Raw genomic sequence first — 56106 nt, 5'->3', positions numbered from 1 at the left:
GCGCCTGGTCGAGGAGGGCCGGCTCGACCTCGACGAGCCAGTGACTAGCTACCTGCCCGATCTGCGCCTCAGCGATCCCGAGACCCAGCAGCGGCTCACCATGCGCCACCTGCTCACCCACACCAGCGGCATCCTCGGCGACCACTTCCAGGACTACGGCCTCGGCGACGACGCGCTCGCGCGCTATGTCGCCGACCTCCACCAGATCCCACAGGTTCACCCCCTCGGCCGGTGCTGGAGCTACTGCAACAGCGGCTTCTCGCTCGCCGGGCGGGTCATCGAAGTCCTGACCGGCCAGCCGTTCGAGAGCGCCATGCGGGAGCTGCTCTTCGAGCCGCTCGGCCTCGAGCGCGCGTTCTTCTTCGCTCACGACATCATCGGCTACCCGCTCGCCGTCGGTCACCGCGCGGGAGACGACGGCCAGCCGGAGGTCGTCCGCGACTTCCCGCTACCGCGGAGCGTGCACCCGGCCGGCGGCATCACCGCGACGGTCGACGATCTGCTCGCCTTCGCCGCCTTCCACCTGGGCCTCGCGCGGCCCGAGCGCTCGCCGGTCTCTGCAGCGAGCATCGCGCTGATGCAGGAGCCGCAGACGCCAGCGGCGAACTGGGCCGACCACTACGGGCTCGGCTGGGCGCTCTGGTCGCTGGGCGGCACGCGGGTCGTCGGCCACGGCGGCTCGACGAACGGCTCCCAGGCACACTTGACGCTGCTGCCGGAGCGCCGAGCGGCGATCGCCAGCCTGACGAACCACGATGACGGCAGCGCGGCCTACCTGGAAGTCGAGAGCTGGCTCCTGGCCGAGGAGTTCGGGCTACGCCCGACTCCGCCGCCCCTGGTGACCCTGAGCGAAGCCGAGCTGGCCCGCTTCGCTGGCGAGTACAGCTACCCGCTGGCCCGGCTGACGGTACGCCCGGCCGCCGGCGGGCTCTGGCTCGACGTGGTGCAGACCGGCGGGCTCAGTCGCCGGCCGCGCGAGCAGCGGCTGTCCCCGCTCTTCCTCCGACCAGTAGGCCGGAACGTGTTCGTGAGCGGGCTACCGGTCGCAGTGCCGAACCGGGTCGACTTCCTGTCCGAGGAGGGCGCCGAGTGCCCGCGCTGGATCCGGGCCTTCGGCCGCCTGGCCGAGCGAGTGATGGGGTGAGGCGAGACCGCGACGGTGGGCGCGGCCCGGCGGCTACCAGGCCGTCCAGCCGCCGTCGACGGGCAGGGTGACGCCAGTGATCAGCGCGGCCGCGTCGGAGGCCAGGAAGACGACAGCCGCTGCCACCTCCTCCGGCCGGCCCAGCCGGCCGAGGGGGATGTTGCGCAACACCTGCTCGCGGAAGCCGGGGATCGTCTCGAACATCGGGCGAGTGAGCGGCGTCTCGACGAAGGTCGGCGCGATGCAGTTGACGGTGATCCCGTACTGCGCCCATTCGATGGCGAGCACCTTGGTGAGGAGGGCGACCGCCGCCTTGCTAGCGCAGTAGGCGGCGCGCTGGATCCAGCCAACCAGGCTCATGTCCGAGCCGATGTTGACGATACGGCCGTAGCGCTGCTCGATCATGAACTTGCCGACCGCCTGGCAACAGAAGAAGAGGCCCTTAGCGTTGGTGTCCATGATCGTATCCCAGGCATCTTCCGTCACGTCGACTGCCCACTGGGGGATATTGAGCCCGGCGTTGTTGACCAGGATATCGATGCGGCCGAAGGCGGCGTGTGCCTCCTCGGCCATGCGCCGCACCGCTGCCACGTCTCGCACGTCCACGCCGAGCGGCACGGCCCGTCGCCCGCGCGCCTCGATCTCGGCGCAGACCTCGCGCAGGCGCTCCTTGCTCCGGCTAGTGACGACGAGGTCGGCCCCGGCCTCCGCCAGCGCCAGCGCCGTCGCCCGGCCGAGGCCGGTGCTCGCGCCGGTGACGAGCGCGACTTTGCCATCGACCCGCATGTCGAGCAGTGCCCGGGGTTCAGCCATCGCCCGCCTCCCTCTCGGTACCATTCACCCTTGTTGCCCGCGCACGCCGGTATCCTAGCTGAGTCCCGAGCCAGGGCCAAGCCTCGCGGGCCACGCCGCTCCTGGCTATCGCCGCACCGTGCGCCGCATCGTCCTCCGGCGAGCGGCGGGATTAACTGCCGGGCAGAGCGCGTTATCACGGTCAGCGGTGTCACGGCACCGCACCAGGACGGAGAGCGAGCGTCGAGCCGGTGGTCATGTCGTCTCGAGTCACGCAACTGCACTATGCGTGGATCGTCGTCGCGGTGACGGCACTCACCCTGCTGGTCGGAGCGGGGGTGCGCGCGGCCCCTGGCGTGCTGATCAAGCCGCTGGAGGCCGAGTTCGGCTGGAGCCGCGCCGAGATCTCCCTGGCCGTCGCTCTCAGCATCCTGGCCTACGGCCTGGCCGCGCCGCTGGCTGGCTCGCTGATCGACCGCTTCGGCCCACGCCTGGTCATGCTGGGCGGCGTGGCGTTGACTGCCGCTGGGCTGGCCCCGCTCTTGGCGATGCACGACCTCTGGCAGATGCACCTCTTCTGGGGGCTGGTCGCCGGCGCCGGCACCGGGGCAGTGAGCGGCGCGCTGGGCGCGACCGTGGCGATCCGCTGGTTCAGGAAGCACCGGGGAGCGATCATCGGCCTCTTCGGCGCGGCCACCTCCGCCGGCCAGCTCGTCTTTCTGCCGCTCTTGGTGACGCTCACGGCGACCGGGGGTTGGCGCAGCGCGATCGGGATGCTAGCGGCTGCCTGCGCGGCACTGCTGCTGCCGATCGCCCTCCTGATGAGGAACCGCCCGGCGGACGTCGGTCTCCGCCCGTTCGGCGACGGAGGGGCGGAACAGCCGGCTGCCGAGCGTGCCGAGGAGATCCGGCGCACCCCACTGCGAGCCGCTCTCCGTACGCGCGACTTCTGGCTACTGGCTGGCAGCTTCTTCATCTGCGGCTACACGACCAATGGGCTGATCGGCACCCACCTGATCCCGCACGCGGTCGAGCACGGCTTCACCGAGGTCACGGCCGCCAACGCCGTGGCACTGATGGGCGCGATGAACGTCGTCGGTACGCTGCTCTCCGGCTGGCTGACCGACCGCTTCGACAACCGCAAGCTGCTGGCGACCTACTACACGTTTCGCGCCCTCTCGATCGCGGCGCTGCCGCTCGTGCTCGAGGTGCCACAGCTCTTCCTCTTCGCCATCGTCTACGGGCTGGACTGGATCGCGACCGTGCCGCCGACGGCGAACCTGACCGCAGCGATCTATGGCCGGGCCTCGGTGGGCACGCTCTACGGATGGATCTTCTTCTCCCACATGGTCGGCGCGGCGCTGGCCGCCTACGCTGGCGGCTTTTTCCGCGATACCCTAGGCGATTACCACCTCGCGTTCGTCTCCGCAGCGGTGCTCGGCTTCCTGGCCGCCGCGCTGTCGTTGCGGATCGGTACCGATGGCCTGCGCGCGCCGGTGATCGCACCGGGCGAGCTCGCCTAGCGTCGAGTGGCACGGCGAGCCGTACCCGTTTTGTCCGAATCAACTGATCTCGACGCGACGGCGGTGATACCCGCTCGCACCATCGGGGTGGGGATCGGTCTGCTCTTCGGCCTGCAGCTCGCCCAGGCCATCGACGGCCCGCACGGTCAGCCGGTACTCGCCGGGCGGAGCGTCCAGCTCGATGCGCCAGAGCACCCAGGTAAAGGGTGAGAGCGGCTCCTTCAGCTCGGCCGGCACCCACTCGCCGTCGTCCAGCCGCACCTCGACGAGAGCGATACCGCGCGCGCCGGCGTAGGCGATCCCTCCCACTACCAGCCGCGCCGGCCCGCCCTCCTGCGCCGCGTCGATCACCGAGGTGGTCTTGACCCACGCCTCCTTGCTCCAACCTCGCTGCTCCCAGAAGCCATCGTACGGCTTGCCGATGGCCTCGATCCGCGTGATCCACTTCGGGTTCTTCATCCCGTAGCGGTTCGGGGTGAACAGCCGGATCGGGAACCCGTGCTCTTCGGGGAGCTGCTGGCCGTCCATCGCGAAGCAGAGCAGCGTGTTCGGGTCGAGCGCGGAGTCGACCGGCAGCGACTCGGTGTAGCCGTCGGCGCAGGTGAAGCGGACCTCGACGGCACCGGGCTGAAGCCCCGCCCGGTTCAGCACGTCGGCCAGCCGCACGCCGGTGAACCGGGTGGTGCTGATCAGATCTCCGCCGACCTCGTTGGAGATACATTCGAGCGTGGCGTACAGCTCGTGGGACGGCATGGCGAGCAGTTCCTGGTACGTGAGGGACAGCGGCTGCGCGACCAGCCCGTCGACCGCGAGCCGCCACTGAGCGACATCGACGCGGGGCGGGCTCAGGTTGATATCGATCCGGTAGAACTGGTCGAGCGGGGTCAGCTCGGGCCGCGTGCCCGGCGTCGGCTCGAACGCCTCTGCCGCGACGTAGCCCGGCGTGGGCACTGGCCGCGGACTGGAGGACCTCGGAGTCGGCTGCGCCGAGGGGGTGGGGAGCGCCCCCGTCGCCTGCTCCGCACGCCCGAGGCCCGCCAGGAGCCGGTCGAGCGCCAGGCCGGCGACTGCGAGCGCGAGGGCCGCGCCGCCGGCACGTGCCAGGAAGGCGCGCCGGCTCGCGTCTGCCGGTGCTTCGGCATGCGGCAGACCGGCCAGGGCCATCGCCTGCTCGTGGACCCAGGCGAGCGCCACGCCCCAGCCGGCGCTGAGCAGGAAGGACGAGAGCAGCCCGTCGAGCGGGCCGACGGCGCCCCAGCGCGCGGCGAGGTCGACCAGCCAGGCCAGTGCCCAGAGCGCGAGGCCGATCGTGAGACCTCGCCGCAGCGTCGAGCCGGCGAGCCGGCCGGCCAGGGCGCCGTACAGCGCTCCCAGGATCGCCAGCGTGCCGAAGGCCAGCAGGTAGGCCAGCCCCAGCTCCAGCCGCTTGGCCAGGACGTCGGTCCGCCCGAGCTGGAGCCCCTGGAGCACGCGAACCATCAGCTCGATGCCGGCGGTGACCAGGCCGCCGGGCAACTGCCGGGCCAGCAGGTCGAAGATGCTGGTCGGCAGCGGCCGCAGGCCGGCCAGCCGCTCAGCCAGCAGCGAGAGGGCGATGAAGGGCAAGCCGAGCCAGAGGCCGGCCAGCGCCCCGGTGAGGATCGATCGTCGCACGGTGGTTGTCCTGCCGCTTAATCGCCATCCTTACTACAGCCTACGGCTGGGTGATCTCTGCGGATTGCCCGGAACGCCGGGCCTCGAAGTAGCCTGGGGTGGAGAATGGCCTGGTCTATCAGGGAGAACGCTCCTCTTTGGGACGCCACGATGTGCAGCGTGGTCCGCCGGCAGGCGGCGCCGCGGGCCGGGGAGTATGCCGAGGATTGCCGGGCTGCTCACTGGCGAGCGGCGCTCGCTCTTGCTGCGTCGTCCGGTGAGCTTGCGCTCCTGGGTTCCGACGGTCCACAAACACGCCGGTTAGATCCGCTCGGCGAAGTCGGCGACCGCCGGCCGGACGAGCCAGTTGAAGTCCGCGTATTTCAGGCTCATGGTGTCCGTGTGCGTACCGGCCTGGAAGAAGATCGTCTCGTCTTCGGCCAGGGCGGTATCGACGTAGACCGGCACGCCGTACAGGTTGCCGAACGGGGGCATCGCGCCGAGCTCGCAATCGGGGAACAGCGCGCCGAACTCCCGCTCCTCGGCCAGCCGAACCTCCGTCACGCCGAGCACCGCCGCCAGCTTGCGCAGGTCCACGCGGTCGGTCGCCCGCAGGGCCAGCATCACCGGCTTGCCGTCGGCCACGACCATGACGACTTTGACCACCAGCCGGCCGGGGACGTGCTCGCTGGCGGCGACCTCCTGCGCGGTGAAGGCGATAGGATGGTGCTGGGTCTGGAAGGGCACTCCCTGCTCCCGCAGGTAGGCCTCCAGGCGGTCCTTGCATCGCATGGCGCCACCTCCTGGAACGCCCCCAGCGTACTTCAGCAGCCGATTACGGTAAAGAAGGTTCCTCTTTCCTGTAGCCTCCTATGGCCATCATTGAAGCGCCTAAGCTTGGGTATGCTAGCGCTGCTCCTGACCGGGTCGATCCTCTGAGTGTTGGTGAGCCAATATCTCAATAGGAAGATCCGTGCTGCGCAAGAGCCGGATCGGTGATGGCTCGGGCAAGTTGCGGGGAAGAATCACGAGGTTGAGGCCCGGCAGCGCGGCCGATGGGACCAGCAGTCCCTGGTACCCCCGGGCTAACGCCGCCTCGGCGAGTTCCTGGCATGGCTGGTGGTCGGGGCCCGTCAGGTCGGCTGCGGTCAATCCCACAGCGGCCGGATCGGAAATATCGAGGATGTGGCTGAGGTCTACCTCGAGCTCACTTAGGACATTGTTCTCGAAGTATGCCAGGTTGCGTGCGGCGCTGCGCCGTACCATCTCCCAGATGGCAATCTCCGGCGCGAGCGAGGTGTAGAGCGCGGGGAACGCTTGGTCCGGCGGGAAGAGGTCCAGGCCACGGTGGTAGCGCCCCGAGGTGCGCAGCGAGAGGGTTCAGTCCGTCGGGGCCACCTCCCGCCAGTGGACACGCCAGACCGTGCCCTGGAAGCAGCGAGCTGACGCGGCCGCGACGGTTTGCTCAGCCTTCCAGCCCTCGGCAGGCATCGCGGCTGGCACTACAGGTAGACACCGGCCGCCAGGCCGTCGAGGTCGGCACGCACACGGTCGAGACGGCCGGCCTTGAGAGCCTCTTCGGGAGTGAACCCGCCGAGGTAGCGGCTAGTGGACCGGAGCCACATCTGCGCCGTCTCAGGCGCGCCGAACATGCGCAGGAGCCGGTCCCGCAGGTCGACCAGCTCAGCCAGGCGCTGCCGCGTTTTCCCCTGCGGTACGCTCTGGTTCGCCCGCCAGCGCTCGACCGTCCGGCGATCGACGTCGAGCGCTCTCGCGATCGTGTCGAGTGAGATCCCCAGATCCCGCTCAAGGCCCTCGATAATCGGGCCACACTCGAGAATGCTGACCTCAGCCACGGTGTCCCTCTCTCATGCTGTCCCTTCCGAGCATACCATGTCCGGCGCTTCTTGTCGGACACGCGCTCATGCTGAGATGAGGTCGCTCCCCGATGAGTGGCAGCTCGAGCAGTGAGCACGATCCACAGTCGGTCTACACCCGTACCGGTGACCGGCAAGAGCACGGGTCGCGCCGGCCTTCTCTCAGTCGCAGTCGCGCGAAACCCAGGCCTGGCACGTTCCCGATATCGTTTCTGGCACCGCGCGCCACCGAATTTCGGGGTGACGCCGATTCAGCTCTTCAGAGAGCTTCCCAGTGGCTTCAGCGAGCGTCTGCAACCGCCAGAGCACCGCGTCCTGGACGTCGAGGTCTTGGAGGAACGCGTCGCGGCCGCCGCGCGTGCGTCGCTCGATCAGGCCGATCGCCTCGCGGATGTATTGGAGATAGCGGCGGTCGCGGTCGGCGCTCACAGTGGAATGGCCTCACGCCGGATGCGCTCAGCGAGTTCGGACGGCCGGCGGATCTCGACGACATCGATGTCCTGACCGAGCGCCTCGTGCAGATCGAGGATCAGCTCGCTGAGGTCGAGCACGCTCCGGCCCGGCTCCATCTCGACCAGGAAGTCGATATCGCTGTCCGGGCCGGCCTCACCGCGGGCTACCGAGCCGAACACCCGGACGTTGCGGGCGCCGTGCGCCGCGGCGATGCGCTGGATCTCCTCCCGCCGCGCTCGCAAGTCTTCGAGCGTCAATCCGCGTCCTGCCTGCACCATGTGCTGCTCCTGCAACCTGGGCTGTCTCCACTCGTACCAGCCTCGATTATCCCATCTCCTGCGGCCGGTACCGGAGGGCTTCGGCGAGGTGGGGTTCGGGTTGGTGATCGGGGAGACGGAAGACAGCTCCACACCCTGGCGCGCTGGTCAGCGAACCGCTCGCTACGGAGCGTGACTGCTGAAGAGATCGAGTACCGCGTCGAGAACGCGGCGAAATGCATCGTCCGTCAGGATCCCTACCTCGGCCACCATCAGCTCACGATTGGCCGTAAACAGCTTGCCGGGGCGAGCGTAGCTGGTAGCCCGAAGCGAGCCGACCCGAAAGTCGTTGTCGGTCAGGGTCACGGCGCGAGGGTCAGCATAGGCCTTGCTCGTGATCTGGCACAGGATCCAATCGCCACGGCCGGCATCGGCTAAGACCAGTGCCGGGCGCAACTTGGCCCGTGAGAGATCAGAGAACGGGAATGGCACCAGTACTACGGTTCCGGCTGTAGGTGCGACCATGCCGCGTCTTCCTCAGGCCGGCTCCAGTCCACAGCCAGTGCCGCTTCGCTCAATCGCGCAGTGTCAGCGATCGGCATGGCCTCTTCGGCCTCGAGAATGACCACGAGTGCCCGGCGCGCACCGGGAAGGCGGATGGGCTCGAGCAGCCGTACATTCCCCTTCTCATCGATGACAGCTTCAACCGTACGGTACATGGGGAGAGCCTCCGATTCCAACCTGCGACAGCCCTGCTTCTGGCAGATATCGACAAGCATACCCTCGTAACCGTGTTCTCTCCTATCCCATCTCCTGCGGCCGGTACTGGAGGGCTTCGGCCAGGTGGGCGACGGCGATCCGCTCCGATCCCGCCAGGTCGGCGATCGTTCGGGCCAGCTTGAGCACCCGGTGGTAGGAGCGAGCCGAGAGGTTGAGCTGCTGCATGGCCGCCCGCAGCAGCCGCTCGCCGGCCTCGTCCAGGCGGCAGTGCGCCCGCACCTCGGCCGGCCCCATGTCGCTGTTGAGCTTCCGGGTGTCGCCGAAGCGGCGGGCCTGTACCGCCCGCGCCGCCTCGACCCTGGCCCGCACTGCCGTCGAGGGCTCGCCCGGCCGGCGGTCGGCCAGCTTCTCGTACTCCACCCGCGGCACCTGGAGGTGGATGTCGATCCGATCGAGCAGGGGGCCGGAGATGCGCTTCTGGTAGCGGGTGATGGCCGAGGGCGAGCAGGTGCATGAGCGGGCCGGATCGCCGTAGTAGCCGCAGGGGCAGGGATTCATGGCGGAGACCAAGATGAAGTTAGCCGGAAACGTGATCGCGCCGCTGGCCCGCGAGATGGTGACGATCCGATCCTCCAGCGGCTGGCGCAGCACCTCCAGCACCCGCGCGCTGAACTCCGGCAGCTCGTCCAGGAACAGTACGCCGCGATGCGCCAGCGTCACCTCGCCCGGCCGGGGCCAGGCTCCGCCACCGATCATCCCGGCGTAGCTGATGGTGTGGTGCGGCGCGCGGAAGGGGCGCTGGCGCACCAGTGGCCGGTCGGAGGGGAGCAACCCGGCCACCGAGTAGATCCGGGTGACCTCCAGCGACTCCTCGCGGCTGAGCGGCGGCAGGATGGTCGGCAGCGCGCGGGCGAGGAGCGTCTTGCCGGCGCCGGGCGGCCCCACAGCGAGCAGGTTGTGCCCGCCGGCCGCTGCCAGCTCCAGGCCGCGCTTGACGTGCTCCTGGCCCCGGATCTCGGCGAAGTCGACGCCACCGGCCTCGTCCTCCGGCTCGGGCAGCCCGCCGGCCCGGTGAAACGGCGGGATCGGCTCCTCGCCGGTGAGATGGCGCACCAGGGCGGCCAGCGTCTCCACCGGCACGATCTCGATCCCCTCCACGAGCGCCGCCTCCGCCGCGTCGGCCGCCGGCACGAACGCCCGCCGCAGCCCCCGCTCCTGCGCGAGGCCCACCATCGGAAGCACGCCGGCCGTGTGACGAAGACTGCCGTCCAGCGACAGCTCGCCGATTACTAGTGCCCCGTCGAGGTCGGCAACGACCTGGCCGGAGGCGAGCAGGATGCCGAGCGCGATCGGCAGGTCGTAGGCTGGCCCCTCCTTACGGATGTCGGCCGGCGCGAGGTTGACGGTGATGCGGCCTAGCGGGAACTTCGCTCCGGAGTTGCGGATGGCCGCGCGCACCCGCTCGCGCGACTCCTGCACCGCGGTATCGGGCAAACCAACTATAGTTAATCCGGGCACTCCTTGACCGACGTCGACTTCGACCTCCACCAGGACGCCATCCAGCCCGACCACCGCGCAGCTCAGGACTCGCGCCAGCACTACGCCCCCTACTCGGTCGCCCCACACCACACATAAGCCCGGCTGGGCAACCCGATTGTAGGGGCCGGTATGGGAATCAGCAATGTTCCGCACCGGGCAGCGGGGTGAGGAGATCGATGCCGCCCGCGGTCATCCGCTCCAGCGTCTCCTGGATCGCGACGGCTTCCGACTCCGCGTAGACGTGGGGCTCGAGGCCAGGTGTCCGGAGCGTCCGCCAGACCAGCGCGTAGGCGTCAGCGCGCGGTGGATCGGCGTAGATCACGAGGACGTCCACGTCGCTCCGGGCGGTCGCGCGTCCCCTGGCCCAGGAGCCGAAGAGGACGGCCCGGCGCACCGGAAGCAACCGCGCCAGCTCCCGCACGCGCGCTCGCAGGTGCGTGACCAGCTCATCCTGTGTTGTGCGCGGCGACCAGATGCGCACAGAATTCGACGATTCGTTCCGCATAGCCGAGACACCGCTCCGCCTCGCCGCGGGTGTAGAGCGCGTGCGGCGCGCCCGCCGGGTGAACGTCCGGATACCGCGTGCCGATGTAGACCTTGTCGAGCTCGAGCGCGGCGTCGACGAGCGGATCCGGAACGGCCGCCAGCTCGTGCAGCGCCAGCAGCAGCGCGGCCACGCTGTGCCCCCAGGCGTCGCGCCCGGCTCGCTGCAGGGCGGCCTTGGCCGCCTTTTCGGCGGCCTGCTGGGCGGCGAAGCAGGCCCACTCGTGGAAGCCGGCGCTGAGCATGTGGCGGGCCGCCGCCAGGTCGGCCTGGGCTTGCGCTAGCCAGTCGGCACTCCGGTCCATCCGCACCTCCAGCCGGAGTATACCTGACCGGTTCGCTCGCCTCTCTAGCTCATCCTCGCCGACTCTGCACCGCCCACTGGCCTCAGCCGAGCGCACCGCAGGGCAATCCTCGGCCCTGGCCCGGGCTCGCCGTTGCCCAGCCGGCAACCGCACGCTACAGCCAAGCCAGGGGGATTAACTTGTATTAGCTTTGTTCCCGATCATACGAGTAGACTGTCCTCTCCTCACGTCCGTACCGTGCAGGATACTGTCGCCCGCGCGTTTGCCTGGATCTCGGGTTCGAGCAGAATCTCACCAGATTCAGCCCGGGCGATGGCGGAGACTTTCGATTATTTGTCAGTTGACACACGAGAGAATTGCTTCTAGAGTGGAAATAAATCCAAGAAGGCCATGAGAGGAGGGGGTGGGATGCGCATCGCCGCTTTCGACGACCACAAGCTCGGCGTCGTCGGGGCAGACGGCACGCTTGTCGATATCACCGACCTGCTGCAGCAGTATGAACCCCTGGGGCCCGAAGACCTGCTTCCCGACCTGATCACGCACTTCGGCGAGCTCAAGCCCGAGATCGAGCGCCGTGCCGGCGCCCGGGCCGGTCTCCCGCTCGACCGGGTGCGGCTCCGCTCGCCGGTCACCCGGCCCACGAAAATCGTCTGCCTGATCGGCAACTACCGCGAGGGAACCGATCGCCCGCCGCAGATCCTCGACTTCTTCTTCAAGTCGCCGGAAGCGATCATCGGCCCCGGCGATACTGTTGTCCTGCCACCGCATCCCGCCACGATCTTCCACCACGAGGCCGAGCTGGCAGTCGTCATCGGCCGCGAGGCGAAGAGCGTCGCCGAAGCGGACGCCATGGATGCCATCTTCGGCTACACCATCTTCAACGACATCTCGGCCCGTGGCCTCGGCCGATCCGGGATCAGCAGCTTCCTCGGCAAATCCTTCGATACCTTCGCCGCCTTCGGGCCGTGGATCGTGACCAAGGACGAGATCCCGGATCCGTACGCCCTCCAGGTGACGGTCGACGTCAGCGGCGAGCGCCGCCAGGACTACCCCACGAGCGATATGGAGCGCCCGATCCATGAGCTGGTGGCCTATATCTCCTCGGTCAGCACCCTGCATCCGGGCGACGTGATCTGCTGTGGCACGAATCACCAGGGACTCGGCGCCCTGCAGGACGGCGACGTGGTGGTGACCTCGATCTCGGGCATCGGCTCCTTCACCTTCTACGTGCGCGACGAGCTCCGACGGGAATGGCCGCGCGGGATCGATCGAGAGACGGCGCAGCGGGTGCGGGCAGTCGGGCAGCGGCCGGCCGCCCAGTGAGACGGAAGGGAACTCCATGAGGCTCGTGCTCACCAGCGACAACCGGATCGGCGTGCAGCGGGAGGACGGCATCGTCGACGTCTCCGCCGCCTTTGCGGATATCCCCTACCGGATGTCCGCCGACCGCATGCCGCGCGTCCTGGCCGTGCTCCGGGAGCGGCGAGCGCGCGTCGAGGAGCTCGCCGCTAGCGGCGAGCCCATGCGCGTCGCCGGCCTTCAGGCTCCCGTCCCGCGCCCGCCGAAGCTCATCGCCGCCTTCGGCAACTACCGCGAGGGGACAGACCGGGAGCGGCAGGCTCAGGACATGTTCCTGGAGAGCCCCGATTCGGTCATCGGCCCGGGTGGCACGGTCATCCTCCCGCCCCACCCGGTGACGATCTTCCATCACGAGGCCGAGCTGGCCCTGGTAGTGGGCGCGCGGGCCAAGAACCTGCCCGCCGACGAGCGCGCGCTCGAGGCTCTGGCGGGCTACACCTGCGCGATCGACGTCTCGGGACGCGGCCTCGGCCGGATGGGGCCCAGCCGCATCGGTAAATCGTTCGATACCTTCACGCCCCTGGGGCCAGCGATCGTGACGACCGACGAGGTGCCCGACCCGCAGAGTCTGCGGGTGACGCTCTCGGTCAACGGCGAGCTCCGGCAGGACTACTCGACGAGCGACATGGAGTACAGCGTGGTCGAGATCCTGGCGTTCATCAGCTCGTACATGACGCTGGTGCCTGGCGACGTCATCATGTGCGGCACGAACCACCAGGGGCTCGGCGCGCTCCAGGACGGCGACCACGTGGTGATGACGATCGAGCGAATCGGCACGCTCGAGGTCACCGTCCGCGACTCGCTGAAGCGGGAATGGCCCCGCGGGATCGACCAGGAGATAGCAGCCAGGGCTCGCGGGGCCGCGAGATCGTAGGGCAGAGATGCGTCGAGTTGCTGCTCGGCTACGGGTGAAGGGAGAGGCGATCCCCGGCCCATGCGCGTCCCTCTGATGCCCCGTGCCGGGCACGCATGCCTCGATCTTCACCAGCCGACTGCACGTTCGCTGGAGAGGAGGTTCGCCCCGAACCGTAGCCGCAGATCAGAGCACTCGGCTCGAATCGAGAGGAGTCGGCGTGAGAGGGGGAGACACGATGGCACATCACGACGCGCTGCTCGCACAGATGCTGTCACGGAGGTCTAGCCGGCGCGCTCTGCTGAAGCGGGCCGCGATCCTCGGCCTCGGCGCCCCAGCCCTGGCTGGGCTCGGAGCCGCCTGCCGCGGCGAGGAGCCAGCCGCTCCCAGCCCGGCAGCTCCGTCCGCCAGCCCGCAGGCAACGTCGCCTGTCGCGGGGCAGACCCCAGCGGCCGGGCAGCCGACGCAAGCCCCCACGAGCGCGGGCGAGCCACGCCGCGGCGGCCGCCTGCGGGTGGCCACGACCGGGCAGCCAGCCGGGCTCGATATGCACATCCGGGCCCAGCGCACCATCACGCTGATCGGCTGGCATATGTACGAGGCGCTCTTCACCTTCGACGGCAACTACGAGACCGTCCCGATGCTCGCTGCCGGGTACGAGGTCAGCGACGACGGGCTGACAGCGACCATCCCGCTGCGCCGGGGCGTCCGCTTCCACAACGGCGAGGAGATGCGCGCGGCCGACGTGGTCGCCTCGTTCGAGCGTTGGGCTGAGGTCAGCAGCCTGGGTATCGCGATCAGCGAGTTCCTGCGAGAGGTGGTCGAGGTCGACGACTATACGGTCGAGTTCCGGCTGTCGAGTCCACTCGTCGCCCTGCCCAGCATGCTGGCCCGCCAGAGCGGTGGCCTCTCTATCCACCCCAAGAGCGTGCTCGACCAGGTCGGCACCGAGCCACTTACGCCCGACCTGTACATCGGCACCGGGCCTTACCAACTCGTCGATTTCCAGCCAGACCGCTTCACGCTGCTCCGGCGCTTCGATGGCTACGTCGGGCTCGACAGCCCGCCGAGCGGCTACGCTGGGCGCAAGGCGGCGTATCTCGACGAGATCGAGTTCGTCCCGATGCCCGACGAGGCGGCTCGCGTCGCCGGGCTGCAGGCGGGCGATTTCCACTACCTGGAGGAGATCATCCCCGACCAGGTGGAGGCGATCGGGGACGATCCCAGTCTCAACATCCAGATCCTGCCGCCGCGCAGCTACGGCGTGCTGATCATGAACACGATCGCCGGCCCGATGACCAACGTCAAGCTCCGCCAGGCGGTGCTGGCGGCAGTCGATGTGGAGGCGACCGGCCAGGCATCGCACGGCGAGGGCTACTTCGAGCCGGATCCGGGAATCATGCTGCCGCAGACGCGGTGGCACTCCACGGTCGGGCAGGAGTACTACGACCAGGGCAACCCGGAGCGGGCACGGCAGCTCGCCCAGGAGGCGGGCTACGACGGGACACCGCTTCGTATCTTGACGACGCAGGAAGACCTCGGCGACTATAACGCTGCGGTGGTGATCCAGCAGCAGCTCCAGCAAGCCGGCTTCAACGTCCAGCTCGAGGTGATGGACGAGGCGACGCTCGACGAGATGCTGGAGGACGACAACCGGTGGGAGATGACCACCAACGCGTACGTGTTCCGGCCGGATCCGGTGCTGATCGCTGCCTTCGCGAGCTGCACTGCCGACGGCGGCTGGTGCTCCGACCCGAAGGTCGAGGTCGCCCGGCGGCTCCAGACGGAGACGGATCCGGGGGCCCGCTTCACGGCCTTCGAGGAACTGCAGATGCTCTGGTACACCGAGGCTCCAGCCGTCAAGCTGGTCAACAACCTCGGCATCGCGCCGCTCTCGGCCAAGGTCAAGAACGTCCTCGAGACCACGCACTTCGAGATCGAGCCCGAGTTCACGAACTGCTGGCTCGAGGAGTAGGCGCGCCGCGCCGGCTGGGAGGGCCGAGCTACCGCCTCCCGGCCGGCGCTAGTGGCTGTGAGGAGACGAATCCGGTGCCCGACGCATGCTGACGGGAGACGGCGAATGACCGCCTATATCCTGCGCCGGTTGTTGCTGCTCATCCCCGTGCTGCTGGTCGTCGGGGTGATCGTCTTCACCCTGATCCACCTGATTCCCGGCGACCCCGCGGCGGTCATGCTGGGGCGCGAGGCCACCCGCGAGCAGGTGGAGGCGCTGCGCGAGCGGCTGGGCCTGAACGAGCCGTTTCACGTCCAGTTCTTCAAGTGGTTCACCAACGTGCTGCGGCTCGACTTCGGAAACTCCCTCTTCCTCGACCAGCCGGTCACCAGAGCATTGCTCGATCGCGTCCAGCCCACCGGGTTGCTGACCCTCTACTCGCTGACACTCGCCGTCCTCATCGCGATCCCTGCTGGCGTCGTCGCAGCGGTTCGCCGGAACTCGCTCCTCGACCGCCTGCTGATGGTCTTCTCGATCAGCGGGGTGGCTATCCCGAACTTCTTCTTCGGCATCTTGCTGATCCTCCTCTTCGCGGTGATCCTGGGCTGGCTGCCATCCGGCGGGTACGTCGACATCACCGACGATCCGGTCGAGCATCTCAAGCACATGGTCATGCCCACGCTGGCCCTGAGCTTCTCTGCCGCCGGACTGATGGCCCGCCTCGTGCGGTCGTCCATGCTCGATGTGCTCCACGACGACTACGTGCGGACGGCCTACGCCAAGGGCTTGCCACATCGCCACGTCATCCTCCGCCACGCCCTGCGCAACGCGCTGATCCCGTTTCTGACCATCGTCGGCATCTCGCTGGCCGGCATGCTCGGCGGCTCGGTGGTGATCGAGACCGTCTTCAACATCCCTGGCATGGGCCGGCTGCTGGTGCAGAGCGTTACCCGGCGCGACTTCCCGGTCGTCCAGGCGGCCGTCATGGTCGTCGCGGCGGTGGAGGTACTCGTCATGCTGCTCGTCGATATCCTGTACGTCTATATCGATCCCAGGGTGCGCTATGGCTCAGACTGAGACCCGCACGACGATCACTCAAGTGACCGCGCCCCGGGCCAGGCGTTTCCGGCTCTCGTCGATCACCCCCTCGTCGCGCTACTACTGGCTCCGCCTGCTGCTGGAGAACCCAGCGGCTGTCCTGAGCATCGGCTTCATCGGGCTGATCGTCGTGCTGGCTGTCCTGGCGTCGTGGATCGCCCCGTACGAGCCGACCTTCGTCAATCCAGCCGAGCGGCTCCGGCCGCCCTCTCGCGAGCACTGGTTCGGCACCGACGACCTCGGGCGCGACGTGTTCAGCCGGGCCGTCTACGGCGCCAGGATCTCGCTCGTGGTCGGGCTCGCGGTCATGGTCGGGAGCATGCTGCTCGGCTCGCTCATCGGGTTGATCGCCGGGTACTACGCGCGCGTCGACACGCTGCTGATGCGGATCATGGACGGGCTCGAGGCGTTCCCGAGCATCCTTCTGGCGATCGCGATCATGGCGACGCTGGGATCGGCGCTGGAGAACGTCATCATCGCCCTCTCCGTGGTCTACGCGCCTAACATCGCCCGGCTGGTGCGCAGCACGACGCTGATGAACAAGCGCCAGCCCTATGTCGAGTCTGCCCGCGCCATCGGCCTGCGCGACTCGGTGATCTTGCGCCGGTACATCTTCCTCAACTCTTTGTCGCCGCTCATCGTGCAGTGCACCTTCGTCGTCGCCTTCGCGATTCTGGCCGAGTCGTCGCTGTCCTATCTGGGTGCCGGGGTGCCACCCGGTATCCCGACCTGGGGCAACATGGTGAGCGATGGCCAGGCTCAGCTCCAGCGCGCGTGGTGGATCGCGGTCTTCCCGGGCATGTTCCTCTTCCTCACCGTGCTCGCCGTGAACTTGCTCGGCGATGGCTTGCGGGACGCGCTCGACCCACGAGTCCGCAAGCGGTAGCCATTTCACCCGCCCTCTTCCGCTCGTCCATGCTGTCGGCGCTGTGCCAGCGGCACTCCAGGCCATCGCCGGTGAGCGCGAGCCGCCCGATGGAGCAGGCCCCGCCAGCTCGGCCGGCGCCGTCCGGGATGCGGCGTGCCCGCCGGTGATACGCTGACGCGGTTTCGCCCACCAGCGACGACTGGCGCGGGGTTGTGGACGGGGACACGAGAGGGTATACAGCAGCGAGTCGACCTGGAGGCCACGGGACACTGAGGGGGTGAGGACGATGGACGAGCGGGCGGAGCTGATCGAGACCTACCAGGCCACGCCGGTGACCCTGCGCGCCCTCCTGCGGGGAATCACTGACGAGCAGGCCCGCCAGCGCCCGAGCGAGGACGAATGGTCGATCGTCGAGGTGGTAGCCCACCTGGGCGACGCCGAGGAACGCGCCCACGAGCGGGTACGACGAATGCTCCAGGAGGAGCACCCGTTCCTGCCCGCCTACGATCCCGCCGTTCTGGCTGAGCAGCGCGGCTACCGGTCGATGTCCCTCGCCGCGGCGCTCGAGCGGTTCGAGCGGCTGCGGGCCGAGCACGTGGCCACGCTCGCGCGGCTCGACGCCACCGGCTGGGCACGCACCGGCCAGCATGAGGAGACCGGCACGATCACGGTCGAGTCGCTCACCCGGCATATGGCAGCGCACGACGCGATTCATCTTGCTCAGATGGCACGGATCATCACCACGAGCGTCGCTACGCGGCATTGACCGCTATCGATACAGCCGGTACACTCCGCTCGCTGAGCGGGATACTCTCCGCGCCGGGCAGTGCTCCAGGGAGCCAGCGACGGCGCGGCTCCGCGCACCGCTGAGGGGGATTGCATGCAAGCGACGCCGGGTAGCCGGCATGGGTGGCAGCGCGGCCTCTACTACGGCTGGTACATCGTCGCAGCCCTGGCGGTGACCGAAACGATCTCCTGGGGAATCCTCTACTACGGCTTCGCCGTCTTCCTGACCCCGATGGAGCGCGAGCTGGGATGGTCGCGCCCGTCGGTCACCGGCGCGTTCTCGCTCGCCCTTCTGCTCTCGGGATTGGCTGCCCCGCTCGTCGGCCGCTGGATCGACCGGAACGGCCCGCGCTTGCTGATGACGGCAGGATCCATCGCCGCGACGCTGCTGGTGCTAGCCTGGTCGCGGGTCGGTAGCCTGACTGCCTTCTATGCCATCTGGATCGGCATCGGGCTGGTGATGGCAGCAGTGCTCTACGAGCCCGCCTTCGCCGTGGTCGCCAAGTGGTTCTCGCGCCGGCGCCGCCAGGCGCTTACGGCGCTGACGCTGGTCGCCGGGCTCGCCAGCGTGATCTTCACCCCTCTGTGCAACTGGCTGATCGAGCTGCTCGGCTGGCGCGAGGCGCTCCTGGCGCTGGCCATTCTGCTCGGCGCCAGCACGATTCCGCTGCACGGGCTGGTGCTTCGCCGAAGCCCAGAGGCACTGGGGCTGGCTCCCGACGGTGAGCCGGTTCGCTCAAGTGGCCCGGCTCCTGAAGCGCGCGAACCTGGTATCCCCGCGCGAGCCGCGCTGCGCACAGCGACGTTCTGGGCGCTGACAGTGGCGATGGTCCTCAACGCGCTGGCGGTGGTGGCGATGAACGTCCATCTGATTCCGTACCTGCTGGGAAGGGGATACTCTTCGGCCTTCGCCGCCACCGTCACCGGCTTGATCGGAGGGATGCAGCTCCCCGGCCGGCTGCTGTTCGCTCCGCTGGGCCGGGTACTGCCGGCTCGCCTGATGACCGTGCTAGTGTTCCTGCTCCAGGGTGCGGCGCTCGGCATCCTGCTCGTGATGCCCGGGGCAGCCGGCGTGCTGGCCTTCGTTGTGGTCTTCGGCATGAGCAACGGCATGGCTACGCTTCTGCGAGCAGCCAGGGTGGCCGAGCTGTTCGGCGCGGCCGCGTACGGGAGCATCGCCGGCGTGATGGCGCTGTGGGCCACGCTGGCTCGTGCCGCGGCTCCGGTCGGCGCCGGTACGCTCTACGACCTGCTCGGCCGCTACGAGCCGATCTTCTGGGCACTCGCGCTCGGCGGGTTAGTCGCCGGCCTGGCCGCCTATCTGGCCGAGACGACCGGAGCCCGCTTACCCATGCATGCGGTCCAGCCAGACCACCAGCGGGCGAGCTGACCGGCGCGCTCGCTGGCGTCACAGCCGTACCAACAGGGCGTTGCGCTGCAATGCTCTGCTCCCCAGCCTGAGCAACAGGGCATCACAAAGATTGGACTGCTCCAATTGGCTGTTGAGGACCCCACGTCCAGAGCGCACGCTTGCGATAGAGCCGTGATTGTGGAGGAAGCGCGCTGCCCCACAGGCCGGTGAGGAGGGTGCAAGAGGATGCAGCAGGGTCGAGTCGTCCGCGGAGGGTTCGAGCTCACGCCACGCCTGATCGCGCTCGCCGGGGTAATGATCGCAGTCGTCTTCGTGGCGACCCGGCTGATCCAGGTGCCGATCCCAGGTGGTTACGTCCACCTCGGGGATATTGCCATCTACTTCGCCAGCTTCACGTTCGGCCCGCTCGTCGGCGCTATCGCCGGCGCGCTCGGGCCCACGCTGGCCGACCTGAGCTCGGGGTTCGCGAACTATGCGCCGGGCACCTTCGTGATCCACGGCCTGCAGGGGCTGGTCGCCGGGCTGATCGGCTGGCGCGCTGGTCTGTGGCGGATGGCGCTGGCCGGCCTGGTCGGCGGGGTGATCCTGGTCGGCGGCTACTTCATCTACGACTTCTTTATCCTGCGGGTCGGCACCGGCACGGCGATCGCCGACGTCTGGTTCAACCTGGGCCAGGCTGCCACCGGAGCTATCGTCTCGATCCCGCTGGTGCTGGCCGTCCGCAAGGTCTATCCTCCCATCGAGACCTGGACGGCCCGGCGGGTCTGGCAAGAGGAACCCCGCTGAGACATTCACTCCCCACCGGAGCGCCGTCTCCTCATCGCGAAGAGGAGACGGCGCGTTCTAGAATTGCCCGCGTGATGGACGCGACCGCGCCGGGCGAGCCGCCGATCCGGTTCGAACGCTTCACCTTTCGCTATCCGCCGGTCGCCGGGGCCGCTCCGGTCACGGCGCTGGAGGAGATCTCGCTGGAGGTCGCTGCCGGGGAGTTCCTGGGTATCACCGGCTCCACCGGCAGCGGCAAGAGCACCCTCTGCCTGGCGATCGCCGGGCTGGTACCCCAGGAGACCGGCGGAATCGTCGGCGGGAGCGTGGTGGTGACTGGCTGGGACACCCGCTACACGCCGGTGCCCCAGCTCGCCACCCGGGTCGGGGTCGTCTTCCAGGATCCCGAGAGCAACCTGGTGGGGCTCAGCGTCGAGGACGAGGTCGCCTTCGGGCCGGAAAACCTGGGGATCCCGCCGGCTGAGATCGCCCGCCGGGTGGACTGGGCGCTGGAGGTCGTCGGGCTCTCCCACGAGCGCAACCGGCTCTCGGCCCACCTCTCCGGCGGCCAGAAACAGCGGCTGGCCATCGCTGCAGTGCTGGCCATGCAGCCCCAGATCCTGGTGCTCGACGAGCCGACGGCGCAGCTCGACCCGGTGGGCAAGGAGGAGGTGATCGCTGCGGTCGAGCGGCTACGCCAGGAACTGGGTCGCCGGCTCACCATCGTCCTGGTAGAGAGCGACACCGAGCTGCTCAGCCGCTTCGCCGATCGGATCGTCGTGCTCCACGCTGGCCGGGTCGCGCTGGAGGGGTCGCCGCGGGCCGTCTTCAGCCGAACCCAGGAACTAGCCGCACTGGGGATCCGGATTCCACCACTCGCCGAGCTGGCAGCTCGGCTCAATCGCGCGCTGGGAGCCGAACTCTCCTTCCTCAGCCAGACCGAGGCCGAGGCAGCACTGGCCCGGCTGCTCGAACAGACCGGCCTGACCAGGTCGAACGATCAACCACCCCGCGCCGGGCACCAGGAACGCCCCGCTGCCGAGCCCGTCCCTGCACCGCGCCAGGCGAGAGCGGGCTCGCTTCTCACGCTGGCCAGCGAGCGCGATGATCAGACTCTGCACGCCCGAGAGCCGGCCTCGTTGATCGAGATCGAGGATGCGCGCTACCGCTACGGCGGCGTTTACCCGGCGCTCAACGGGGTCTCGCTACGGATCGGGGCCGGCGAGTTCCTGGCGCTGATCGGCCCGAACGGCTCAGGCAAGACGACGCTGGCCAAGCACTGTAACGGGCTGCTCCGGCCGGAATCCGGCCGAGTGCTCGTCGCTGGCCAGGACACGCGCACCACGCATGTCGGGCAGCTCGCGCGAACTGTCGGCTACGCTTTCCAGAACCCCGACCACCAGCTCTTCCTGCCCAGCGTGGCGGAGGAGCTGGCCTACGGGCCACGGAACCTCGGGCTGCGTGGCCCGGAACTGCGCGCGCGAGTCGATGAGGCACTCGAGCGCTTCGGGCTCGCCGAGCTGCGCAACCGCCACCCGACACTCTTAGGACGTGGACTGCGGCAGCTCGTCGCGATCGCCGCGGTCTACGCTCTGTCGCCCCGCCTGCTGATCCTCGACGAGCCGACGTGCGGCCTGGACGGCCAGGCCACCGGACGGCTGATGGCCACGATCGAGGAGCTGGTCGCCGAAGGCCGAAGCGTGCTCCTGATCACGCACGATCTCCGGCTAGTGGCCGAGCACGCCCGGCGGGTCGTGCTGGTGCACGAGGGAAGGATCCTCGGCGACGGCCCGCCGCGCCAGATCCTGACCGATGAGGCACTGCTGGCGCGAGCGGGGATGGCACCTCTCACGATCGCCCGGCTGAGCCGGGGTCTGTCGCGCTACGGCATCTTACCGTCGTTGACGGAGGCCGAACTCGCTGAGGCCGTGCTGGCGCGGCTGGCTGCGGGTACCGGGCATTCAGGCCTGACCCGGGAAGGAGGGCCAGGATGAGTGCCGGCTACGACCTCTACGCGCCGGGAGACTCTTGGCTGCACCGGCTCGACCCACGGGTCAAGCTCATCCTCACAGCCATGGCTGCGCTGCTCGTCCTGCTCTGGAGCAGCCTGCCGCTGCTGCTCGCTGCCCTGGCCCTGGCTCACCTGCTTCTGGCGCTGGCCCGCTACCCGCGTGGGCTGGCCATCGGAGTCTGGCGCGCGCTGGCTCCGCTCTTGATCCTCATCGTCACGCTCTGGCCAGTCTTCGACCGGCGCGGAGAGCCCGTCCTGCTTGCCCTGGGGCCACTCATCGTCACCGGCGAGGCGCTCCTGCGCGGTCTGGCTACCGCGCTGCGGATCGCCGCCCTCTCGTTCACCCTGCTGCTCTGGCTGGGCACAACCGACCAGCGCTCACTGGTTCGCAGCCTGGTGCGGCTCGGCCTGCCGTTCAGCTTGGGCATGGCGCTGACGATCGGCCTGCGGTTCATCCCCACCTTCGCGGGCGTCTACCAGACCGTCTCCGAGGCGTTCCAGGCACGCGGGCTGACCCTGCCCCCGCGCGGGCTGCGCCGGCTACAAGCGATGCTCCCGATCCTGGTGGCCGCGCTGGTGACCGCGCTACGGATGAGCGAGCAGCTCGGCTGGACGCTGGCCGCCCGCGGTGTCGGCGCGCCAGTCCGGCGTACTACCTTGCGTGACCTGGCGATGCGGCCGGCTGACTGGCTGGCGCTCGCGGCCGGGCTGGCGGCCGGGCTCGCCCTGCTCTGGCTCACGCTGGCGGAAGGGCTGGGCCGAGCGTTACGATAGTGCCGGATCACCCTGATCGCCTCCCCGGCTGGGAAAGGGGCAGAGCTATGACCGTCCAGACGCGCGGGGAGACAGCGACGAGCCTGTCAGGCACAGCGACCAGCGAGGAAGGTACCTGGGTCTCGGTCGCGGGGTTCCGCCTGTTCCTCCGGGAGGCGGGTAGCGGCCATCCGATCGTCCTGCTGCACGGGATTCCCACCTCATCCTTTCTCTGGCGGCGCGTCCTGCCGGTGGTGGCGCGGGACTATCGCGGGCTGGCTCCGGACTTGCTCGGCTTCGGGCGCTCCGACAAACCGGCCGGCGGCGATTACACGGTCGCCGGCCAGGCCGACCTGCTCGGCCGGCTGCTGGAGCAGCTCGGGCTCGAGCGGTATGCGCTGGTGGGCCACGACTTCGGGGTGCTGGTCGCGACAGAGCTGTTGGCGCGGCGGCCCGAGCAGGTGACCCACCTAGTCATCCTCAACACCAGTTTCCGCCCAGAGCACTGGTCCGGCCCCTCGCCGCTGTGGCTGCTGCGCCTCCCGCTCCTCGGAGAGCTGGTGATGGTGCTGGCCCAGCCCTGGATGCTGCGCTTGGCGATGCGGCCGTTCCTGGCCGAGCCTGGCCGGTTGGCACGGGCCGACCTGGATGGCTACTGGGAGCCGTTCGAGCGGAGCTTCCGTACCACGCTGCTGCGGCTCTATCGCAGCGCGCCGATGACGGCTGAGGATTTCCGCCGCTGGCGCGAGGCGCTGAGCCGGCTCGCTGTCCCCTGCCTGATCGCCTGGGGAGCACGCGACCCGCTCTTCCGGGCAGACGAGGCGCGCGAGCTGGCGAGCCTGATCCCCGATGCCCGGCTGGTGCTCTTCGCGCACGCCAGCCACTTCCTGCCCGAGGACCGGCCTCAGGCGCTCGGCCGGCTGATCAGTCTGTTCCTGGAGCGCCCTGACGCAGTTCCCCGCCAGAGCTCGTAGGCCCCGGCACGTCTGCCGCAGCCAGCCTCGCATCTCGGGCCTCGAGGCGGCGGGGCGGGGCAGGAGAAAGGATGAGGTGACATGGTCAGACCAGCGGTTCGGTTGCTCGCCGTGTGCTGTGTCGTCCTTGCTCTGGTCGTCACCCTGCTCAGCGTCACCGCGCGGAGCGCCGCAGCGCAATTGGAGTTCAGGGTCATCAAGGTCGCCTGTCCTGGCGTGCCCAGCTTCGAGCCGAGTACCGGGAGAGGGATCCCGCCGGAATGCACGCCTGCCGCGGGCGTCTCATTTACGATCCAGGACACCGCCGGAACTGTCCTCGCCACCTGCACGACGAATGCGCAGGGGCTCTGCGTCGTCACCTTGCCGGAGGGGATCACGGTGGTCGTGACCGAGGACGTGTCGACCGCGCCGCCCGGCACGGTGCCGCTGCGGAATCCGATTACTACGCAGGTGTTGACCGAGTTCGCCGGCGCCGGGTTCGTCAACCTCCCCCGGAGCGTTGCGCCCGCTACGGGTCGTCCCTGGCAAGGGCCAGGTAGTATCGCACTAGTGACGACAGCGCTCGGGGGTGGGCTTGTACTCACTGGCTGGGGTCTCCGCCGGGTGCGGGGACGATGATCCCGGGCTCGGCGTTCCTCGAATCGATCATGTTCGGGTCCGGCAGTCCAGGCTAGGCTCTCAGTACCGCCCGGACATCGCGCGCGAATCCGACCGAGTCCAGGAACGCCTCGGTGACGAGGCTGGGGCGCAGGCCTGTCCGGTCTACCCCATCCCAGTTGGCCTGCTCGTAGGCCAGCACGCACGCCAGCACCTCGCCCAGCTCACCCTCGTGCTCCAGCAGCGCGCGAGCCACGTCCTCCGACAGCGGCAACATCTCCACTACCTTCGGCATCGGCAAGTCGAGAAGCGCGTCCAGTACCGAGAGCAAGCCGACGAGGAAGTAGCTCTCCCGGTTGAGCCGGCCCATCGCCCCGGCCAGCAGCTCGCACATTCGCGCCCGGATGATCGCGGTGGTCATCAGCTCGTGCGGCTTTCCGGTGACGCCGGCCATCACGATCAGGCTGAGCCAGGCACTGACGAGTCGCGTGCCGAGCAGGAGCAGCGCCTGACGTACCGAATCGACGCGCGCGCGCCGGCCATACCACACAGAATTCACCAGTCGCAGCAGCTTGTAGGTCAACCCGACATCCTGAGCCACCAGCGCCTCGAGCTCAGCGAAGTCGGCCTCCGGATCTTGCAGCCGGGTCAGCAGCAGTAGCGGCGTTCGACTCGCCGGGCTGCGCCGTCCACTGACGATGTCGGGCTGGTACAGGAAGGGGCCCTGAAAATAGTCGAAGCCCAGATCGCGGCAGCGGGCGAAGTCCTGATAGGTCTCGACTCCACCGGCGAGCAAGCGGACACCGTGGCGCTGGAGCGGCGTGATGATCTCGCGCAGTGCCCCTGTGTCACGCCCCCGCATGTCCACCCGGACGATATCCGCCCGCTCCACCAGTGGGAGCAGGGCCGGCTGTCCGGCAAACCCGTCCACCGCGACCATGCAGCCCTGGAGCGTCAGGTTCCTCGCCAGCTCGAGCGCCGAATGATCGGCCGCAACCTGCTCGTCGAGCTGGATGACCAGCCGCTCCTGTGGCAGCGCCGGGGCCAGGTCTTCTAGCAGGAAGAGAACGAGCTCGCTCGGCAGGTTGAGAAAGGCGAGCTTGTCGCCGACGATCGCCTCCAGGCCGATCTCGACCAGGGTGTCGAGCACGAGCTGCGCAGCCGCTCGCTTGCTCTCGAAGCTGCCGTTCGCGCGCACGCCGGCTGGCTGGAGGAAGAGCTCGTAGCCACAGACCTCGAGCCCGCGATCGTAGATCGGCTGCCTTCCAATGTACACATCGCGCACGATCGCACCCCTTCCACAGTCGGGATCGACGCGGACGATCGCGGGCTGGATAGGAAGACTTTCCTAGCCATACGGCACGCTCTCGTCCTGTCAGGCCATCCCGCGGGCTTGCGATGCCAGGTCGCGCCAGACGGGGCCGTCCGGATAGGCGTAGGTCGCCAGCGACTCCGGCTTCATGGCAATGCTGTAGCCCGGCCGCGCGGGAGCCTGGTACCGGGCAGCCCGGATCACCACCGGGTCGAGGAAGTGCTCGTGCAGGTGATCGACGTACTCGATCACCCGGTTCTCCATCGAGCCGCTCACGGCGATGAAGTCGAACATCGCCAGGTGCTGCACGTACTCGCACAGCCCCACCCCGCCGGCATGGGGGCAGACCGGTACGCCGAACTTGGCCGCCAGCAACAGCACCGCGAGCACCTCGTTCACTCCGCCGAGCCGGCAGGCATCGATCTGGCAGAAGCGAATGGCCCCGGCTTGAAGGAGCTGCTTAAAAAGCACCCGGTTGGCACAGTGCTCGCCGGTTGCCACGCCGATCGGGGAGAGCTCGCGGGCGATAGTCGCGTGACCCAGCACGTCGTCCGGGTGGGTCGGCTCCTCGATCCACCAGGGATCGAACTCGGCCAGTTCCCGCATCCAGGCGATCGCTTCAGGAACATCCCAGCGCTGGTTCGCGTCCATCATCAGCCGCCGCCCTGGCCCGATCGCCTCCCGGATCAGGCGTGCCCGCTGGCGGTCGGCCTCCAGATCCTCCCCCACCTTCATCTTGATAGCGTCGAAGCCCTGGGCCACCGCCTCCCGGCTGAGCGCCAGTACCTGCTCGTCGGGATAACCGAGCCAGCCGGCCGAGGTGGTGTAGGCCGGGTAGCCCTTAGCCAGCAGCTCCTGCTCGCGCTCGGCGCGCGAGGGGGCCTGTCGCCGCAGGATCTCGAGCGCTTCGTCCGGCGTCAGCGCGTCGGTGATGTGGCGGAACGGTACGCAGGAGACGATCTGCTCCGGGGTGAGGTCGGCCAGCAGCTTCCAGACCGGCTTGCCCTCGGCCCTAGCCCAGAGATCCCAGATCGCGTTGACGACAGCCGCGGTAGCCAGATGGAGCACGCCCTTCTCCGGCCCCACCCAGCGGAGCTGGCCATCGGCGGTGAGCCGGTACCAGAACCGGGCAAAGTCGGCAGTGATATCTTCCAGCCGTTGCCCGACCACGAAGGGCGCGAGCGAGCGCACGGCCGCCACGCACAGCTCGTTGCCCCGGCCGATCGTGAAGGTGAGCCCGTGGCCCTCGAGGCCCGGGCTGTCGGTGGCGAGCACGACGTAGGCGGCCGAGTAGTCGGGATCGGGGTGCATGGCGTCAGAGCCGGCCAGCGTGCGCGAAGTCGGAAACCGCACGTCGTAGACCCGAATCCCGGTGAGCGTCGCCGGCATCTCTCGCCTCCCTCCTCTCGTCGATACACGCCGTGATTGTTATGTCTCGTATCGCCTGATCGCCGCCAGCGGCGCGGGGGGAGCGCCCTTCACGCCGTCTCGCTAGGCCCGGCAGGCGGCATCAGAGGCTCCGGTAACCGGAGGGCACGGAGCGTAAGGCCGCCGTCCTCGAACTGCACCCAGCCCAGTGCCTCCACCAGCCGGAGGAAGGCTCCCAGCTCGCGCCGGCGAACGGCCGGGGCAGTCTCTCCCCCTGCCTCCACCTGGGCCAGATCGGCTTCGAGGAGCGCCTGGGCCAGGGTGAAGACGCTCGCCTTCCCGCCTCGCAGCGCGCCGGCCACCAGCGCGGCGAGCCGGTGCTCGGATGCCAGGCGATCCAGCAGAGCGGCGTCCGCCGCGACGTCCGCTCCTTTCGGCGCGCGGCGGAACTTGCGGTTGCTCCTGGGCGTGCGCGTATTGGAATCGGGCGCGAAGTCGGCCTCATGCTCGCACTGTCCGAGCAGCGGGCAGCCGTGCGCCTCGCAGGGCGGGATCCGCGTGTTGATCGGAGTGAGCAGCCCGAGGCCAGCTAGGAGGTTGAAGTCGACGCCAGCCCGCGGCTCGTGGTAGTGCCGGCAGGCGACGTCCTCGCCGATCTCGATCAGGAGCCGCTGGATCTGCTGGGGATCGGCCATTAGCACCCTCCTGCGCTTAGGGCAGCGTTCGGCTATCCAGCACGCGCGCCTGCCCCTGACGCGCCAGCCGCTCGATCCCATCGAAGAGCGCCCGGTAGTACCGTCTGGCCTCGTCCTCCTCCGGCCGGCCGGGATCGTGGGTGAACGTCGAGCGGTCGCCGACGATCACCAGCGCTCGCCGCGCGCGGGAGATCGCGACGTTCATCCGGCGCCAGTCGGCGTGGAGCCGGCCGATGGCGGCCTCGTCGTTGCTGTTGACCAGGCTGACCACGATCACCTCGCGCTCGCCGCCCTGGAAGCGATCGACCGTGTCGACCCGCACCGCGGCCAGAGCGGGGTCACGCCGGAGCAACTCCTGCCGGATCCGGTTGTTCTGGCGGCGATAGGGCGAGATGACGCCGATCTCGCGTGCGACCTCCGCGCGCCAGTCTGGAGGCAACGAGCCGATCAGCTCGCCGAGCAGCGCGGCGACGATCGTCGCCTCGCGCGGGTTGTCGCGCGCTTCGTCCGGCGAGCGGCCGGCGATGAAGCGCGCCCCGCTGTCACGCGCATCCGGGTCAGCTTCGGTGGTGATCAGGACGACCGGCGGCCCACTCCAGACTGAGCTCGCCGGCACGGAGAGGCCGAACCGGGAGAGCCAGCCGGCCAGCGCCCGCTCCGCCACCTCCTGGGTTCCGGGCACCAGTTGTCCCTCATAGAAGGTCTCGCTGACCAGGCTACAGATCGGCGCGTTCATCCGGTACTGCTCGGTGAGGGTGATCAGCGCGTGCGGGTAGAGGCGCGCCAGCCGCTCGAAGGCCGAAGTGCGCAGGCTGTCGCCCGCTTGCAGGCCGAGCTGGCGGAAGGCCTCGGGCACCGGCGGGGGTACCAGCTCATCCGAGACCACCGGCGGAAGCTGGCGGTGGTCGCCGACCAGCACCAGGCGGCCGGCGTAGCCGGGCGGGAGGTGACGCAGCGCCTGCAGCATGGCCGGCTCGGTCGCCTGCCCGGCCTCGTCGACGATCACGAGCTCGAAGCTCAGCCCGCGCAGCTCGGCGGCATCGGCCGAGCCCAGCGTGCCGACGAAGATGCCGGCATGGTCGTGGTAGGTCTGGGCTCGCCGGATCAGCCGGAAGAGGACGGCCGCTCCGTTCCCGGCCAGATCGGCCTCGCCCAGCACCTCGCGCGCGCCGGCGCGCTCGGCCAGGGTCTGGCGCGCAACCCGCTCGTCCATGTCGGCGCGCCGCCCGCCGACCCGGATGACGAACGGCGCCACCTCGGGAAACCGGTCGAGTAGCTTGAGCACGACCTCGTCGGCGGCGCGGTGGGTATTGGTGAGGACGAGCACGGGGCGGCGATCCTGCGGGGCCCTGCCGTCGTAGTCGAAGAGATGCCTGGCCAGGGCTGCCCGTGCCAGGTGGGCGATCAGGGAGGTTTTCCCGGTGCCGGGCGGCCCCTGGATCAGCAGCAGATCTCCTGGCTCCATCGCCAGCACGGCCGCCAGCGCGCGCCGCTGGGTCGCGTTCAGGTCGGGCGCTGGCGGCGCTGGAGCCTGGCCCGGTGGAGACGCCCGCTCGGCACCGAGCAGGATGCGGGCCAGCCGCGGAAGCTCGTCGACCAGCACCTTGCGGCCACGAATGCCGGTGCTAGCCATCGCCGAGACCAGAAAGTCGGTCAGACCTTCGAGCTGCCACTGGCGCATGTCGTACCCGCCGAGCAGGTCGACGCGGTAGGTTCCCTCGGGATCGACCCGGTCATTGAGCCGGAGAGCGATCTCGCGCTCGCCCACGGTCTGCACCGTACCCTCGACCGAGAAGATCTGGCCCGGCGCGCGCCGTTCTGGAGTCACCAGCACCCGGTCGTCCTCGCGGATCCGCGTCTCGATCCGCTCATCGCGGGTGAAGACCGCGACGAGGCCGGCCTGCTCGGCCAGCCGCAACCGGCTGATCGTGATCCCCTCCGACTGCTCCAGCGTCTCGGCCGGCGTGGTGACGAGGTGGAACAGCAACTCTCGCGAGGCGCGCTCCTCAGCCTTGAGCTGGCGATGGAACCAAGCCCAGTAGGCGAAGAGCCGGCTCGGGGCATAGCGGAAGAGCGAGTAGAGCCGCGGGCCAGCGCGCCGGGTGCCGTAGACGCAGACTCCCCGGCGCTGCGCCGGACAGATCTGGCACGGAGGCCAGGGCCGCAAGAGCTCGAAGCTGCCGCCCAGCTCGCGCAGTCGCCAGTCGTCACCGGCCCGGTCGAGCAGGTACCGGTCGTAGCCGGTGAAGAGGCCGGTGGCGACGCAGTAGCCGATGTTGCGCGCCTGGGCGATCAGATCGACGACGCGCTCGTCGCGGGTCGAGAGATCCAGCCGGAGGCGACGGACCAGCGGGTGAGCCTGCAGCGGCAGCGGCTTGATGCGCGCTCCCTGGATCTCCTCGACGACGGCTTCAGCGCTCTCCTCACCGAAACTGTGCAGGATCTCGCGGTAGGCCAGCGCTTGCAGTCCACCCGGGTGGCGCTCGCCGGTCTGCGGATCCTGCTCGGCGTCTATCCCATGCGTCTTGATCTCGACGAGGCGCAGCGGCCCACCGCCGAGCGGCTCCTCGACCCGATCCGCCCGACCAGAGATGCCCCGCGACGGCGCGTAGAAGAGTCGCTCCAGGTAGAGCCGGAGCGACTGCCCCTCCCAGCGCTGGCTGCAATAGCTCAGGATCTCGTCGACCACCTGGAGCGGTTGTGTGTGATCCATGATCGGCCGCGCGCTGATCTTGAGGCAGAGCGTCGTCAGCCACTCGATCCAGATGCGGCGCACCCCCTCCAGGTACTCGGCACGCGCCCGTTCCAGGTCGCCGCTGGCGACGAACTCGGCCGCTGCGCGACGGTAGCCCTCGTGGATCGCCCGGCCGCGGACATCGCCCCCGCCGTCTCGCGGGCGGAGCACGTCGTAGCTGACGCCGACGAAGCGCGTGTAGAAGACCTGGAGCGGGCAGCCGTAGACCTGCTCGAGCTGCGCGCCGGTGAGCGTGTGCTCCGGCGCGATGATGAACTTGAGCAGGACAGGCAAGAGTCGCCCGCTGCGCGTCTGGGCAGCGACCGCCTTCAAGACCTGGAGGCGGAGCGGCTCGTTCTCCTCGCGGCGCTGCCGGGCTAGCAGCACCCGGTAGAGAGTCGGCGCGTAGTGGGAATAGGGCGTCGATCCGGGGCAACCCGGGTACCACTCGCCGTTGAAGACCGCGCAGGTGCCGAGCAGTTGCCGGTCTTCGGTCAGCGCCTCGAGCACGATGCGGCCTGATCGCAGCTCGCCCACTGGCCGTACCAGGATCGGCACGTCGAGCCACTTCGGCTTACCTGGCTCCTGGTGCAGCTCCTGCCAGGCACGCTCGGCCTCCTGGCTCGCCCAGGTCGTCGCCCCGCCGATCATGAGGAGCGCTCCGGGTTCAGCTCGGTGCGTTGGTAGAGCACCAGCGCGAAGCGGTTGCTCACCTGCACCACGTCGGTGTCCCAGGCCTGGCTCAGCATCGCGACCGTCGTGACCAGCAAGTCGTGCGGCGAGGCGTCCTCGGCCAGCTTGCGCAGCTCGGCATCGTCTTCGCCCTCGGCGAGTAGGAGGAGCCGAAAGGTCGCCTCGGCCCGGCGCACCAGGCGCTCGAGGTAGTCATCGCCGGTCAAGCGGTCGCGATTGCGCCGGTAGATGCGGAGCAGCCAGGCCAGCGCCGCGTCGGGCTCCCCGTCGCGTAGGATCGTCCGGACTCGCGTCAGGGCCCAGCCAGTCCACAGCAGCACGTCCTCCTTGGCTTGGCGCCAGAGCCCGGCCAGGCGTTTCGCTTCCTCGACGTAGAAGTCGAGCTCCTCTTTCGGCAACCGATCCAGCGTCGGCCCCAGCGCGACCACCGGTGCCTCCGGCTTCACCCGCGACTGGCCTGGATATTCGTACAGCACGTCGCGCACGGTCTGAGCGAGCGCCTGCGCCAGGCTCACCCGCTGCTGCTGCTCGGGGAGGTGGGCATGCTCGGCGGCGATCGCCAGCCGCCAGCGGGCGAGCCGCACGTCCCAGTTGGCCAGCGCGCGCAGCCCGGCATCCAGCTCGGCCACCGCCAGGTCTTCGGCCGGGCTGATCGCCTTGCCGTCGAGCCGGAGCAGACCGCCGAGCCGCTCGGCAGCGATGGCAGCGGCGGCGATCTCCTCGGGAGCATCCCGGAGCGGGTGCACCACCGGGTCTTCGCCGACGAAGCGCCGTTGCCCCACGCTGTCCCGGTAGCGGCTCACGAGCGAGAGGAACGATCCGGTCGCCCCAGGATCGGCCAGGTGCTCGCCGGAGTGCTGTCCTCCATTTCCCCTCTCGATGGCACAGCTCCTTCCCATGAGGGATCTCGCCGCTCAGCCAGGGAATAGCCGAGCAGGCGAGACGGCCCTGATGGCCGGTGGACACGCACAGCAGGTGCGAGGCCGGTCATGCTCCAGTCCTCGATGAGTCTTCGCTGACCAGTATTTCTGAAGCTCGGGCCGCTGTCCAGAGCCAGGACGGGCGCTCACCGTTACTGCAGCCAGCGCAGGAGCAGGGAGGCCAGCCAGAGGAAGACGGCAAAGCCGACCACGTCTTGGAACGCGGTTTCGAACGGCCCGGCGGTGGTGGCTGGATCGAACCCGAGACGCTTGGAGAGCATCGGAACGATGCTGCCCATGATGCCAGCGGTGACCATCGCGCAGAGCAGCGCCCCACCGATGACCAGCCCGAAGGGCAGATGCCTCGACCAGACTGCCCCGATGACGCCGAGCACTGTCCCACACACCAGCGCCATCAGCAGGGACGTGGCGAACTCCTTCGACACCTGCCGGCCCCAGTGGCGCAGGCTGACGTGCCCGGTATCGAGCCCCCGCACGACGATCGCGGCCGCCTGCAGCCCGACGTTGCCGGAGACGGCCGAGATGACGGGCATGAACGAGGCCAGCAGGATTACCTGCCGGAGCACGGCGTCGAAGCGCGCGATGACCAGCCCAGCGAGCAGCTCGATCCCCATCGTCCCCAGGAGCCAGGGCAACCGGAGGCGAGCGACCTCCACCGGCCGCCGGCGCTCCATGGCTTCGGCGTCGGTGCCAGCCAGCCGCAAGTAGTCCTCGTTGAACTCGCGCTCCAGGATGTCCGCCGCATCGTCGGCGGTGACGATGCCCAGGAGCCGGTTCTCGGCGTCGACGACCGGGATCGCGAGCAGCCGGTGCTCGACTAGAAGGCGAGCCGCGACCTCCTGGTCGTCGTCGGCGCGAACCTTCACTGGGTCGTAGACCGTAAGCTTGCTGACCGGCGTGCCAGGCGGCGCGAGCACCAGGTCGCGCAGGCTCAGCACTCCCAAGAGATGGTTCTCCGCATCGACGACGTAGACGTCGTTGATCGTCTCCACCTCGCTCGCCAGGCGGCGCAAGGCGGCCAGCGCCTCGTCGGCGGTGAGGTCGGGGAGGATCGCGACGAACTCCGGTGTCATGCGGCCACCGGCGGTATCCGGCGGGTAGGCGAGGAGTTCCCGGATCTCGTCCGCCTCCGCCGGCTCCATCTCGATCAGGATGGCCTCGGCCTGGGCCGGTTCCAGCTCGGCGACAATGTCGGTGGCGTCGTCGGGCGCCATTTCCTCGAGCACATCGGCTGCCTGCGAGCGGCTCAGCTTGACGATGAGCTGGACGGCAACGGACGCATCGACCTGCTCGAGCAGCCCAGCCAGCTCCTCACCGGCGAGCGCGACCGCGCTCGCCAGGGCGCTGGGTGGTAGCCCACACAGCAAATCCACGGCCTCCGCCGGAGAGAGTTGCTGGAGGATGTCGTGAACCTGGTCACGGCGCCGCCGCTCGACGGCGTCTCTCAGAGCCACCTGGAGAGCCTGCCCACCGAACTGCTCGATCGTCATGACTGCCGCCTCCACCCGTGCCAGCGCCCAGCCGCCGGACATCGCCGCGGGCACGGCCGCGTCTCGGCCCAGCCGGGCAAGCATACTGGAGCGAACCTCGCCGGCGCACCAGGGGCGGCGGGCTGCCTGGCGGTATAATCCCGCCCCAGAATGTTCGCTCGCCTGCCCGATCCCCCCACTCCGCCGTGCCGCGACCCGGCTCGCCGGCGCGGCGAGGCGATCGAACCGAGCTGCATGCGTTCGAGGAGGCGCTCGATGGCGACCCTGGAGATCCCGACCCCGATGCGCGGCAAGCCACAGCCGAGCCGCGAGCAGGTCATCGGTCACCCGCGGCTCACCGTGCTCGACCACCCGCTGGTCACGTCACTCTTGACGACCGTCCGTGACCAGGGCACGCCGCCGGCCGAGTTCGAGCGCTGCCTGCACGAGCTCACTCGCTTTCTCCTGTGGCACGCCCTCCAGGACGCCGAGATCTCGAGCGTCTCAGTCTCCAGCCCGACCGGCGTCCAGGCGGACGGCGGCCGGCTCGCCGACGGCCTCGCCGCCCTGGCGATCCTGCGAGCCGGGCTCGGGATGATCGCGCCGCTGCGGCAGCTCGTCCCGGCCGCGCCGATCTACCTGGTCGGGGCACGGCGCGACGAGCAGACCTTGGCCGCGACGATCTACTACAAGAACCTGCCCGGGCCGCTGCACCGGCTCAGGCACGTGCTCCTGCTCGACCCGATGCTGGCTACCGGTGGCTCGGCGGTCGTCACGGTCCAGCTCCTTCGGCAGACGTACCCCGGGCCGATCTCCTACCTCGGCATCATCGGCGCACCGTACGGGGTGCAGCAGCTCCTCCAGGCGGATCCTGGCGTCCACATCTACCTGGCAGCGCTGGACGAGCGGCTCAACGACCAGGGCTTCATCGTGCCCGGTCTCGGCGACGCCGGAGACCGCCTCTTCGGCACGACGTAGCCCAGCAGCCGAACCGATCTGGCAACCGGCGCATAACCGCGCCCGGCCAGTGAACCACCGAGCACGATCTGGCAACACCGGTCAGAACGACGCTCGCGCCGCCGGCCTCTTCCCGGTTCGGCGCCAGTCTTTGTGGAGGAACGAGGCCACTCGTAGGCTCGGTCAGCGCCTCATCGCCTGCGGTCGCGCGAGACCGAGTCGTGGTGAGAGCCGCACAGCGTGATCGGCGCTCACCCTGCGACTCCCCAGCGCCTCAATCCTCCTGGCCGACGACCACCTGGATCGCCTGGCAGGCGTTGTTCCCGTATCCCTGGCGGTTCCACTGCGGGCTGAGCGGCTGGGAATTCCCGAGCGCATCGGTCGCCCGGGCAAGCACGGTGTAGCGACCGGGCTGCGGGGGATGCCAGCGGAAGCTCCAGGGGCGCGCCGCGTACAGCCCCTGGTCGGCTCCGAGCTCGGCCGCCGCCCAGCTCGCGCCGCCATCGATGCTCACCTCGACGCGGGTCACCGGCCCGTACCCCGACCAGGCGATGCCGCTGAATTCGACCGGAGCGAGCGGCAGCCGCGCGCCGTCCGCTGGCCGGACGATCAGGCTCCTCACTCTCGCGCGCGTGACCGGTGGGGCATCCTCCACCGGGTCGTCACTCTGGACGTACCGGTAGTGCTCGCGCTGGAAGTAGCCCTCGAACGCCTGCTCCAGCGCGACGATGCGCGCGAGCCACTTGACCGAGGCCATGCCGTACCAGCCGGGGACGACGAGCCGCACCGGAAATCCATGGTCGGCCGTCAACGGCTCGTCGTTCATCGCCCAGGCCAGGAGCACGTCCGGGCCACGCGCCTCCTCGACGGGCAAGCTGCGCGCGAAGGGCTCCACCCGGCCCGGCTCGACCTCCCCCTGGTCGGCGCCGACGAACAGCAGCTCCACTGCCTCCGGGCGCAGCCCCGCCCGATCCAGCAGCAGGGAGAGCGGCGCGCCGGTGAACCGGGCAGTGCCGACCGCGCCCAGGCGCCAGGGGGTACCGCCGGGCGTGGGGGTCAGCAGGGTGCGGCCGTTGCCCGCGCACTCGAGCGTGACGGTGATCGTCCGGGAGGGGAGCTGCTGCACGTCCTCCAGCGACAGCTCCAGCGCGCGCTCGACCGCCCCCTCCACCCGGAGCCGCCAGGCGTGCGGATCGATACGGGGGACAGCGAAGTGGTTGCGCACGTAGAAGAGCTCGGCCGGCGTGAGCGGCTCCGCCAGCGCGTCCGGCGGTGTCTCGGCGTTCAGCGGCTCCCGCTCCACGATGACGAGGCGCATCGTCAGCATCTCCCTTCCTGATAGCGATAGCTCAGTCCGAGGCTCCTGGCACCCGTCGCCGACCCGAGCCCTGACCATCGCGGGCAGGAGCCGGCAGCGACACTCGAACACCGACCGGGCGCTGAGGATAGCTGGAACCAGGTAAGCCAGCAACATGAGCGGGGCGAGCGACCGTCCGCCGCAGTGCGAGCGGGCATCCCGGGGGCTGGGACGAGCATGCTCCGTGGAGGCTCGGGACGCAGCACACCGCTACGGGTGTTCCTGGCCCTGGAAGCGGCCCTCGTAGCGCGCGCGGCCGGTGCACTCTTCCAGGATAATCTGGCAAATGGCCGTACCCGGGTGGATCGCCAGCGGGATCGGCCCTGCGTTGTTCATCTCCAGCACCTGCCGGGTACGCACCATCCCAGGCTGCATGAAATTGGCGGTCACATGTACCATCAAGCCCACCCGCGCGAAGCGGCTGCGCCCCTGGATCCAGCCGCAGATGTCGTCCGGTAGCGTGATCCGCTCCTCGGTGATGCCGAGCACTGCCTGGCCAGGGAGCAGGAGGAAGTAGTCCTCCACCTCCACCAGCTCGGTCACCAGCCGGTGATCGGCCTCATCGGTCACGTGGAAGATCTCGCGCGCCGGCCGGAAGATCCGGAACTCCCGGCCCAGGTGCAGGTCGATCGATGCTGGCCCCACCTGGCTGGGATCGAACGGCTCGATGACGAGCGCTCGCTCTTCGATCAGCCGAAGGATCTCCGAGCGGGTCAGGATCCCCATACTGGCTCCCTTCCGGCGATACGCCATGCCCGATCGCTGGGCGAGCGGCTCGCCGGGCCATGCCCTGCTCAGGGCTACGCCACGACCGGCGGTTCCGGCAGGCGCGGCAACGCCCGCTCGCACCAGGCCGCCACCTGGAGCAGTCCCCGGTCGTGCCCCTGGCGAGCGACGAGCTGGATCGCCAGTGGCAGGCCATCCGGGCTCAGCCCGCTGGGCAGGCTAATGCTCGGCACGCGGCAGAGCGTCCAGACTGCCTGGAACGAGCGGTCGCCGGTGGTCTCGCGCCCCGGCGCCGGGGCTGGCACAGTGGGCAGCAGGGCAGCGTCGGCCTGGCCCAGCAGCTCGTCGATCACCCGCGCCAGTCGCGCGCGGAGCCGGCGGGCGTGGAGCTCCAGCGCCGCCGGGACGAGCAGGCCAGTCTCCACAGCCGCGCGCAGGCGCGGGCCGTAGTGCTCACGGTAGCGGGACAGGTTTTCGCGGTGGACGGCCGCAGTCTCGGCCGTCATCAGCACGTGGTGCACGGCGAGCAGCAGGTCGAGGTCGACCGGGAGACGCCGCTCCTCGACTGTCGCACCGGCAGCGCGGAAGGCCTGTGCGACCTCCAGCAGGTTGGCACGCACGACCGGCTCGGAGCGGTCGAGGAAATCAGTGAGGAGCAACAGGCGAGGCGGCTGGGGCTGAAATGAGAAGTCGACGCGCTGCTCGAGGAGTGCGACGTAGGCCAGCGCCGTGTCCTGGACGGTACAGGCGATCAGGCCGAGGTGATCGAGCGACCAGGCGAGCGGGACGACGCCGCTGGTCGAGAACCAGCCGTAGCTGGGCTTGAAGCCGACTGCGCCGCAGTAGGCGGCTGGGCGGAGCACCGAGCCGGCTGTCTGGCTCCCGATCGCGAACGGGACCATCCGCGCGGCGACCGCCGCCCCGGAGCCGGAGCTGGATCCACCGGGGGTCCGCTCGGGGTGCCAAGGGTTGACGGTCGGCGCAGGGTCGGCGAAGGCGAACTGGGTGGTATGGGTCTTGCCGAGGACGACCGCCCCGAGCGCCCGCAGCCGGGCCACGATCGGCGCGTCCTCCCGGGCGACGCGCCCCCGGTACGGCTCGAAGCCGGCGGCTGTCGGCATCCCGGCGACGTCGATGATGTCCTTGACCCCGACCGGCACCCCGTGAAGGGGAAGCAGAGTGCCGGAGCCGGCCAGCCGGTCGAGCCGCTCTGCCTCGCGCCGGCTCCCCTCCGGGTCGAGGAACGCCCAGGCCTGGAGCTTCGGCTCCAAGCGCTCGATCCGCTCGAGGCACGCGGCGACGATCTCCGAGGCACGCAGCCGCCGCTCCTTGATCTGGCTCACCAGCCCGCAGATGGAGAAAGCCGGTTGATCGCTCACGCGCTCTCCTCTCCAGGCACTCCGCGCAGATCCGGGGCAGCATCCCACAGATCCAGCCCCTCCTCGCTCAGGCGCTCCAACGCCTCTGCCATCCGCGCGATCTCGGTCTCCAGCTCGCGGGCGCGCTCGGGCCCGTAGAGCGCCGCGGCGAAGGTCTCGAGCACCTGGCCCCAGGGACGTTGCTCCGCGCGCTTCATCTCGTCACGCATACCTCGCCTCTCCGGCTTCGTCGCCGCTCGCCTGGTGTGCCAAGTGTGACCGCGCGAGCTGGTATGGTCAAGCGGAAGATGAGGGCCGCTCGCGCGTCTAACGATCCAGGAGCGATGATCTGGTCGCTTCTGGCTACCAGGCGCTATAGTAGCGATACGATAGTATGGCGTTTCACCGACGGGAGGTGGCCGATGGCTGAGGTCCAGATCACGGTGACGCGGAATGGCCCGTACCACGTGAAGGGGCCGGTCAAGCTGGTTGACCACCGCGGCAACGAGATCCCCTACGAGGGGGACGAGGTCTGGCTCTGCCGCTGCGGCGGCTCGCAGACCAAGCCGTTCTGCGATGGCACGCACCGGAAGATCGGATTCCAGGGCGCCATCGCCGTGCCGGTCAAGGCTGCGGGCGAGTCGTCGTAGCTGGCCACCCTGGCGCGTCGAGCGAGATCAGCGAGAGCAGGCGGGGAAGCCCGGCGCGAGCCGCTCCCCTGCCGTACCGGGAGGATTGGATGGCGACTCCAGAAGGCTACGTCGCGGTCAAGCGCTACGACGAGATCCCGGAGGGAGGAATCGTCCCGTTCGAGGTCGACGACGACGAGCGGATCCTGGTCAAGCTGGAGGGAAACGTCTACGCCCTCAGCGGAATCTGCACCCACGAGTACGCGGAGCTGGCCGAAGGTGACCTCGAAGACCACGTGATCTACTGCCCGTTGCACGGTTCCGGCTTCGACCTGGAGACGGGCAGGGTGACCTCGCTGCCGGCGACCCAGCCGCTGCCGGTCTACGATGTCCAGATCGTTGACGGCGTGGTCTACGTCTCGCGCGAGCCGCGGCAGGGATGAGCGATGGCCGACCCGCGTCCCTGCGTCATCCTGGGAGGCGGTGTTGCGGCCTACGGCGCCGCCGAGGCGCTGCGGGCCGCCGGCTACGACGGCCCGGTGACGCTGGTCAGCGCCGAGCCGGTCGTCCCCTATGACCGCCCGGCACTCTCCAAAGCGTTTCTCCAAGGCCAGAAGACGGCCGAAGAGATCCTGCTCAAGCCACCCGAACACTACCAGAGGCTGGGGATCGAGCTGCGGCTGGGGCAGCGGGCCACCGCGGTCGACCTCGATCGCCGCGAGCTGGTACTCGAGCCGGGCGAGCGGCTCCCGTTCGCCGTGCTCCTGATCGCGACCGGAGCCGAGCCGGTGCGGCTACGCCTCCCGGGGTTCGACCTGCCCGGAGTGCGCTACCTGCGCTCGCTGGCCGATGCGCAGGCACTGCGAGAGGATCTCTCGCGGGCCGAGCGCGTGCTGGTCGTCGGCTGCGGGTTCATCGGCGCCGAAGTGGCAGCCAGTGCCCGCATGCTGGGCAAGCAGGTCACTGTGGTCGATCCGCTGCCGGTGCCGCTGGCTGGGCCGCTAGGCGAGGAGGTGGGGGGCATCCTGGCCGAGGTACACCGACGACACGGGATAGAGCTGCGCCTGGGGCAGAAGGTGGCGGAGCTGCGAGGGCACCGGTCAGTCGAGGAGGCCGTCCTGGAGAGCGGCGAGCGGATCGCCTGCGACCTGGTGGTGGTCGGGGTCGGCGTGCGGCCCGCAGTGGCGCTCTTCCAGGGCAGCGGGCTCCAGATCGAGAACGGCATCCTGGTCGACGAGCACTGCGCGACCGGCGTGCCTGGCGTCTACGCCGCCGGCGACGTTGCGAACTGGTGGCATCCGGCCATTGGCCGCCGGCTGAGGGTGGAGCACTTCGACAACGCGGCGCAGCAGGGCGCGGCGGCGGCTCGGGCCATCGCCGGGGATCCTCAGCCCTATGCTCCAGTGCCCTACTTCTGGTCGGACCAGTTCGACCTGAACCTCCAGTATGCCGGCTACCCGGGGCCGTGGGATCAGGTCGTCCTACGCGGCGACAAGGCGGCGCCGTCGGTCACCGCCTTCTACCTGCGGCAGGGAGTGGTGGAGGCAGTGGTGACCATCAACCGGCCGCGGGAGCTGCGTCCCGGGCGGCGGCTGGTCGAAGCGCAGGCGCGGGTCGACCCGGCGGTGCTCGCCGACCCCTCGACCGACCTGCGGGCGCTGGCGCAGCCAGCACGCCAGGCGGAGTGAGCGAGCCCAGTGCGGGCATTCGGAATGCGCTCGCGTGGCCTGCATCGGGAAGCTAGCCCCACACGCCCCATCAGCTTCAGCGCGCTCGGAGACGCAAGCCCGGGGCTTCGAATCCCGGGGCCGCCCGCCGGGGCGGCAGCATGCGCATCGGAGCCGGCCGTCTAGGTCAGGAGCGTACGAGGAGAACGCGATCGACGCTCGGCAGCGCGCCGCCTGGCGAAGGGGTCTCGCCCGTATCGAGTTCCTCGGCGAAACGTGTAGGGGCGACCGGCCGGTCGCCCCTACCGCTGGACAGGCCGAGGTGTCGCCTCCCGGCCGAGAGTGGCGTGCCTCGTGGACAGTACCCGTAATACAGCGAGCGCGGCAGAGGGAGGACGGCCGCGAGCAGTGGAGCCACGAGCCAGCCCGCGTCTGCGTCACCGGATGGCGCCAGGGTCGAGCGGCACCAGCGCGCCGTCGCGCCACGCGTAGAAGGCGCGCCCGGGGTACTGCTCGGCCAGCAGCCGGTTCCGAGCATCACCGAGGTCGAGCGCGTAGACCACACGGCCGTCGAGCAGCGGCGAGTTCTGAGCGAAGAACGGCGCGTAGTCAGTCCAGTACTGAGCCCGCACGAAGACGACTGCGTTGTCCAGCCGGGCGGCCTCGACCGCGCGCAGCCCGTCCGCGGTGATTCCGTACCAGCCGCGATAGCTGACGAACCAGCGCGGCGCAGTCCAGAAGAGTCCATAACCGATCAGGAGCACAAGGAGGACGACCGGGAGCCCGGCGCTGAGTACACGCCCGAACCGGCTATCTCCCAGAGCGCGCCGCGCTGCCCAACCGAACCAGCCATCTGCTTGGCGCAGGCCGCGGGCGGCCAGCAGCGCCAGCCCGCCAGTGGCCTCGAAGTAGTAGCGAGGGCCGTACATCTGGCCACTGGTCCAATAGGCGAGATGTACGGCGATCAGGCCCAGCGCCAGCCCGCCGAGCGCCAGATCCCAGGCGATCGCCTCGCCCAGCGCGGGCCACTCCTCGCCTGCTTCGGCTCGCGCGGCAGCCACAACGGCACGGGCGAGCGCGACCAGCACGGCCAGGATCGCCGGGACGAGGCTCAGCCGGAATGGCCAGCCGAAGAGGTAGGTTTCCAGTTCCTTCAGGTTGAACCGGGTGTTGATCCAGCCTCCCTGGAGCGTATGGCCACCGCCCGGCCCAGCGCCGGGCCCGAAACCGACCCGGTCGAACGACCACCAGAGCTCGTAGGCGAAGCGCAGCGGATGCCCGGTAGTCAGCCAGTTGTAGCCGAGCAGCAGCCCGCTGAAGGCCAGCGCCGCACCCGCCATCGGGCCGTAGACCCGCAGCCGAACTGGATACCGGAGCGACTCGATGCCAGCCCACAGCGCGAACGGCGCGCTGATCCCTACCGCGGTGAGCGGCCGGCTGAGCAGCAGCATCCCCAGCGCCGCCCCGGCGGCGAGTCCGAGGGCCGGCGAGCCGCGCCGCCGCGCCGCCTCGAACCCCACGAGGAAGAGGAGCGTCCAGACGAGGCAGACCACGTGCGAGAGGAAGCTGCCGGCCTGGATCAGCAGGAATGGCGAGGTAGCCAGCAGCAGCGCCGCGAGCAGCCCGGTCACGGAGTCGTAGATCCGGCGACCGAGCCGGTAGACCAGCGCTACCGCCAGCCCAGCGGCGATCGGGTTGACGAGCCAGGGCTGGCCAGCCAACACGCCGAGCGCCAGGGCGAGCGGGTAGCCCGGCGGGTACTTGCCGAACCATTCGCCGTCGCGCACGATGACGAACGGGATCGAGAAGAACTCAGGCAGGGCCGGCGCCGGCGCCACGAGCGTACCGGCCGCAAAGGTGCGTGCCTGGAAGAGGAAAGCGACCTCATCCTCGACGTGCGGCAGTCGCTCGAAGATGGCCGTCGCGACCCAGGCAGCCACGAGCGTGGCCCAGAGGCAGAGCCCAGCCGCGAGCAGGCCAGGCTGGGCAGCCGGGTCGGTCGAGGGGGCGACCGGCTCGGCGAGAAGCTGGCGTCGAACGGGCATCATGCCGTTCGCTCCGCGAAGATGGCGCGCGAGCCCGTCCAGGACATCGCGCTCGGAGCTGCGTCCGAGGTCGCTCTAGAGGGCGCCGCGGCAGCGGAGCCTGGCGACCGCGTGTCGCCCCCTGCACTCATGACCGACGTCCCGCAGGCGCGACCGGCTCGAGCCGGAACACCGGGTGGTCGGCCGGGTCGGGCAGCGCGGCGAACTGCGCTCGCACCTGCGCGCCCCAGCGCTGCAGGTACGCCTCGATCAGCGGTGGCTTCTGCGCATCCGGCACCTCGACCGCCCGAAAGCGCTCGACCCGGCCCCGCCAGCGCAGCTCACCCTCGCCGGCCGCCCGCAGGTTGCGCACCCAGTCGGTCTCGCCCCGCGGCGCGACCAGATACCGCTGTCCTCCGTGCTCGAGGACGTTGACTGGGACGGCATGCCAGCGGCCGGTCTTTCGACCACGTACCGCCAGCACCGGCGTGATCCCCAGGCGCGCGATCAACGGGTTGACCACGCGCCGGAGCAGCCAGCCCGGCCGCAGATAGGCCCGAGAGCGTCCCTCACGCATTCCCCGGTCCACCTCCGTATCTTCAGTCCCCGTGCTGGGCAGCCAGCGCACTGGGCCGCCACCAGCGCGGGCCGTTCCCGCCAGGATCAGGGTACCAGCGCGACCCGGTGCTCGACCGCCCCCTCGCGCAGACGCTGCATCCAGGTAAGGATCTCGTCCAGCGGGTGCGTCTCCACCGGTGGCCTCAGGACCCCCCGGCCGATCAGGTCGAGGACGGTTGCTAGCTCCGCGCGGGTACCCCAGAAGCTCCCCAGGATGGCGACTTCGTCCGCAACGATCCGCAGTCCGAGCAGCGACCCGGCGACGCTGCCGAGGCCCACGAGCACCACGCGGCCACCCCGGCTCACCAGCCGCTGGGCTAGCAGCTTCGTCGCGTCGTTGCCCACGAAGTCGCCGACCACGTCGATCCTCCGGTCGAGCAGTGGCTTCTCCGGGTCGACGCTGCGGCTGTCGAGCGCGAGGTCGGCCCCGAACTGCCTGGCCAGCTCCAGCTTGCGTGGCTGGACGTCGAGCGCCACCACGTACGCGCCGATCGCTCTGGCGACCTGGATCGCGTTCAAGCCGAGCCCGCCGGCCCCGATGATGACGACGGTCTCGCCAGGCCGGACACGCGCCACGTTCGCAAGCGCGTGGAAGGACGTCAGCACGGCGTCGGTGGCCACCGCGGCCTCAGCGTCGCCGACCCCGTCCGGCACCGGCACCAGCGCATGCGCCGGCACGGCCACGAACTCGGCGTAGCCGCCGTCCCGTGCCAGGCCGATCGCGAGGCTTTCGGTGCAGAGGTTATCCCGCCCTGCCCGGCAGAACGCGCACTGCCCGCATCCCGCCGGGCCGAAGACGGCGAAGCGCCGCCCGATGAGCGACGGATCGACGCCGGGGCCCGTCTCGACCGCCTCGCCAGCGATCTCGTGCCCGAGCGTCAGCGGCACGGGGAACGGGTAGCCTCCGAGCTCATCGTGGATGATGTGCAGATCCGAGTGGCACAGCCCGGCCGCCCGCACCCGCAGCAGCACCTCACCCGGGCCGGGCGACGGCCGCTCGACCTCGACGAGCCGGAAGTCCCCTGGGCCGAAGAATCGTGCTGCACGCATGAGAACTCTCCGTTCCGTCCGGTCGTTAAACCAGATGCGTTCGTAGGGCAAGCGTACCGGGCAGGTGAACGGCGGGCAAGGCAGGGGAGAGCTCCCACCAGCTCGCCGGCACCGGTGAGCAAGCGTCATCACAGCGCGATCAGCACTGCGACGAGCAGCGCGAGCGCGAGGGCGAGATTCAGCGCGACCATCAGTTGAAGGCGGCGGAGCTGAGCACTGACACGAACGGTGGCATCACGCGCTTCGCTGGATGCCTGCAAGAGCTGCTCGCTCGCAGCGATGAGCCGTGTCGAGGCGTCTGAGAGCGCCTGCTCCGCCTGGGCGACAACCCTCTCGGCTTGTCTCGCGACCGTGAGGAGGTCTTCGCGCACCGCTCGATTCTCGGCGATCACGTCCTCGACCTGGGATCGCACGTGCCGGACCTCATCGGCCGCGCCCTGAAGCGCTGCGCGTGCGGCTTCTGCCTCCTGCGCCAGGGTCGCCGTCCGGGCCAGCTCCCCGGCGAGAGCGCGGATAGCTTGCTCCGCCTGGAGAATCAGATCACGCCGCTGCTCAGTATCATCGAACATCCGAGGCTCCTCTCATCGCCTCTGCCACCCCTTCAGCGAGCCGTACCACGGCACGCAGATGTGCCCATCCGTGCTCAGGGGCGAGCTGATAACACAGCCGGGCGAAACCGAGCGTCTCGCGACACCGCAGGAGCATCTCGATGACGGCATCGAGCCTCTCAGGATTGCCCGAACCGATTTCCTCTGCCAGGACGTGCAGGAGCTGCCACGCGAGGCGATCGAGATCGACCTGCGGGTAATCCTGCGCCAGAATCCTGAACGCGCTGTCGATGTATTCGCCGCCACCGCTGCGAGTGACCTCGACCAAGCCACGGAGCAGCAGGAGCCCGGGGTGGAACGGCCGTTCCTCGAGGTGCCGCCGGACTGCGCCAGCCAGCTTGGGGAGGGCGTCGGGCGCGCTCGCCCGGCGGAAGAGTGCGAGCCAGTCATCGGGGAGGTCTTCCCTGAGCGATCGCACCGCATCCGAGTACTCGGATTCTTCCAGATACCGCAGCAGTTCATCGCGAAACTTCTGCGTTCCGCTGGCGTCGACCGCCGTCGCCGCGCGAGCGACTTCGAGCATCTGGCGCATCGCCAGGCGCCGGCGCGCCTCGATGTGGTCGTACACGAACGCGACGATGCGTCGAGCGACATGCTCCACCACGTCTTCGTACGACCCTGCTGGGATGTCGCTCAGGTACCGCCGCGCTTGGCCTTCCGTCGTATAGCGCAGGAGGTAGCTGCGGAACGTCTCGATCACGTCCTCGGTCGTCCGGCGGCGCAGATCGACGACGAAGCATTGCCGCTGCCAGTCTTTCGTGTAGTCGACGATCGCCCCAGCCATCGTCAGCCGGTACAGTGCCTTCTCGAGGAGCGACGCCGCGTCCTCCTGGCCCTGGATCTGGTGCCCGAAGGCCGGATGAGCCGCCCCACCTTGGTCGAGGAGAAAGGTGAAACGGATGGGGATGGACAGCAACTGGCGGGTGTCCTGAGGGAGAGCACGGGCGAGGGAGCGCCACACGAAGGCGATCGTGTCTTGATCGAACTGTTTGCCCCGAAAGGCCTGGGAAACGAACCACAGATGCTGCACGGCGTCACTCTCGGCCGGCGCGCCTGGGCGGGTCATCGCTCGCTTCTGCGGCAAGTGGTCGGCGGGCGTCCTGACCGGGTCGAGCGCCTCATCGGCGAGTCTGGGATGGTCATCGCAGAACAGGATGATGCAGCACGCCCGCTTCCCGTCTCGGCCGGCACGCCCGGCCTGCTGGTAAAACTCCTCGAGGGAACGCGGCAGCATGGTATGCACGGTGAAGCGGATATCCGGCTTATCGATACCCATCCCGAAGGCGTGGGTCGCGACGAGCACCCGAATCTCGTTCGCGACGAACGCCCGCTGGATCCGGATCTTCTCCTGCTCCCAATCGGCTGCCAGCCGATCGTCGGGCCGTCGGCCCGAATACGTGCCGAGCCAGTCTACGAGATCCGGCAATCGCGCGCGAAGCTGGCGCTCGAACTCAGCCACACCGAGCTTGCCTCCCACGAAATAGCAGAAGACGATGCCGCTCGGCGGATCGAACGGCTGGCCAGGGCGCCAGCCCAGCAGTTCCCGGAGAACCGACACGAGCCGGTCGACGCGCTCCCCCGTCCGGATACGGACAATGCTCAACTCGAGTTCAGGCCGGTCGAACGATTGAGGACGCACGACCGAGCCGGGATCATCGATCTGGAGCTCGCGCAGCACGTCCACGAGCACGTTTTCGGACGCCGTGCCGGTCAAGGCGACGAAGGGTGGAACATAGCCGGAGAGGGCACGACAGACCGTGGGCACGGTTCGCCCCAACGATAGGTAGGCAGGCCGGAAATCATGTCCCCACTCGCTCACGCAGTGTGCCTCGTCGACGACGAAGTAGTTGACCGGGATCCGGGCAACTGCGTCTTGCAGTTGCCGGCGGAAGTCAGGAATCTGGAATCGCTCGGGAGAAATGAAACAAAACAGGAGCGCTCCGTTGGCGAGCGCCCGCAGGATCTCGTCCCTGCCTCGGGGATTGTATCCCTGCGGTTGCTCGCTCAGCGGGACGATCGCGGCGCTGCGATGGATCCCGAAGCTCACGAGGTGGTCTTCCTGATCGACCATGAGCGAGCGCAAGGGCTCGCAGACGAGCGTCATCCCCGGTTGGAGCAGGCCGGCAAGCTGATAACACAAAGACTTCCCGGCAGCGGTCGGCAGAAGCCCGACCGTCGGCTGCAAGCGAAGCGCCCGGTGGACGATCGGGAGCTGGCCGGGGCGAAACGCGACGTATCGAAACACGATTTGCAGCAGCCTCTCGAGCGGGCGCCGGAATGCGTCCGAACCAGGGTCGAGATGCGGCGTGGGGCGCGGCAATACCGGTTCGAGCGGATCGTGATACTCGGGGGAGACCGGTATGGGCAGCAGGACTGCGGGTGCACCGTGCGCGTGACGGGTTACCGCCTCGTGGTTGAGCACCGGAAAGTATGCGAGGTCGGCCTCCTGTGGCTGCTCGACCAGCATGGGACGCCCCAGTGGCGGGAGCTGGTACAGCTCTTCCAGGTTGTCCAGGAGCTCGCCGAGGGCCTCCAAGATGACCGCGACTCCCTCGCCCTCCCGAGAGGCGTACACGCGCAGCGAAGCCGTGCCGCGCCGCAACAGCCATTGCCCGAGAGCAGTCGTAAGCTGCGCCTCGAGAATCGGCAGCCACACGAGCCTGCGATGCATGTCGAGCATCGGTGCATCGCACTCGTCTCTCATCTGCCATGCGGAACGCAGGATATCGGCCGGGATCATCCCCCTTAGCTCGTCCGCTATTCGGGTGATCTCGGACGACGGGTTCGCCGCCAGACGGATCCGGTAGGTCTTCCAGCCGAACCTCGCGAGCGCCTGATCGCGGCTTGCGTCGTAAGTTGCCTGGGCCGCATCGGAGTGCGACCCATCGTCGACCTCGACGACGAGCCGGTGCCAGGGAACCGAGCCGGTAGACTGGAGACACGGCACCTCGACCGCGAAGTCGACCACGCGCTCACCGGCGAGATCCCCCGGTATCTCTGCAGTGTTGGGAACCATTGTGCGTATCGGCCGCTGCGGGATCAGCAACAGCCCGAGGCGCTTATCTGGAAGCAGGGCGACGAGGTCGTCGAATACCGACGCCTCCGCTTCCGTGCAGAACCCACGGACGAGATCCAGAGCCTGCTCCGCAGCATCCTCCGGCAAGAGCAACTCCGGAAAGAAGCTCGCGAGCAGCCGCGCCCGAAGGGTCCCAGCGCGCTCGTAGACACGGAAGGTCAAGACCCCGCCCTCCCGACGCTCGGCCGCTTCTGCCACCCCGAGCGCCGCCGCCCGCTCCCAGAGCCAGCGTTCGAGGCGCAGGGAACAGGGAGCGGGGTATCCCCGCTGGCCGATCTTCGTCAGCACTGCCCCGGCGAACCTGACTTCTTCAGCGGTCGCTCGCTCGCGTGAACCGGGAAACGTCACGCCCCGCCGGACGCCGATCAAGCGGCGCATGAGCGGCGAGTGGAAGACGAACAGCTCGTCGCTCTCTCTGCGGTCGTCGATCACCCGGACGACACCATCCGCAGCGTATGCCGCCGCGATGTAGGACGCTTTCCACGGCGCTGCCGCAGCCACGACCTCCACCTCGCTCTATCGCTTGGCAGTCTCGGAGCATAAGTCACGACAGGGAGTCTCGCAAGAGGCAGATCGGTGGTGCGGCACGATGCTGTCGAAGCGCGCCTCGTCCGAGAACATGGAAGGCCGCACGTCCGGCAGCAGCTCGTTCGAGCGCCAAGGGCGTCACGGCAGACGCCGGGTCGTACGGCGAGAGGCCAAACCGCGCGTCAGGCGGGCCAGCATCACGTGGGCGGACTCGACCAGGCCGGAACCGGAAGCTCCAGCGCCTCAGTCGCGGACGGAGTCCAGCGCGGCTTCGAAGACGTCGAGCGTGCGCTCCACGTCCTCGGTCGAGTGTGCCAGCGAGACGTAGAACTTCTCGCCGGGGTTCACGAACAGCCCGCGCTCCAGGCAGGCCAGCCCGAAGCGACGGGCCCGCGTTCGGTCGGTCGCTAGCACGCCGGGATGATCCTTCGGCTCCTGCTCCCCGAAGAGCACCTGGAAGAGCGGGCCCTCGCCCAGCACCTGCACCGCGATGCCGCGCTCGGCCGCGAGCTCCCGCAGGCCCGACTTGAGCAACTCGGTGGTGCGGTAGAGTTGCTCGTAGACGCCGGGCTGGCGCAGCACCTCGAGCGTAGCCAGGCCGGCAGCGGCGGCCACGGGGTTACCGTTGAGCGTGCCGCTCAGGTGGGCGACCGGCTCGCCCCGGCCGCGGCGGGAGGGATCGGTCACCGCCATGATCTCCGCCTTGCCGGCGATGGCCGCCAGGGGATACCCACCGCTGACTGCCTTCCCGTACGTGGCCAGGTCCGGCACGACTCCGTAGCGCTCCTGGGCGCCGCCGTACGCCAGCCGGAAGCCGGTGACGATCTCGTCGAAGATCAGGAGCACACCGTGCTGCTCGGTCAGCCGGCGCAGCTCCTGCAGAAAACCCGGTGCCGGGACGAGCGCGCGCTGCAGTGGCTCGCAGATCACGGCTGCCAGCTCGTGCGCGTGCTCTTCGATGAGCCGCCGGGTCAGCTCCACGTCGTTCCACCGGGACACCAGCACCGTCTCGGCGATTTGGGGCGGGATGCCGTCGGAGTCGGGGATCGGCTGTGGATACGGCGTCGGCTCCGAGGCCATCGCGCTCATCATGGCGTAGTCGTTGACGCCGTGAAAGCCACCCTCGAACTTGAGGATCTTCTGCTTGCCAGTGTAGGCGCGGGCGATCCGGAGCGCGTGGAAGGTCGCCTCCGAGCCAGAGGAGACGAACTTCACCTGCTCGGCGCAGGGGGCGGCCTCGATGATCTTCTCCGCCAGCTCGATCGCTGGGACGGTCAACCAGTAGAAGGTCGACCCGAGCGCCGCCTGGCGGGAGACCGCCTCGACGACGGCCGGGTGCGCATGGCCGATGATCAGCGGGCCGGAACCCATCACGTAGTCGATGTATTCGCGGCCATCGACATCGTACACCCGGCTTCCGAGGCCGTGCGAGATCACGATCGCCAGCTCGTCAGGTGGCTTGAAGCTGGTGACCGCGCCGCCGAGCGCCGAGCGGGCCCGCGCCAGCCAGGCCTGATGCGCGCTGCTACGGGTCACGGTCGTCATGATTCGGCCCCCACTTCCATCGTTCGCCTGCTCCGCCGCCCCTTCCCATTCGGCTGACTGCCACCCCCCGACCGCTCGGGAGCGCGCCGCCGCCTAGCCGGTCGTGGGGCCTCCTCTCGGAAGAGATCGTCGGGGAGTGACCAGTTGTGCAGCCACTTGAGCACCCGCGGCACGATGTAGGTCGTGGTGCCGAGGACGCCGGGGATCGTGCTCAGCCGCTCGGTGATGAACCGGTAGAGCGCATCGATCGACGGGACGAACACCTGGACGCTGATATCACGCTCTCCGGTCGTCAGCCCGACGTAACTCACCTCTTGCATCTCCACCAGGCGAGCGGCGACCTCTTCGAGCCGGGTCGGCTCGACCTCGAGAAAGATGTCAGCGACGACCTCGTAGCCGAGTGCCGCTGGGTTGAGAACAGCAACGAGGCGGATCACGTCGTCCTGAACGAGGCGGTTGATGCGGGCCCGCACCGTCCGCTCAGCGACCCCGAGCTGCCGGGCGATCTCCGCGCTCGGCATGCGGCTATCCTGCTGCAGCAGGCGTATGATCGCTAGGTCCAGTTCGTCGATCGGTCGGCCCATAGCCCCATCGCTCCTACCACTACGGTCGCCTCTGACCACCCGAAGCACGGCATTGTACCAGCCCCGGACCAATCATTGTCCGCGCTCCGTACGCATTATCGCCGGCGTTTGCCGGAATGGCACCCGCATTGCCATGCGAACGGCCCGATTCTAGCAGATTCTCGACGTGAACTAGCTCCTTTCCCGCACTCCATCTCTTCGACAGACCTGCCGTGCCTACCCAGCGCGCCTCACCGCGTGACGCCCGAGGATCAGGAGCAGGCCAGTCAGACCATCGGGAACCAGAAGCAATAGGTAGTCGTTCAGGAGCGCAGCGGCTAGCCCGAGGAAGACCACCACCAAGCCCAGCGGGATTGCGTACGGCACCCGGCGGTAGACCAGCAGGCCGGCAAAGAGGTGAATCACCACGAGCAGGACATCGATCGTTCCGATCGGCCGGCTCCCTCCCGCAAGCTGGTAGTAGCTCATCAGCGCCCAGGTGGCACCGGTCACCAGGAAGGCCGTCCCGATGATGAAGACCTTTCCCGACATGACGGGCGTCGCCGGCTCGATCGGCCTCAGGCCCTCACGATGACGCATGCGTACCTCCCAATGTTGGAATGGACCGATACACGTGGGACCCAGCGTGCTCACCCGGTCATGATCGGCAGGCAGACGCCCGGCTCGACCGCGGCGAGCAGCGATCGGAGACTGTCTCTCTACCATGTGCTGGACCTGCGATGCGCTCTTCACCTCCACGCCCCACGTTCATCCCGCCCGATCATGACCGATCTGCCCGGTATGCGCCAGCGCGCCGATCAGGTTGAGGATCAGCCGGGCGGCATGCAGGCTCGTGATCCCGGCCGGGTCGCGAGCCGGTGCGACCTCGGCGAAGTCGAAGCCCACGATCCGGCCCCGCTCAGCTAACCCTCTCAGCAGGTCGAACGCCTGGTAGTAGGTCAGCCCGCCGGGGGTCGGGGCATTGACGCCGGGAGCGATCGCAGGGTCGAGCCCGTCAGCGTCGAAGGTTACGGTAGTAGCGCTCGGCCGCCGGGATCCGCTGCAGCGCGGCCGTGGCGCCGTGCTCGTGCACCTCGCGGGCCGTGACCAGAATGCTCCCGTAGGCGCGTGCATCGTCGAACTCCTGCTGCCGGCCACTGCCCACTCCACGCAGGCCGATCTGAGCCATGCCGGAAACCCAGGGCATCTCCGAGGCACGCCGCATCGGGCTGCTCAGGCCTTCGCGCACCCCGTTTACCTCGTCGCGCCAGTCGAGATGAGCATCGATCTGGACAACGAAGATCGGGCCGAAGGCCTCATAGGCCCGGAGCACCGGGATCGGTACCGAATGATCCCCACCGAGGATGATCGGTATCGCGCCGTGCCGGAGGATCGCCCGCACCACCTCGGTCGCGCGACGCATGTTCTCCTGATACTGACCGGGCTCCATCGACACCTCGCCACAGTCGACGATCCGTACTTCGCGCCCGGCGAAGAGATCACCGCCGAAGTCGACGTCCTAGTGGCGCACGTACCGGCGGAACCAGAGCGACTGCTCGCGGATGGCCCAGGGCGCGGGAGCTGAGGGGAAGCGGGAACCCTCCATGTCGTACGGCACGCCGTAGGGTATGGCGAGGAGAGCGACATCGGCCTCGAGCTGGTCGAGCCGCTCGAGCCGCGGCATATCGAGAAACGACGGCATTCCAGGCGGGACTGGTTGGATGAGCGAGGTCATCGAACTCCCCTGATCGGGGCCAGCGAGCACCGCTCACACAGTGAAACGCTAGCGCTATTGTCGGCAGCCATGGGCAGCGCGTCAACGGTTTTATGAGATCAAAATCGTCGGGAGTGCCACAGCGCGAGCCACGCCCACCTGGGGCCAGCGCGATCGAGGACAACTCCTCGCCCTGGCTCGCCTGACGGCTCTCGTCCATACTCTCCTCCGGAGGAGCCGATCGGGAGCCGCATCGAAGAGGGGACGAGCGTGGTCAGTCCAGAGCTATTCCGCGACGTGATGGCGCGTTTCGCCAGCGGCGTAACGATCGTCACCACGGCCGGCGAGCGCGGCTACCACGGCGTGACCGTCACCGCGTTCTGCTCTGTCTCGCTCGAGCCCCCGCTGGTGCTGATCTGTATCGACCGCTCGATCCAGAGTCACCGGCTGATCGCCGAGGCGCCAGCCTGGGTCATCAATTTCTTGTCTCGCGACCAGGAGTTCCTGGCCGAGCAGTTCTCCGGCCGGGCACCGCTGGCCGATCCCACCTTCAGCAGAGTGCCCCACCGTATCGGCGCGCTCGGCCCGCCCCTGATCGAGGGCTGCCTGGCCTGGATCGAGTGTCGTCCCTGGGCTGCTTACGAGGGCGGCGACCACACGATCTTCGTCGGCGAGGTCGCCTCGCTCGAGCTCGGTCCCAGCGACGACCCGCTCATCTACTACGACCGCGCGTTCCAGGAGCTCGCGTGGGGATAAGCGGCAGCCCTGCCCCGCCGGCGCGCGCTCAGGCATCATTACAGCGGCGAACGCTCCGGCTTGCTCGTGTGGGCATAGGCACGGAGCGCCGAGCGCCGCCCAGCAGGGGAGCGCGCCAACATGCATGCCGAGCACGAGCAGTCCACCACCCGGCCAGCCGGGCGGCACCGCCCGATCGGGCTGATCCTGCTGCTCAACGCGGCCCTGGCCGCGACGCTGGTCAGCGGCCTCTACCTGCTCCGCTGGTATCTCGACCGGGGCGAGACCAGCCTGCCTGAGCCGGCGGGCCAGGCGATCGGAACGGGAGTGCCAGCACCGGACTTCACCCTGCCAGGGCTCGGCGGCGGGGAGGTCCGGCTCTCCGACTACCGCGGCCAGGTGGTGCTGGTCAACTTCTGGGCGACCTGGTGTGGCCCATGCCGGGCTGAGATGCCAGAGATCGAGCACGTCTATCGTGCCTACCGCAACGCCGGCTTCGTCGCTATCGGCGTGAACCAGCTCGAACCGGAGCCGGAGGTGCGTTCCTTCGTCGATGAGTACCAGCTCACCTGGATCTTCGCCCTCGACCAGGACGGCGCGGTCAGCCAGCGCTGGAGCGTCTTCGGTATCCCCCAGAGCTACTTGATCGACCGTGAGGGAAAGATCGTCAAGTCCTGGCTGGGACCGCTCAGTCGCCAGGAGCTGGAGCAGGAGCTGCAGCGGCTCGGCCTACGGTCGTGACCCCTCGCCCGCTTCGTCCGGCCAAAAGCGTGCAGCCGAGAGGAACTCGATCCGGTGCGGGGTCGTGCCCTCCGTCGCGAGGTCAGCTAGGATCTCGCCGACGACAGTGGCGATCTTGAAGCCGTGGCCAGAGCAGGCGCTGGCGTGGACGACGTGCGGGTACCGCGGGTGGCGGTCGATGACGAAGTGGTGGTCAGGCGTCATCGTGTAGAGGCAGGTCAACGTCCAGAGCACTCGCCCCCCGGCTCCCGGCAGGAAGCGGTTGAGCATGGCCCGCAGCGACTCGACCTCCTCGGGCCTGACCTCGCGGCGGGCGGTCTCCGGCGTGCAGACCTCGCCGGTGTCGTGCCGGCCGAACTTCACCCCCTGCCCAGGGAGCGCGGGGAAGGCGCTGTAGATCCCTTCCGGGATCTCCCAGAGCGCGAAGGGATAGCGGCCAGCCACGAACAGGTCGTCGCGCTCCGGCTCGAAGTGGACGTGCAGGATGCGCCAGATCTCCAGCGGGAGCCGCAGGTCAGCGAGGAGCTGGCCGATCCAGGAGCCGGCCGCCAATACCAGCCGGTTGGCACGGTAGCGTTCCCGATCGGTCTCGAGCACTACCCCATCCCCGTCGACCCGCCAGCGCCGTACCGGCTCCCGGTGGCGCAGCTCGGCCCCGCGGGCGGCCGCGATATCGAGCAGGGCGGCCAGGCAGGCTTCCGCGTCGAGCAGGCCAGCGCCCGGCTCGTAGAGGCCAACGAAGTCGTCCGGGATACGGAAGGCTGGGAAGCGCTGCCGGACCTGGGTGGCGTCCAGTTCCTCGTGCGGGATTCCGTGTCGTCGGGCGCTGGCCAGCGCGCCTGCCACGAGCTCCGCCTCCGGCCGGCCGAGGTAGATCCCGCCGGTGACAGTCAGCAGGGCTTTGCCGCTCTCCTGCTCCAGGGCATGCCAGAGATCGTAGGAGCGCCGGACCAGCGGCACATAGTCGGGCGACTCGTAGTAGGCCTGGCGGATGATCCGGGTGCGCCCGTGGGACGACCCGCGGTCGTGACCCCGGTGGTAGGCGTCCAGCCCGAGGACGCGGTAGCCGCGCCGGCTGAGGTGCCAGGCCGCCGCGCTGCCCATAATGCCCAGGCCGACGATAGCGACATCGTAGGATGCCCCACGCACCGCAGCGCTCCCCTACCCGGCAGTGCTCACCACCCCTTGACTGTCCATTCGATCCCGCGCTCGTAGGAGAGCGTGACGGTGGTCACGTCGCTCCGCTGCCGCAGGAACGAGAGATAGGCAGTGCAGTCGTGCGAGACCACGTTGTCGGTCAGGATCAGTCCACCGGGCAGGACGTGGTCGATCACTGCCTCGAAGAGACGCGTATAGTCGTCCTTCTCCGCGTCGATGAAGACGAGTCCGAGACTATCCAGCTCACCGGCGATCTCGGCCGCGTCGCCGGTACGGACCTCGGCCACCGCATCGAGTCCCGCCTCGCGGAGATGCTGGTTCGCCGCCTCAGCGCGCTCGGGCAGCAACTCGCTGCCGATCACCCGCCCGCCGTATGCGCGGGCGGCCAGCGCCAGCCAGATCGTCGAGTAGCCGACGGACGATCCCATCTCGAAGATCCGGGACGGCCGCAGTGCCAGGACAGTGGCATAGAGAAATGCCCCGGTCGGTGGCGTGACGCTGCGGATCCGCTGCTCAGTCGGGAGCCCGGCCTCTCGCTGGGCCTGATCGAGAGCGTGCAGCCGCTCGAGTACCGGCCGAGCCCGATCATCGGCGAGCGCGTGCTCTGGAACCATTGCGTAACCCTCCCCTGCTGACGTCCTGCTCGAGGATCTTGCCTCGCTCGCGCGGTTTCGGCAAGGAGGGCACTGCTTGGGCGAGTGATCGTCCAGTAGCACGAGCCCTCCCTGCCGACAAGCCCGGCACTCCGGGGAGCACGAGCGCTGGACAGGTGTCCGGCTGGCGCCGAAACGCCGATGGCCGAACAACACCGTCGTCCGAATCAGCGGCGGTATCGAGGTAAAACGCGGAAGGATCCGCTCGACGGCGAAGGTCTTGCCAGTAGGAAGGGGCAACGCGAGGTGAGCAGGTACGTCGAGGGGCAGCCTACGGCTGGAGCGACACCGGCGGGCTCGTCAAGCCCAGCCGCTCGATAATGGGCAGGGCCTCTTCGAGCTTGCGCAGTAGCTCGCGGTACCGCTCGGCCTGCTCCGGCGTCATCCTACCGGCTCGGTAGGCGCGGTCGAGTGTCTCAAGCTGACCCATCAGGTCGTACCACTCGTACGGGAAGGAACTCTGATCCGCCTCCCGTGGGTTGTGTGTCCAGAATTCCGCGAGCTTAGGGAGGAACTCCACCTCAGCGGTAATTCCCCACAAGGCAAGGTCGATCGGATCCCTTACCGTGGCCGGCGAACCCATCGCTTGTCCCCCCGTCTCGGATCGTCGAAATAGGTGAGCCCTGTCCTGGGCTGAAACGCCGTCATCCAGTGCCCGGTCGCCAGCCGGTATTCTACCAGGATCCAATCGGACCCTTCGGGACCTCGGAACTCCTCGGAACGACGCACGACCGCGAGGTGCCAGCCCTTGCCCTGGTACTGGCTGATGAGCACCCCACTACGCGGATCGAGGATCACCCGGGGAATGCTGGCTAGGTAGTCGTCCAGCGTCGTGCCTAGCGGCCATTCCCGTTGGGCAACGACGTGCCGCAAGTAGTGAGCCTCGGCAGGTGACAGGAGATCACTTCCCCGCAGCACCCGGCCCCGCCACGAGAGCCCCGCCAGTCGTCCACCAGCCCGCTCTCGCGCGTCCGGGTCGAAGCCAGCCCGCGCCACGTGCTCCAGCACCTCC

57 protein-coding genes (1 of these 57 only partly in view) are annotated in these 56106 nt (G+C 69.0%); 20 read left to right on the top strand and 37 right to left on the bottom strand.

The features are described from left to right. Window positions 1-1144, top strand: partial view of a serine hydrolase domain-containing protein gene (locus NET02_RS08830; RefSeq protein ID WP_284057032.1) — the 3' portion only. 212 nt of this gene lie to the left of the window's left edge; the window shows 1144 of its 1356 coding nt (coding positions 213-1356); its start codon lies beyond the left edge, outside the window; it ends in the stop codon at window positions 1142-1144. Window positions 1145-1177: 33 nt separating this feature from the next. Here NET02_RS08830 and NET02_RS08825 read toward each other — a convergent pair whose 3' ends face one another. Next, window positions 1178-1957 (bottom strand): SDR family NAD(P)-dependent oxidoreductase, encoded by a 780-nt coding sequence (locus NET02_RS08825; protein ID WP_284057031.1) that lies wholly within the window; start codon window positions 1955-1957, stop codon window positions 1178-1180. A 236-nt stretch (window positions 1958-2193) separates the two neighbouring features. Between NET02_RS08825 and NET02_RS08820 the strand changes: the two genes are divergently transcribed. After that, window positions 2194-3459 (top strand): MFS transporter, encoded by a 1266-nt coding sequence (locus NET02_RS08820; RefSeq protein ID WP_284057030.1) that lies wholly within the window; start codon window positions 2194-2196, stop codon window positions 3457-3459. A gap of 39 nt (window positions 3460-3498) precedes the next feature. Here the strand turns inward: NET02_RS08820 and NET02_RS08815 are convergent, their stop codons facing one another. The 11 genes from NET02_RS08815 to NET02_RS08765 all read right to left on the bottom strand — a co-directional run bounded on the left by NET02_RS08815 (window position 3499) and on the right by NET02_RS08765 (window position 10785). Then, window positions 3499-5112, bottom strand: a complete 1614-nt coding sequence (locus NET02_RS08815; protein WP_284057029.1) for a molybdopterin-dependent oxidoreductase — start codon at window positions 5110-5112, stop codon at window positions 3499-3501. A 300-nt stretch (window positions 5113-5412) separates the two neighbouring features. Beyond that, on the bottom strand, window positions 5413-5883 hold the full coding sequence (locus NET02_RS08810; RefSeq protein ID WP_284057028.1) for an aminoacyl-tRNA deacylase: 471 nt from the start codon (window positions 5881-5883) through the stop codon (window positions 5413-5415). Between the two features lie 114 nt (window positions 5884-5997). Continuing rightward, on the bottom strand, window positions 5998-6462 hold the full coding sequence (locus NET02_RS08805) for an RES family NAD+ phosphorylase (RefSeq protein WP_284057179.1): 465 nt from the start codon (window positions 6460-6462) through the stop codon (window positions 5998-6000). Between the two features lie 131 nt (window positions 6463-6593). After that, complete coding sequence (locus NET02_RS08800) at window positions 6594-6947, bottom strand: antitoxin Xre/MbcA/ParS toxin-binding domain-containing protein (RefSeq protein WP_284057027.1); 354 nt, start codon at window positions 6945-6947, stop codon at window positions 6594-6596. A gap of 183 nt (window positions 6948-7130) precedes the next feature. Beyond that, on the bottom strand, window positions 7131-7397 hold the full coding sequence (locus NET02_RS08795) for a HepT-like ribonuclease domain-containing protein (RefSeq protein WP_284057026.1): 267 nt from the start codon (window positions 7395-7397) through the stop codon (window positions 7131-7133). Next, window positions 7394-7699 carry a nucleotidyltransferase family protein gene (locus NET02_RS08790; protein ID WP_284057025.1) on the bottom strand — a complete coding sequence of 102 codons (306 nt, stop codon included), beginning with the start codon at window positions 7697-7699 and terminating at the stop codon, window positions 7394-7396. The genes NET02_RS08795 and NET02_RS08790 overlap by 4 nt, the downstream gene beginning before the upstream one ends. A gap of 162 nt (window positions 7700-7861) precedes the next feature. Beyond that, window positions 7862-8203 carry a type II toxin-antitoxin system PemK/MazF family toxin gene (locus tag NET02_RS08785; protein WP_284057024.1) on the bottom strand — a complete coding sequence of 114 codons (342 nt, stop codon included), beginning with the start codon at window positions 8201-8203 and terminating at the stop codon, window positions 7862-7864. Beyond that, entirely contained in the window at window positions 8176-8397 is a 222-nt protein-coding gene (locus tag NET02_RS08780; RefSeq protein ID WP_284057023.1) for a hypothetical protein, read from the bottom strand. Before NET02_RS08780 ends, NET02_RS08785 begins: the two co-directional genes overlap by 28 nt. A gap of 82 nt (window positions 8398-8479) precedes the next feature. Next, window positions 8480-9997, bottom strand: a complete 1518-nt coding sequence (locus NET02_RS08775) for a YifB family Mg chelatase-like AAA ATPase (protein WP_284057022.1) — start codon at window positions 9995-9997, stop codon at window positions 8480-8482. Window positions 9998-10073: 76 nt separating this feature from the next. Further along, window positions 10074-10358, bottom strand: coding sequence for a nucleotidyltransferase domain-containing protein (locus tag NET02_RS08770; protein ID WP_284057021.1), 285 nt, complete (start codon window positions 10356-10358; stop codon window positions 10074-10076). A gap of 25 nt (window positions 10359-10383) precedes the next feature. Further along, on the bottom strand, window positions 10384-10785 hold the full coding sequence (locus tag NET02_RS08765; protein ID WP_284057020.1) for a HEPN domain-containing protein: 402 nt from the start codon (window positions 10783-10785) through the stop codon (window positions 10384-10386). 408 nt (window positions 10786-11193) lie between these two features. Here NET02_RS08765 and NET02_RS08760 point away from each other — a divergent pair, with 408 nt between their 5' ends. From NET02_RS08760 to NET02_RS08705, 12 genes are all read left to right on the top strand, one after another. After that, window positions 11194-12108, top strand: coding sequence for a fumarylacetoacetate hydrolase family protein (locus NET02_RS08760; RefSeq protein ID WP_284057019.1), 915 nt, complete (start codon window positions 11194-11196; stop codon window positions 12106-12108). Window positions 12109-12124: 16 nt separating this feature from the next. After that, entirely contained in the window at window positions 12125-13018 is an 894-nt protein-coding gene (locus NET02_RS08755; protein WP_284057018.1) for a fumarylacetoacetate hydrolase family protein, read from the top strand. Between the two features lie 217 nt (window positions 13019-13235). Next, a complete protein-coding gene (locus tag NET02_RS08750) occupies window positions 13236-14972 on the top strand; it encodes an ABC transporter substrate-binding protein (protein ID WP_284057017.1) in 1737 nt (578 codons plus the stop codon). Between the two features lie 105 nt (window positions 14973-15077). Further along, window positions 15078-16028 carry an ABC transporter permease gene (locus NET02_RS08745; protein WP_284057016.1) on the top strand — a complete coding sequence of 317 codons (951 nt, stop codon included), beginning with the start codon at window positions 15078-15080 and terminating at the stop codon, window positions 16026-16028. Next, window positions 16015-16935, top strand: coding sequence for an ABC transporter permease (locus NET02_RS08740; protein WP_284057015.1), 921 nt, complete (start codon window positions 16015-16017; stop codon window positions 16933-16935). The genes NET02_RS08745 and NET02_RS08740 overlap by 14 nt, the downstream gene beginning before the upstream one ends. A 268-nt stretch (window positions 16936-17203) precedes the next feature. Beyond that, window positions 17204-17683: a DinB family protein gene (locus NET02_RS08735; RefSeq protein WP_284057014.1), complete on the top strand. Its 480-nt coding sequence runs from the start codon at window positions 17204-17206 to the stop codon at window positions 17681-17683. 114 nt (window positions 17684-17797) lie between these two features. Next, on the top strand, window positions 17798-19093 hold the full coding sequence (locus tag NET02_RS08730; RefSeq protein WP_284057013.1) for an MFS transporter: 1296 nt from the start codon (window positions 17798-17800) through the stop codon (window positions 19091-19093). 207 nt (window positions 19094-19300) lie between these two features. After that, on the top strand, window positions 19301-19861 hold the full coding sequence (locus tag NET02_RS08725; protein WP_284057012.1) for an ECF transporter S component: 561 nt from the start codon (window positions 19301-19303) through the stop codon (window positions 19859-19861). 74 nt (window positions 19862-19935) lie between these two features. Further along, window positions 19936-21834: an ABC transporter ATP-binding protein gene (locus NET02_RS08720; RefSeq protein ID WP_284057011.1), complete on the top strand. Its 1899-nt coding sequence runs from the start codon at window positions 19936-19938 to the stop codon at window positions 21832-21834. Then, window positions 21831-22625 carry an energy-coupling factor transporter transmembrane component T family protein gene (locus NET02_RS08715; RefSeq protein ID WP_284057010.1) on the top strand — a complete coding sequence of 265 codons (795 nt, stop codon included), beginning with the start codon at window positions 21831-21833 and terminating at the stop codon, window positions 22623-22625. The genes NET02_RS08720 and NET02_RS08715 overlap by 4 nt, the downstream gene beginning before the upstream one ends. Before the next feature lie 47 nt (window positions 22626-22672). After that, complete coding sequence (locus tag NET02_RS08710; protein ID WP_284057009.1) at window positions 22673-23578, top strand: alpha/beta fold hydrolase; 906 nt, start codon at window positions 22673-22675, stop codon at window positions 23576-23578. Between the two features lie 81 nt (window positions 23579-23659). Further along, window positions 23660-24196: a SpaA isopeptide-forming pilin-related protein gene (locus NET02_RS08705; RefSeq protein ID WP_284057008.1), complete on the top strand. Its 537-nt coding sequence runs from the start codon at window positions 23660-23662 to the stop codon at window positions 24194-24196. A 52-nt stretch (window positions 24197-24248) separates the two neighbouring features. Here NET02_RS08705 and NET02_RS08700 read toward each other — a convergent pair whose 3' ends face one another. From NET02_RS08700 to mgtE, 6 genes are all read right to left on the bottom strand, one after another. Next, complete coding sequence (locus NET02_RS08700) at window positions 24249-25460, bottom strand: EAL and HDOD domain-containing protein (protein ID WP_284057007.1); 1212 nt, start codon at window positions 25458-25460, stop codon at window positions 24249-24251. A 90-nt stretch (window positions 25461-25550) separates the two neighbouring features. Beyond that, the gene (locus NET02_RS08695) at window positions 25551-26876 is read right to left on the bottom strand and encodes an L-fuconate dehydratase (protein WP_284057006.1); all 1326 of its coding nucleotides are present in this window, start codon (window positions 26874-26876) and stop codon (window positions 25551-25553) included. A gap of 89 nt (window positions 26877-26965) precedes the next feature. Continuing rightward, window positions 26966-27550, bottom strand: coding sequence for a hypothetical protein (locus NET02_RS08690; protein ID WP_284057005.1), 585 nt, complete (start codon window positions 27548-27550; stop codon window positions 26966-26968). Between the two features lie 16 nt (window positions 27551-27566). Beyond that, window positions 27567-30935 carry a DEAD/DEAH box helicase gene (locus NET02_RS08685; protein WP_284057004.1) on the bottom strand — a complete coding sequence of 1123 codons (3369 nt, stop codon included), beginning with the start codon at window positions 30933-30935 and terminating at the stop codon, window positions 27567-27569. After that, entirely contained in the window at window positions 30932-31876 is a 945-nt protein-coding gene (locus tag NET02_RS08680) for a hypothetical protein (RefSeq protein WP_284057003.1), read from the bottom strand. Before NET02_RS08680 ends, NET02_RS08685 begins: the two co-directional genes overlap by 4 nt. 173 nt (window positions 31877-32049) lie before the next feature. Continuing rightward, entirely contained in the window at window positions 32050-33492 is a 1443-nt protein-coding gene (mgtE, locus tag NET02_RS08675) for a magnesium transporter (RefSeq protein WP_284057002.1), read from the bottom strand. A gap of 171 nt (window positions 33493-33663) precedes the next feature. Between mgtE and upp the strand changes: the two genes are divergently transcribed. After that, on the top strand, window positions 33664-34365 hold the full coding sequence (gene upp / locus NET02_RS08670) for a uracil phosphoribosyltransferase (RefSeq protein WP_284057001.1): 702 nt from the start codon (window positions 33664-33666) through the stop codon (window positions 34363-34365). Between the two features lie 253 nt (window positions 34366-34618). Here upp and NET02_RS08665 read toward each other — a convergent pair whose 3' ends face one another. The 4 genes from NET02_RS08665 to NET02_RS08650 form a co-directional block, all read right to left on the bottom strand. Continuing rightward, window positions 34619-35671, bottom strand: coding sequence for a sulfite oxidase (locus NET02_RS08665; protein WP_284057000.1), 1053 nt, complete (start codon window positions 35669-35671; stop codon window positions 34619-34621). Window positions 35672-35911: 240 nt separating this feature from the next. Beyond that, window positions 35912-36427 (bottom strand): dCTP deaminase, encoded by a 516-nt coding sequence (gene dcd, locus NET02_RS08660; RefSeq protein WP_284056999.1) that lies wholly within the window; start codon window positions 36425-36427, stop codon window positions 35912-35914. Between the two features lie 74 nt (window positions 36428-36501). Continuing rightward, window positions 36502-37806 (bottom strand): amidase, encoded by a 1305-nt coding sequence (locus tag NET02_RS08655; protein ID WP_284056998.1) that lies wholly within the window; start codon window positions 37804-37806, stop codon window positions 36502-36504. Next, window positions 37803-38015, bottom strand: a complete 213-nt coding sequence (locus NET02_RS08650) for a hypothetical protein (protein WP_284056997.1) — start codon at window positions 38013-38015, stop codon at window positions 37803-37805. Before NET02_RS08650 ends, NET02_RS08655 begins: the two co-directional genes overlap by 4 nt. A gap of 192 nt (window positions 38016-38207) precedes the next feature. On the opposite strand from NET02_RS08650, the gene NET02_RS08645 reads away from it, so the two are divergent. The 3 genes from NET02_RS08645 (at window position 38208) to NET02_RS08635 (ending at window position 40102) form a co-directional block, all read left to right on the top strand. After that, window positions 38208-38435: a CDGSH iron-sulfur domain-containing protein gene (locus NET02_RS08645; protein ID WP_284056996.1), complete on the top strand. Its 228-nt coding sequence runs from the start codon at window positions 38208-38210 to the stop codon at window positions 38433-38435. 89 nt (window positions 38436-38524) lie between these two features. Next, entirely contained in the window at window positions 38525-38857 is a 333-nt protein-coding gene (locus NET02_RS08640) for a Rieske (2Fe-2S) protein (RefSeq protein WP_284056995.1), read from the top strand. A 3-nt stretch (window positions 38858-38860) separates the two neighbouring features. Beyond that, window positions 38861-40102: an NAD(P)/FAD-dependent oxidoreductase gene (locus NET02_RS08635; protein ID WP_284056994.1), complete on the top strand. Its 1242-nt coding sequence runs from the start codon at window positions 38861-38863 to the stop codon at window positions 40100-40102. A gap of 416 nt (window positions 40103-40518) precedes the next feature. On the opposite strand, the gene NET02_RS08630 is transcribed toward NET02_RS08635, so the two are convergent. The 11 genes from NET02_RS08630 to NET02_RS08580 all read right to left on the bottom strand — a co-directional run bounded on the left by NET02_RS08630 (window position 40519) and on the right by NET02_RS08580 (window position 51828). Beyond that, entirely contained in the window at window positions 40519-42129 is a 1611-nt protein-coding gene (locus NET02_RS08630) for a glycosyltransferase family 39 protein (RefSeq protein WP_284056993.1), read from the bottom strand. Window positions 42130-42253: 124 nt separating this feature from the next. Then, a complete protein-coding gene (locus NET02_RS08625) occupies window positions 42254-42682 on the bottom strand; it encodes a nitroreductase family deazaflavin-dependent oxidoreductase (RefSeq protein WP_284056992.1) in 429 nt (142 codons plus the stop codon). 86 nt (window positions 42683-42768) lie between these two features. After that, window positions 42769-43773 (bottom strand): zinc-binding dehydrogenase, encoded by a 1005-nt coding sequence (locus NET02_RS08620; RefSeq protein WP_284056991.1) that lies wholly within the window; start codon window positions 43771-43773, stop codon window positions 42769-42771. 128 nt (window positions 43774-43901) lie between these two features. Then, entirely contained in the window at window positions 43902-44342 is a 441-nt protein-coding gene (locus NET02_RS08615; RefSeq protein WP_284056990.1) for a hypothetical protein, read from the bottom strand. Further along, on the bottom strand, window positions 44332-47958 hold the full coding sequence (locus NET02_RS08610) for a RecQ family ATP-dependent DNA helicase (protein WP_284056989.1): 3627 nt from the start codon (window positions 47956-47958) through the stop codon (window positions 44332-44334). Before NET02_RS08610 ends, NET02_RS08615 begins: the two co-directional genes overlap by 11 nt. Window positions 47959-48228: 270 nt before the next feature. After that, window positions 48229-49530 (bottom strand): aspartate aminotransferase family protein, encoded by a 1302-nt coding sequence (locus NET02_RS08605; protein WP_284056988.1) that lies wholly within the window; start codon window positions 49528-49530, stop codon window positions 48229-48231. Further along, window positions 49527-50114 (bottom strand): Lrp/AsnC family transcriptional regulator, encoded by a 588-nt coding sequence (locus NET02_RS08600; protein WP_284056987.1) that lies wholly within the window; start codon window positions 50112-50114, stop codon window positions 49527-49529. Before NET02_RS08600 ends, NET02_RS08605 begins: the two co-directional genes overlap by 4 nt. Before the next feature lie 216 nt (window positions 50115-50330). Continuing rightward, window positions 50331-50693 carry a hypothetical protein gene (locus NET02_RS08595; protein WP_284056986.1) on the bottom strand — a complete coding sequence of 121 codons (363 nt, stop codon included), beginning with the start codon at window positions 50691-50693 and terminating at the stop codon, window positions 50331-50333. A 168-nt stretch (window positions 50694-50861) separates the two neighbouring features. Continuing rightward, on the bottom strand, window positions 50862-51227 hold the full coding sequence (locus tag NET02_RS08590) for an arginase family protein (protein WP_284056985.1): 366 nt from the start codon (window positions 51225-51227) through the stop codon (window positions 50862-50864). Next, on the bottom strand, window positions 51109-51543 hold the full coding sequence (locus tag NET02_RS08585; protein WP_284056984.1) for an arginase family protein: 435 nt from the start codon (window positions 51541-51543) through the stop codon (window positions 51109-51111). Before NET02_RS08585 ends, NET02_RS08590 begins: the two co-directional genes overlap by 119 nt. 69 nt (window positions 51544-51612) lie before the next feature. Next, entirely contained in the window at window positions 51613-51828 is a 216-nt protein-coding gene (locus tag NET02_RS08580; protein ID WP_284056983.1) for a hypothetical protein, read from the bottom strand. Between the two features lie 249 nt (window positions 51829-52077). On the opposite strand from NET02_RS08580, the gene NET02_RS08575 reads away from it, so the two are divergent. Continuing rightward, a complete protein-coding gene (locus NET02_RS08575) occupies window positions 52078-52563 on the top strand; it encodes a flavin reductase family protein (RefSeq protein WP_284056982.1) in 486 nt (161 codons plus the stop codon). A 120-nt stretch (window positions 52564-52683) separates the two neighbouring features. Beyond that, window positions 52684-53283 carry a peroxiredoxin family protein gene (locus NET02_RS08570; protein WP_284056981.1) on the top strand — a complete coding sequence of 200 codons (600 nt, stop codon included), beginning with the start codon at window positions 52684-52686 and terminating at the stop codon, window positions 53281-53283. Here the strand turns inward: NET02_RS08570 and solA are convergent. The 4 genes from solA to NET02_RS08550 form a co-directional block, all read right to left on the bottom strand. Next, entirely contained in the window at window positions 53272-54432 is a 1161-nt protein-coding gene (gene solA, locus NET02_RS08565) for an N-methyl-L-tryptophan oxidase (protein WP_284056980.1), read from the bottom strand. The genes NET02_RS08570 and solA overlap by 12 nt on opposite strands. 26 nt (window positions 54433-54458) lie before the next feature. After that, entirely contained in the window at window positions 54459-55055 is a 597-nt protein-coding gene (locus NET02_RS08560) for an O-methyltransferase (protein ID WP_284056979.1), read from the bottom strand. A 310-nt stretch (window positions 55056-55365) separates the two neighbouring features. Beyond that, entirely contained in the window at window positions 55366-55677 is a 312-nt protein-coding gene (locus NET02_RS08555) for a hypothetical protein (protein WP_284056978.1), read from the bottom strand. Then, the coding region (locus NET02_RS08550) for a hypothetical protein (protein WP_284056977.1) at window positions 55656-56106 on the bottom strand (451 nt) is incomplete at its 5' end. The genes NET02_RS08555 and NET02_RS08550, both read right to left, overlap by 22 nt.

This window comes from Thermalbibacter longus (genome assembly GCF_023806485.1).
In the GTDB taxonomy this organism is placed as follows: Bacteria; Chloroflexota; Chloroflexia; order Thermomicrobiales; family Thermomicrobiaceae; genus Thermalbibacter; species Thermalbibacter longus.
Note: the sequence above shows the minus strand (reverse complement) of the source record. Positions and strands in the feature narration are given on the sequence as shown.

Bases quoted from the DNA above. Each gene is read 5' to 3' on its own strand.
- NET02_RS08825 (WP_284057031.1), bottom strand. From the start codon at position 1,957: ATGGCTGAACCCCGGGCACTGCTCGACATGCGGGTCGATGGCAAAGTC.
- NET02_RS08820 (WP_284057030.1), top strand. From the start codon at position 2,194: ATGTCGTCTCGAGTCACGCAACTGCACTATGCGTGGATCGTCGTCGCG.
- NET02_RS08810 (WP_284057028.1), bottom strand. From the start codon at position 5,883: ATGCGATGCAAGGACCGCCTGGAGGCCTACCTGCGGGAGCAGGGAGTG.
- NET02_RS08790 (WP_284057025.1), bottom strand. From the start codon at position 7,699: ATGGTGCAGGCAGGACGCGGATTGACGCTCGAAGACTTGCGAGCGCGG.
- NET02_RS08785 (WP_284057024.1), bottom strand. From the start codon at position 8,203: ATGGTCGCACCTACAGCCGGAACCGTAGTACTGGTGCCATTCCCGTTC.
- NET02_RS08780 (WP_284057023.1), bottom strand. From the start codon at position 8,397: ATGTACCGTACGGTTGAAGCTGTCATCGATGAGAAGGGGAATGTACGG.
- NET02_RS08765 (WP_284057020.1), bottom strand. From the start codon at position 10,785: ATGGACCGGAGTGCCGACTGGCTAGCGCAAGCCCAGGCCGACCTGGCG.
- NET02_RS08760 (WP_284057019.1), top strand. From the start codon at position 11,194: ATGCGCATCGCCGCTTTCGACGACCACAAGCTCGGCGTCGTCGGGGCA.
- NET02_RS08755 (WP_284057018.1), top strand. From the start codon at position 12,125: ATGAGGCTCGTGCTCACCAGCGACAACCGGATCGGCGTGCAGCGGGAG.
- NET02_RS08750 (WP_284057017.1), top strand. From the start codon at position 13,236: ATGGCACATCACGACGCGCTGCTCGCACAGATGCTGTCACGGAGGTCT.
- NET02_RS08745 (WP_284057016.1), top strand. From the start codon at position 15,078: ATGACCGCCTATATCCTGCGCCGGTTGTTGCTGCTCATCCCCGTGCTG.
- NET02_RS08740 (WP_284057015.1), top strand. From the start codon at position 16,015: ATGGCTCAGACTGAGACCCGCACGACGATCACTCAAGTGACCGCGCCC.
- NET02_RS08735 (WP_284057014.1), top strand. From the start codon at position 17,204: ATGGACGAGCGGGCGGAGCTGATCGAGACCTACCAGGCCACGCCGGTG.
- NET02_RS08730 (WP_284057013.1), top strand. From the start codon at position 17,798: ATGCAAGCGACGCCGGGTAGCCGGCATGGGTGGCAGCGCGGCCTCTAC.
- NET02_RS08725 (WP_284057012.1), top strand. From the start codon at position 19,301: ATGCAGCAGGGTCGAGTCGTCCGCGGAGGGTTCGAGCTCACGCCACGC.
- NET02_RS08720 (WP_284057011.1), top strand. From the start codon at position 19,936: ATGGACGCGACCGCGCCGGGCGAGCCGCCGATCCGGTTCGAACGCTTC.
- NET02_RS08715 (WP_284057010.1), top strand. From the start codon at position 21,831: ATGAGTGCCGGCTACGACCTCTACGCGCCGGGAGACTCTTGGCTGCAC.
- NET02_RS08710 (WP_284057009.1), top strand. From the start codon at position 22,673: ATGACCGTCCAGACGCGCGGGGAGACAGCGACGAGCCTGTCAGGCACA.
- NET02_RS08705 (WP_284057008.1), top strand. From the start codon at position 23,660: ATGGTCAGACCAGCGGTTCGGTTGCTCGCCGTGTGCTGTGTCGTCCTT.
- NET02_RS08695 (WP_284057006.1), bottom strand. From the start codon at position 26,876: ATGCCGGCGACGCTCACCGGGATTCGGGTCTACGACGTGCGGTTTCCG.
- NET02_RS08690 (WP_284057005.1), bottom strand. From the start codon at position 27,550: ATGGCCGATCCCCAGCAGATCCAGCGGCTCCTGATCGAGATCGGCGAG.
- NET02_RS08685 (WP_284057004.1), bottom strand. From the start codon at position 30,935: ATGATCGGCGGGGCGACGACCTGGGCGAGCCAGGAGGCCGAGCGTGCC.
- NET02_RS08680 (WP_284057003.1), bottom strand. From the start codon at position 31,876: ATGGGAAGGAGCTGTGCCATCGAGAGGGGAAATGGAGGACAGCACTCC.
- mgtE (WP_284057002.1), bottom strand. From the start codon at position 33,492: ATGCTTGCCCGGCTGGGCCGAGACGCGGCCGTGCCCGCGGCGATGTCC.
- upp (WP_284057001.1), top strand. From the start codon at position 33,664: ATGGCGACCCTGGAGATCCCGACCCCGATGCGCGGCAAGCCACAGCCG.
- NET02_RS08665 (WP_284057000.1), bottom strand. From the start codon at position 35,671: ATGCTGACGATGCGCCTCGTCATCGTGGAGCGGGAGCCGCTGAACGCC.
- dcd (WP_284056999.1), bottom strand. From the start codon at position 36,427: ATGGGGATCCTGACCCGCTCGGAGATCCTTCGGCTGATCGAAGAGCGA.
- NET02_RS08650 (WP_284056997.1), bottom strand. From the start codon at position 38,015: ATGCGTGACGAGATGAAGCGCGCGGAGCAACGTCCCTGGGGCCAGGTG.
- NET02_RS08645 (WP_284056996.1), top strand. From the start codon at position 38,208: ATGGCTGAGGTCCAGATCACGGTGACGCGGAATGGCCCGTACCACGTG.
- NET02_RS08640 (WP_284056995.1), top strand. From the start codon at position 38,525: ATGGCGACTCCAGAAGGCTACGTCGCGGTCAAGCGCTACGACGAGATC.
- NET02_RS08635 (WP_284056994.1), top strand. From the start codon at position 38,861: ATGGCCGACCCGCGTCCCTGCGTCATCCTGGGAGGCGGTGTTGCGGCC.
- NET02_RS08630 (WP_284056993.1), bottom strand. From the start codon at position 42,129: ATGATGCCCGTTCGACGCCAGCTTCTCGCCGAGCCGGTCGCCCCCTCG.
- NET02_RS08625 (WP_284056992.1), bottom strand. From the start codon at position 42,682: ATGCGTGAGGGACGCTCTCGGGCCTATCTGCGGCCGGGCTGGCTGCTC.
- NET02_RS08620 (WP_284056991.1), bottom strand. From the start codon at position 43,773: ATGCGTGCAGCACGATTCTTCGGCCCAGGGGACTTCCGGCTCGTCGAG.
- NET02_RS08615 (WP_284056990.1), bottom strand. From the start codon at position 44,342: ATGTTCGATGATACTGAGCAGCGGCGTGATCTGATTCTCCAGGCGGAG.
- NET02_RS08605 (WP_284056988.1), bottom strand. From the start codon at position 49,530: ATGACGACCGTGACCCGTAGCAGCGCGCATCAGGCCTGGCTGGCGCGG.
- NET02_RS08600 (WP_284056987.1), bottom strand. From the start codon at position 50,114: ATGGGCCGACCGATCGACGAACTGGACCTAGCGATCATACGCCTGCTG.
- NET02_RS08595 (WP_284056986.1), bottom strand. From the start codon at position 50,693: ATGCGTCATCGTGAGGGCCTGAGGCCGATCGAGCCGGCGACGCCCGTC.
- NET02_RS08590 (WP_284056985.1), bottom strand. From the start codon at position 51,227: ATGCACGCGCCTACGGGAGCATTCTGGTCACGGCCCGCGAGGTGCACG.
- NET02_RS08585 (WP_284056984.1), bottom strand. From the start codon at position 51,543: ATGGAGCCCGGTCAGTATCAGGAGAACATGCGTCGCGCGACCGAGGTG.
- NET02_RS08580 (WP_284056983.1), bottom strand. From the start codon at position 51,828: ATGACCTCGCTCATCCAACCAGTCCCGCCTGGAATGCCGTCGTTTCTC.
- NET02_RS08570 (WP_284056981.1), top strand. From the start codon at position 52,684: ATGCATGCCGAGCACGAGCAGTCCACCACCCGGCCAGCCGGGCGGCAC.
- NET02_RS08560 (WP_284056979.1), bottom strand. From the start codon at position 55,055: ATGGTTCCAGAGCACGCGCTCGCCGATGATCGGGCTCGGCCGGTACTC.
- NET02_RS08555 (WP_284056978.1), bottom strand. From the start codon at position 55,677: ATGGGTTCGCCGGCCACGGTAAGGGATCCGATCGACCTTGCCTTGTGG.